This window comes from Achromobacter sp. D7-1 (genome assembly GCF_059760445.1).
Window position 1 is genome coordinate 1 of sequence record NZ_JCBAMT010000034.1, and the last position, 56,021, is coordinate 56,021.

Sequence of the window (56,021 nt, forward strand, 5' to 3'; positions counted from 1 at the left end):
AAACATGACATACGTGATTTCTCGAATTTCTACTGTGTTCGCTTGCGCGAATGCAGTGAGCCGTTAGCTAATGATCGCCAGCTCATGGGGATGGGCGGTGATGGGTGGCGCGCGATGGCGATCTGCTTGCGTATGCTGACCGTCACGCGCGCCCCCCATCCGGCACCGGCGTTGAAATGACGATGTTGGCCGACCGATGCGCTTCGGCGCCCTACGTACCCAAATTCACCAACCACCAGTTGCACTCACCACCCGCGCGCAGCGTCAACACACGACGCAAGACACCGCGTAAGCCCCAAAAGGCCGCCCGCGCGGCCGGCCTGGGGCGGGCCCCGCAAGACACGCCACCAACCACCGCTCTAGCGGCGCAACAAGCCAAGACGCACGTAGTCCGTCGTCGCGGGCGGCGTGGCGGCGAGCAACCTCGATGCGCCCGACGGAATCCGAAGGCAGCCGCCGCAGGCGGCAACGAGGATGAGGAAGGGGAAGTCCGGAGCGAACGCTCCGGACCGCAATCGTGGGCGCTCGCCGCCACGCCGCCCGCGACGACGGACGACCTACGAAGCGCTTTAGCGATATAGCTACAACAGCAGCTACAGCACACTCAAAATCGCATCCCGCGCCTGATGAGACAACTCCAGCCGCGTAGGCAGACTCCCATCCGGATGCCGCGCCGCCAGTGGCGGCAGGAACACCACTTCGACGGCCAACCCCGTCACACCCAGCACCCGCCAGAGATTCGCCACCAAGGACTCCTCCCCCACGAACGCCGCATAGCCGCTGCGCTTGCCATGCTGCAGGAATCGCAAGGCCACGGGCTGGATCTCGATGGCAGCCGAACGCGCCGGTTCGAACAGGCTGGCGTGGAAAGGCAGCAGCTCGAAACCTTCAGTCGTCGTACCTTCCGGGAACAGTCCCACCGCATCGCCTTGCTTGAAGCGGGCCTGCATGGATTCGCCCATCGCGTGCACCGCGTGGCGCTGGCCGCGTTCGATGAACAGAGTGCCGGCGCCGGCCACCAGCCAGCCGATGACCGGCCAGCTGCGGATCTCGCTCTTGGCGACGAAGGACGTGGCGCGCGCCGAGTTCAGCACGAAGATGTCGATCCAGGAGACGTGGTTGGCCACCAGCAGCACCGGACCGGTCAGGCGCGGCTCGCCCTTGAGGACGACCCGCAGGCCACAGAAGGCCATCAGGCAGCGCGACCAGCGGCGGTTCAGCCAGGCGCGCGACTTGGGACCGATCAAGGGATACACCAGGCCCACGCACAACAGGCCAAAGAGAATCCAGGGCACCACGAGGAACAGCCTAAGGACAAAGCGCAGCAGCTTCAAACTGGAGTCTCCCAGGCCAGGCTGCCACCTACCACGGTGGCGCGTACACGGCCGGGCAGCATCATACCCGCGAACGGGGTGTGGCCGCTGCGGCTTTGCAGGGCGCCTGGCATCACCAGCCATTCGGCGTCCAGGTCTGCCAGGCAGAGGTCTGCTGGCGCTCCCACGCCCAACTGGCCGGCCAATGCGGCCTGCGGTGAAATCTTGCCCAGCACCGCGGCGGGGCCGCAAGTGACACGCGCCAGCGCGTCGGCCAGCGGCCGGCGGCAATCGCGCGACCACTTCAAGGCCAGGGACAGCAGCAGTTCCAGCCCCGTGGCGCCGGGCGCGGCCGCCGGGAACGGCACGGTTTTGACGGCATCATCGGCCAGGGTGTGATCGGAGCACAGCGCGTCGACCGTGCCGTCCGCCAGCGCCGCCTGGATCGCGTCGCGGTCGCGCTGGCCGCGCAGCGGCGGGTTCAGGCGGAAGTCCGTATTGAAGAAGCCGATGTCCACGTCGGTCAGATGCAGGCTGTGGGCGGACACGTCGGCCGTGACCGACAGGCCCTCGCGCCTGGCGGCGCGCAACAGTTCCAGCCCGGCAGCCGTGGACAGCCGCGTCAGGTGCACGCGCGCCCCGGTGGCGCGCTGCAGTTCGAAAATGGTGTGCAGCGCCACGGTTTCGGCCTGCGCCGGCAGCCCTTCCAGGCCGAGACGTTCGGCATAGGCGCCGCTGGCGACAACCGCGCCTCGCGCCAGCCAGGGGTCTTGGGGCCGCAGCCACAGGGCGTGGCCCATGCCGCTGGCGTAGCGCATCGCGCCCCAGAGTACGCGCGTGTCGGCGATGCCCTGCTCGCCCTGCGCATAGGCCAGGCAGCCCGCTTGGGCCAGCAAGCCCATCTCCGCCAGCGTTTCGCCGGCCAGTCCCACCGTCATCGCGCCCAGCGGATGGATCCGGCATTGCCCCGGCTCGGCATGGCGCATCAGCGCCTCGGCCTTGCCGGGTTCATCCAGCGGCGCAGCAGGGTCCGGCGGCAGCACCAGCCGGGTGACGCCACCGGCCAGGGCCGCGCGCAGCTCGGAAGGCGCGAACGCCGCCGCGCCGGGCTGCGACACCCGTGCGGACAGATCGATCAGGCCCGGCAGCAGCGCCAGCCCGCTTGCGTTCAGCACCCGATCCGCGTGAAAGCCGTCGGGCTCGCGGCCCACGGCGACGACGTGGCCGTCAGCAACGTAGAGGTCGTGCTGCCCGTCCACCGCGTTGGCGGGATCGATCAGCCGGCCGTTGGCGATATGCAGCCTCATGGCGCGTCTCCGGTCAGCAGGTCCAGGGCGGCCAGGCGCAAATGCCGTTCGATATCCGCCAGCTGCGCCTCGATGGGCGTCAAGCTGGCCGACACGTCGCCGTCGGTTTCGATGCCCGGCGTCAGCGCGCCGGCGGGCAGCAGCAGCGCATCGGAGCGGGCGGCGGCCAGCGCATCCGGCGTCAAGCCGTAGGCATGCGCGTATTCGCGGGCCGACGGCAGCAGCGCGCCGCTGATCCCTTCCACGCGCAAGGGCAGCACGATGACGACATCCGCGTCCTGCAAGCCTTCCCGCAGCGAGGCGCAGGCGCGCACGCCGAGCTGCGGCAGGCCGTCGGGCAACAGGGTGCGCGGCGCCGCGGCGCGGACTTCTGGCACGCCCAGCGTGGTCATGGCGTGGATGATGGAACGCGCCACGCGCGAATGGCGGATATCGCCCACCAGCGTCACGGCCAGGTTGGTCAAATCCTGCCGGGCGTCGAGCATGGCCTGCACCAGCGCCAGCGCCGGCAAGGGGTCGGCGTGGCAGCCGTCGCCCGCGTTGAGGATACGCAGGCCCGGCGCCGCGTGCGCGGCCGCGCAATGCGCCGCACCGCTGGCGCCATGACGCAACACCAGCAGGCCGGGGGCCAGCCGGGCAACGGTTTCGGCCAGCGCGTCGCCGGCCTGCGGTTCCAGCGTCACCGCCGACAGCGACAGGCACTGCGCGGCGGCGGCAAAGGCATCGCGGTCCTGTGCGGCCTCATCGGGCAGGCACAAAAACACCGGCACGGCGGACGACCGGCAGGCGGGCGCCGCGCCCGCCGCCAAGCCGCGCGCAGCGTCCAGCAGCCGCTCGACATGCCGGCGGGGCAGCCCTTCGGTGGTCAGCAGGTGTATCAGTTCGCCGCGGCGATCGAGTTGCGGATTGAGCATAGGCAGGCCGGACCGCGCGCCTCAGGACGCAGGCAGGGTGTCCAGGTATCGTTGCAGGATGACGGCCGCCGCCATCGCGTCGTCGGCGGCATGGGTGCCCAGCAGGCGCTGCGCCTCCATGCTGGAGCCGCGTTCGTCGACCAGTTCGACGGCCAGGCCGAAGCGGCCGTGCAGTTGATTGGCGAAACGGCGGCAGCGCGCCGTGGCCGGCTGTTCGCCGCCCTCGGCGTCCAGCGCCAACCCCACCACGACGCGATGGGGCTGCCACTCTTGCAACAGCGCCGCGATGCGGCCGAAGCGCGCCTCGCGGACTTCGCTGAAGATGATTTCCAGCGGACGCGCCTGGCGTGTCAGCGTATTGCCGATGGCGATGCCGATCTTCTTCTCGCCGAAATCGAAGGCCAGCAGGGTCTCTTCAGGCATGGCCGGCATCGCCCGCCAGCATCACCGGGTCGATGCCCAACAGCTTCAGCGCGGCCGGATAGCGTTCCTCGGGGGGGACGTCGAAGATGATGCTGTCGTCGGCGCCCACGCTGAGCCAGGCATTCTGCGCCATCTCGCTTTCGAGCTGGCCCGCGCCCCAGCCGGCGTAGCCCAGCGTGACCAGCATGCGGGCCGGGCCCTTGCCGTCGGCCACGGCCTGCAGCACATCGCGCGAGGTGGTCAGCGCCATGTCGCCCAGCTTGATGCTGGAGCTGTAATCGCCAGCCGGCGCGTGCAGCACGAAACCGCGGTCGGTCTGCACCGGACCGCCAAAGAAGACCAGGGTGTCCTTCACCGGACCGATCTCGAGCGTCAGGTCGATGCGCTCGAACAGGGTGCCCAGCGTCAGGTCGGTGGGCCGGTTGATGACCAGGCCCAGCGCGCCACGTTCGGTGTGCTCGCAGACATAAATGACCGAGCCCGCCAAGCTGCCCTCGACCATGCCCGGCATGGCGATCAGGAACTGGTTGGCGAAGTTGGCCGCCTCTGTCGTGGCGTCTTCGTGGTGTTTTTCCGTCATGGCAACCCCTACATGGGTAATCTGAAAGAACCGTGGGGAGGCCACGCTTGCCCCGCAAGCATCATGCCTGGCGGCAGTCCGTCCCACGGTTGCGAAGGATGGGGCGTAGTCCCATCTTACGAGCCTTGGCGGAATAAGTCGGCGCTACGGCCTCAGATTTCCATCAGTTCGAAGTCCTCTTTGCGGGCGCCGCATTCGGGACAGACCCAGTTCGGCGGCACGTCTTCCCAGCGGGTGCCGGGGGCAATGCCTTCGTCGGGCAGGCCGGCCTCTTCATCGTAGACCCAGCCGCAAATCAAACACATCCAAGTACGCATAGTTCTCTCTTACATCAATTCCAGGCCCTTGCCCGGCGTCAGGGCAAAGGTGAGGGGCTTCCATTAGAATGGGGACAATCTTACCGAAACCCAATAGGGGTTCCCCTGATTCACCGCAAATGAGTCCGGGCGCCCCCTACTCTAGCGCTGTCCACGTGGCCCCCGTTACTCCCCCTCTCGTTTTGGTCTTCGGTCCGCTCGACCCCTCGGGTTCCGACGGTTTGCCGGCAGACGCCGTCACCTGCGCCGGCCTGGGCTGCCATGGTCTGGCGGCCGTAACCGCGCTGACCGTGCGGGACACCGCCGGCATCGAAGAAATCCATCCCGTTACACCCGACCTGCTGGACGACCAGGCGCGCTGCCTGCTCGAGGACATGTCCGTACAGGCCATCAAGGTGGGCGGACTATACACCGCGGAAACTGCCAGCGTCGCGGCGCAGGTCGCCGCCGACTACAGCCAGGTGCCGCTGGTCCTGCATCTGGGCCAGCGCGCCCAGCCGCCGGCCGACGCCGCCGACGAGGACGAAGCCGACGACCTGCTGGCCGCCACCCTCGAACTGGTGCTGCCGCAGACCGACCTGCTGGTCATCGAACACCTGCGCCTGGCGCAATGGCACGCCGATGGCGACATCGATATCGGGGACGCACCGACGCCGATGCACGCCCTGGTCGCGGCGGGCGCGGAATGGGTGCTGGTCCTGGGCAGCCCGCAGCGGCCCGGGCACTACGCCAACATGCTGCTCGGCCCCAACGGCCAAACCGCCACCCTGCCCTGGCAGGCGCCCCCGGACCGCAACGGCGACGCCGGCGGCGTGGCCGCCACCGCCATCGCCGCCATGCTGGCGCGCGGCCTGGAAATGCCGGAAGCCGTGCGCCAAGGCCTGGCGCATGCCGATACCGCGGTCGCCGCCAGCTTCCTGCCGGGCATGGGCCGGCGCATCCCCAACCGGATTCCCGCCCAATGAAAGCGCTGCGTTTCCCCACCGGCCTGTACGGCGTCACCCCCGAATGGGACGACACCGACCGCCTGCTGCTGGCGGTGCGCCAGGCCGCCGACGGCGGCATGCGCTCGCTACAGTTGCGCCGCAAGAACGTGCCCGACGCCGTGCGCGCCGCGCAGGCCCGCGCGTTGGCGCCGCTATGCCGCGAACTCGGCGTGCTGTTCCTGATCAATGACGACTGGCGCCTGGCGCTGGAGGTGGGCGCCGATGGCGCGCACGTCGGCCGCGAGGACGAAAGCCTGGCGCGCATCCGCGCCGAGGCCGGCCCCGACCTGATCCTGGGCGGTTCCAGCTACGACGACCTGGGCCGCGCGCAGGAACTGCTGGCCGCGGGCGCGGACTATATCGCCTTCGGCGCCATGTACGCCTCCAGCGTCAAGCCCGACACCGTGCGCGCGCCGCTCTCGGTCCTGACCGAAGCCCGCCGCCTCACAGACAACTGCGATGCCCCCCGGCCCGCGGTCGTCGCCATCGGCGGCATCACGCCCGACAACGCGCCGCTGGTGGCGCAGGCCGGCGCCGACGCCATCGCCGTCATCACCGCGCTTTTCGAGGCGCCCAGCATCCGGGCCGCCGCGGCCGCATGCTCCGCGCCCTACTCCGTCAACCCCAACCGCAAGCCTTGAACGCCATGTCCAGTAACGCTCAGCTTTTCGAACGCGCCTGCCGCAGCATCCCCGGCGGCGTCAATTCGCCCGTGCGCGCCTTCCGCTCCGTGGGCGGCACGCCGCGCTTCATCAAGCGCGCGCAAGGTCCGTACGTGTGGGACGCGGAAGACAAGCAGTACATCGATTACGTCGGCTCCTGGGGCCCCGCCATTCTCGGCCATTCGCATCCCGAAGTGGTGCGCGCGGTGCAGGAAGCGGCCGTCAACGGCCTGTCCTTCGGCGCCCCGACCGAAGCGGAAATCGAACTGGCCGAAGTGCTGATCTCGCGCCTGCCCTCGCTGGAACAGGTGCGCCTGGTCAGCTCGGGCACGGAAGCGACCATGACGGCCATCCGCCTGGCCCGCGGCGCCACCGGGCGCGCCAAGATCGTGAAGTTCGAAGGCTGCTACCACGGCCATTCGGACAGCCTGCTGGTCAAGGCCGGCTCGGGCCTGCTGACCTTCGGCAACCCCAGCTCGGCCGGCGTGCCGCCGGAATTCGTCTCGCACACGCTGACCCTGGAATACAACAACCTGGACGCCGTGCGCGAAGCCTTCGCCCAGCACGGCGCCGACATCGCCTGCATCATCGTCGAGCCGGTCGCCGGCAACATGAACCTGATCAAGCCGGCCCCGGGCTTCCTGGAAGGCCTGCGCGAAGTCTGCACGCAGCACGGCGCGTTGCTGATCTTCGACGAAGTGATGACGGGTTTCCGCGTCGGTCCGCAAGGCGTGCAGGGCCTGACCGGGGTCCAGCCCGACATCACCACGCTGGCCAAGGTGATCGGCGGCGGCATGCCGGTGGGCGCCTTTGGCGGCAGCGCCGAAATCATGAAGAACATCGCGCCGCTGGGCGGCGTCTACCAGGCGGGCACGCTGTCGGGCAACCCGGTGGCCGTGGCCGCGGGCCTGGCCACGATGCGCCTGATCGGCGCTCCCGGCTTCTACGACAAGCTGTCGACCCAGACCGCCAAGCTGGCCCAAGGCCTGCAGGAACGCGCCCGCGCCGCCGGCCTGGCCTTCTCGGCCGATTCGGTGGGCGGCATGTTCGGCATCTACTTCAGCGACCAGGTGCCGACCTCGTTCGCCGAGGTCTCGGCCTGCGACACGGCGGCGTTCAATCGCTTCTTCCACGCCATGCTGGACCACGGCGTGCACTTCGCGCCGTCCGCCTTCGAAGCGGGCTTCGTTTCGGCCACGCACGACGACGCGGTGATCAAGTCCACGCTGGATATCGCCGAAAAGGTCTTCGCGTCGATGTAGCGACGCCGGGGAGCCGGCCCGCGGCCGCTCCCCTCACGGGGCCTTGTAATGCTCGTACAAGGCCGTCACATCCCGGACGTATGCCTGGGTTTCCGCATAGGGCGGCACGGCGTCGTACTTGCGTACCGCCCCTTCCCCCGCGTTATAGGCCGCCAGCGCCAGATCCAGCCGGCCTGGGTACTGGTCGATCAGCCGGCGCAGATGGCGCGAACCCGCGTTCACATTGGTGGCCGGATCCACCAGCGCCGTCTCCACGTCCGTCACCGACAACAGCGGCGCCGCCGTGGCCGGCATCAGCTGCATCAGGCCCAGCGCCCCCTTGGGCGAGCGCGCATCGCTGCGAAACCCCGATTCGATCGCAATCACTGCTGTTATCAACGCCTGATCCACGCCAGACTCGCGGGCCGCGCGCGCAATCAGCCCGTCGTGCGCCTGCGGCACCTTGAGGTCGCCCCAACGCTGCGCGCGGGTGGCAGAGGACAGCGTCACCAGGCGCGCGCCGTCGCCGGACTTGGGCTCGCATTCCAGACAGACCTTCACGCTGTTGCCGCGCCAGACAGTCCTGGCCTGCGCCCGCTTGTAATACTTAGCGTAGCCCGTGGGTACCTTCATCGACCGCCAGACGCCGTAAGGATCCTTGTAGCGATAGATGTCGGCCGCCTGGGCGGGACTGGCGGGCGCCAGCGCCAGCACGCCCCCTACGACGGCCGCCAGCGCCGCCATGCTGCCGGCGCGCGCCAGAAGGGCGCGCAGGGCCGGCAGGACGGGACGGGGATGGCGGTGCATGGGATCGGGCTCCGTAATCGAGTTCCTATGCTGCGGCGGCAACGCCATTTTGTCGCTAGTACCGACGTCCTAGTCCTGGCCGGACGGTCGCCATCCCAGGAGAAAACCAAGGCAAACAGGGCCAGAACTAGGGCATGCGGCGGAATTTGCCTCACCTACTTTCCAGTAGCCTGATGCCCTTGGGCTAGAATATGACTTAATATTTCCTATGATTACCAAATAATTTCACCTGACGGAAAAGTCAGGCTGGAGAGGCAAGATGGACGCAGAAAACACGCTCCTGCTGACGCTGGACGCCACGACCAACGTCCTGACGGCGGCCTACACGCCGCCCGCGCGTCCCGATGCCGCAGATTCCGCCATTGCGCCCGCCTCGCCAGCCACCGCGGCCGAGACCGACGGCGCAGCCGCCCTCGATGCCGAGGCCAGCGTCGCTGTCGCCGACGATGACGCCGAGCCGCGTCCCCACGCCAATGCCGACCTGCCCAGCTGGGACACCCTGGCGGCCGCAGCAGTCGCTCAAGGCTGGGGCGCCGAAGCGCTCGACAGCCAGGCCGTCCTGACCTTCATCGACCTGTGCCGCCACGCCACGGAAACCGTGCAGGCTCCGGTAGGCCAGGTCATCGACGGCTCGCTCGAGCTGGAGCTGGACGCCGCGCGCATGTCCGCCCTGCTGACCCTGCTCCCGCCCAAGGGCGGCAAGCCTGTCACCCTGGAAGCCGTGCGCCAGGTACTGGCCGAGCGCGGCATCGTCCACGGCATCCTGGAACAGGAACTGATCGACGCCGTTACACAAGGCCGCCGCGAAACCACGCAGATCGCCCGCGGCACGCCGCCCACCCGCGGCACGCCGACCCGCTTCGAAAGCCTGCTGGACCGCCTCAAGCCCCGCGGCCAGGACATCGACGAACTGGCCCAGGTGGACTACCGCGACCTGGGCAGCCTGTTGCTGGTAACGCCCGGCATGCCCCTGATGCGGCGCACGCCGCCCCTGCCCGGCGTGGACGGCGCCACCGTGCTGGGCGAACCGATCCTGCCGGACGAACTGCCCGACACGCCGTTCGCCAGCGACCTGGCCGGCGCCGTCGTCGATCCCGAAGATCCGCTGCTGCTGCGCGCCGCCATCGCCGGCACGCCCACCCTGGTCAGCCACGGCGTGCAGGTCAACCCCATGGTCGAGGTGGACGCCGTCAACCTCAGCACCGGCAACATCCATTTCGAAGGCTCGCTGCTGGTGCGCGGCGACATCGCCGCCACCATGGAAGTCCACGTGACGGGCGACGTAGTCGTCAACGGCACCATGGAGGCCGCGTTGGTCGAGGCCGGCGGCAACGTGACGGTCAAGGGCGGCATCATCGGCCTGGCCGAAGCCCTGCAGGACGCCGCCGCCGCCGCGCGCACCGCCCGCGTCGTCTGTGGCGGCGCGCTGCGCGCCAAGTTCATCGAGAACGCCGTCATCAGCGCGGGCAAGGATGTGGACGTCGAACGCGAGGTCCGCCAGAGCAGCATCGCGGCCGGCGGCGGCGTCAATGTCGGCCCTCCCAACACCCAGCAAAGCGCCATCACCGGCGGCCAGACCCGCGCCATGCAGGCGGTGCGCGCCGGCACCATAGGCTCACCCTCGGGCATTCCGACGCTGGTGCAGGCCGGCCTGGACCCGCACGCGGACATCAAGCGCGCGGCGCTGGCGCGCAAGCGCCAGAAGATGCACGAGGAAAAATCCAAGCTGGAACAACTGCTGATGTTCCTGAAGGCCAATCCCCAGCGCGCCCCGGGCGACGTGGCCGACCGAGCCCGCAATACCCACGTCAAGCTCAGCCAGGACCTGCTGGCGCTGGACGCGGAGGAAGCCCAGCTGGTGCTGGATCTGCAGCCCCTGGCCAGCGCCACCATCCAGGCCGCGCGCCGCTTCTGCAGCGGCGTGACGATTCAGGTGGGCAACAAGGTGCAGGAATTCCTGGAAGACCAGATCGGCGGCAAGGCCGCCGTGGAAGAAGGGCAGATCGTCATCCGCTGACCCCGCCCGCTGGCGCCCTCAGGGCGCGAGCTCCTTGAACCAGACACGCGGCGAAATGCCGCGGTCCGGCCCCAGGATGGAAAAACCGCCGTCCACGGGTATATCCACGCCCGTCATCCACGACGCCGCGTCGGAGCAGGCAAAGCACACGGCCGCGGCGATCTCCTCGCCCGACCCGACCCTCCCCAGCGGATGGAAATGCGCGCCCACCGCGTCCGCGGCCGGGCGCGAACCGCCCGACAACTGTTCCACCGACGGCGACCAGGTCCAGGCAGGCGACACCGCCAGCACCCGCACGCCAGCCGGCGCCAGTTCCACCGCGAAGTTCTTGGTGATCTGCAGCAGCGCCGCCTTGGACGCCGGATAAAGCGCGCGTCCGGCCGCGCCGAACTTGCCGCCCGTGCTGCCCATGTTCACCACCACGCCGCCGCGCCGCAGCAAGGGCGCGGCCAACTGCGTGAAGATGGCGGCCGACACCAGGTTGGTGTCCAGCGTGCTGTGCCATTCCTCGCGCGACGAAGCCAGGCCCCGGTCCGCGTACTGGCAAGCGTTGTTGACCAGGATGTCCAGCCGCCCGAAGCGCGTCACCGCCGCGTCGATGCAGCGCTGTATCTGGCTGTCCTGCCCGATGTCGGTTTCGCAGTACAGCGCGCGGCCGTCCAGTTCCTTTTCAAGTGCGTGCCCGGCCTCGGCATTGCGCCCGACCAGCACCACGTTGGCGCCGGCCGCGGCCAGCCCGCGCGCGATGTCCGCGCCCAGCCCCTGGGTGCTGCCGGTGACGATGGCGGTCTTGCCGGCCAGTCCGGGAAAGCCTGTGAAATCCATGATGAATCCTCGATCAATGCGGCGCGGCGGCCCAGCGCACAGCTTCCGCCACCGGCCCGGTTTGCGCAATCAGGCGCATGCTGGCCAGCGACGCGTCATGCACCGCCGGGTCGGCGGAAGCACAGGCGTCCTGCGCCACCATGACCTCGAATCCAATGTCGGCGGCGTGCCGCACCGTGCCTTCCACCACCGAATGCGTGGCGACTCCCGCCACCACCAGCCGGCGCGCGCCCAATAGCCGCAGCGTCTCTTCCAGCGGCGTGCCATAGAAGGCGCTGATGCGGGTGTGCTTCACCACGAACTCGCGCGCGCTCCCGGCCAGTGGCTGCAGGCCTTCATAGAAGGCGCTGCCCCACTGCCCTTCCGGCACCGCGCCGATGGCGGCCACGTTGCGGAAGATGGGGCAGTTGGCCATCAGGTCGGCGTAATCCGGACGGAACGCGATGCGCACGTGCACGATGGGCAGATCATGGGCCCGCGCCCCGGCCAGCAGCGCCGCGGCGTTGTCCAGCAGACGCTGGCGCGCCCCGCTGTCCGCGTCCAGGCCGACACGGATCTTGCCCTCGGGGTGCAGCACATCATTCTGGAAGTGCAGCGCCAGCACCGCGGCGTCGGCCGCCGTCACACGAACACCTCGAACACGTCGTGCACGTCGTCGCAATTGACCAGGTCCACCCGCTTCATGCGGATGCGCCAGCTGTCGCCCTCGGCGGCCAGCTTGTGGGTGTAGCGGCCCGCCAGTTGGCGCGGCTGGCGCTTGCGCCATTCCGTCATCTGGAAGGTGGAGTGCACCACCAGGTTGCCGGCGGCATCTACCCCCTCGATCTCCATCGCGCCCACCAGCCGCGCGCTGCGCGTGGGTGGCTGCTGCGACCAGTTGCGCGGATGCTCCAGCCGGCGGATGCGCACGTCGCGCAACATGCGGTCTTCCCAGAACAGCGAGATATGGTCGTAAGGGCTTTGCTGGCCCGGCACGCGCGGCATCCAGTACATGCCGTCCGGCGTCCACAGCGCCTGCCAATCATCGTAGCGGCGCTCGTCCAGCAGGCGCGCCTCGCGGTACAGGAACTGCGCGATGCGATGGTAGGCGTCGGCCGGTACCTCGGCCGGCGACAGTCCCTCGGTGCTCACGTCGAAATCCAGGTCTAGCAGCATGAGCGGTCTCCGGTGGCGGCGGCTTCGGTAGCGGCGGGACCGGCTTCCATATAGGTCTTCCAGGCGTCGAACTGGTTGCGCATGGGCAGTTCGCTGGTGCCGTTGACCGACACCATGCCGTCGGCGTCGCTGCGGTCGCTGCCGTGGTAGCGGTGCATGCTGACCCATTCGCCGCCGCGCGTGGCGTTGCCTTCCTGGCAGCGGTTGTAGAGTTCGATGTCGTCTGGCATGACGTTGGACGAGGGCGAATTGATGACGTTGGCGTACAGCATGGCGCGCTTGAACACGCCGTCCGGCGCGCCCTTGCAGCGGAAGGTCTGGATCTCGATCATGGTGCGGTCCACGGCGATCGGCCGGATCACGCGGAACTGCTGGAATACCGTGTGGGGCGAGCCGCTGCCGTAGATCACCGTGTTGTGCCGGTTCATGCCCAGGATCTCGCGGGCGCGCGTCTCGCCATAGGCCGCGGTCAGCGTTTCGAAATGCGCGCGCGACACCGGGTCGCGCTCGGCCGCTCCCGGATTGAAAATGCCTTCCATGTAGCCGTGGCCGTTGGCGTAGGCGCGCAGTTCCAGTTTCTCCCAGAACTCATAAGGTTCGCCGTTGCCGTCCATGATGTGCAGCTCCAGCGGCATCTCGCCCATTTCCTTGGCCTCGTCGCGGGCCGCGGCATAGGAAGATTCGTGCGTGACCCGCGCGTGCATGGTGTCGTGCAGGTTCTCGTAGAACACCTTCCAGTTCGAGCGCTGCATGACGCGGAAGATGCCGCCAGCGACTTCCACCTCGCCCACCGGCGAACGGTCGCAGAGGTTGTCGATCGACGAACGCACGCCGCCCAGGAAATCCTCCAGCGCCGGCCCTTCCTTGGCCTGGCTGGCGAACACAAAGCCGCGATAGCTTTCCACCCGCGCCACCCGGCGCATCGAAAAGGACGGATCGGCGGGATCGTAGGCAGTACCCTCCAGCCCCTGCTTCAAGGGCACGCCCAGATGGCTGCCGTCCAGCTTGAAGGTCCAGGCATGGTAGGGGCAGCGGAAGAACTTGCCGACACAGCCTTCGCCGTCGGCCACCACCTTGGCGCCCTTGTGCGGGCAGCGGTTGTACAGCACGTGCACGCGGCCGTCGGTGGCGCGCACCATCAGCACGTCCTGGTCGCCCAGACGCGTGGTGTGATAGTCGCCCGTCTTCGGCACCTGGCTTTCATGGCCCACATAGATCCAGGCGCGGCCGTAGATCCGCTGCATCTCCAGATCGAAGATGGCAGGGTCGGTATAAACGCCGCGATGCACGCTGTCGCCGCGCACCATCGCGGCCAATTGCTCTTCGGTGTATGACATGTCGGGCTCCTACTTGTTCTCGCTTTCTTTCCAGCGCGCCATCAGCGTGTTCGACGGCAGGGTCTCGTCCAGCAGCTTGGCGGCGGTCTCGCGGCCCGCCACGGGCAGGCCCTTGGGGTCCAGCAGGCCCACCTGCACCAGCACGCTGGCCTGGTCCCAATAGATGTGCTCGTGATAGAGCTTGTCGCCGCGGAATTTGACGATGGCGATGAGCGGGATCTCCACATACTTGCCGGTGGGCTTCACGCCCGGTAGCAGCCAATCGATCTCGGTGGTGTGCGTGAAGCAGAACAGCAGCTCGTCCACGATCTGCGTGGCGCCCACCGTGCGCGACAGCGGCACCAGGCGCGTGTCCGGCGGATTGCTGTTGACGAAGTGGTGCTGGTAGAAGCGGCTCAGTTCCTTGTGGCCCACGCCCCCGGTCATGGTGGGGATATGGTTCACATAGGGCTCGGCCACCATGGTGGCCATCGTCGCCGCCACGTCGCGCGTGCCGAATTCGTATTCGCAATGCTTGTCCCACAGGTAGGAGTAGTCGAACTCCGGCCCGATGGCGCGCTGCAAGGCGGCCATGCTGCGTTGATGCGCCATCAGCGCCGACGGCTTGTCGTAGTGCTCGCCGCCGGTGCGCGCGAACGCGTGGTCCATGCCCGGGTAGACGTAGATCTGCACTCCCGGCTTGCCGCCCAGCGCCTCCAGGATGCGCTGACGCGCTTCCGGCGGACAGAAGCCATCCTGCTCGGCGATGTGCAGCACCAGCCGACCGCGCAATTCCGATGCCTCGTCCAGGCTGTTCTCGATGCCCACACCGTAGTAGCCGATGGCCACGTCCACATCGGTGCGGCAGGCAGCCAGGTAGGCCAGCTTGCCGCCCAGGCAATAGCCCAGCACGCCCACCCCGCCCTGCCTCTCGGGCAGCCCGCGCAGCGTGGCGATGGTGGACGCGATGTCCTGCAAGCCCAGCTCAACGTCAAAGCCCTGGTAGAGCTCGAACGCGCGCGGCATGTCGGCCGGGCCGTCGGTCAACTGGATGCCCGGCTGCTGGCGCCAGAACAGGTCCGGCACCAGCACCACATAACCTTCCTCGGCCAGCAGCTGCGCCGCCCGGCGCATGAAGTCGTTCACGCCGAAGATCTCCTGGCACAGCACCAGGCCCGGGCCATGCCCGGACGCCGGCACGGCCAGATAGGCGCCGAAGGACTTGCCGTCATGCGAGGCCACCGTCACTTCGCGCGTCGTAATGTTCTGGGTCATACGTATCTCCTTATTGCGGATGTCCGCCCTACTTCATCTGGCAGGCTGCGGCGAAAGGGTCCTGGTACTGGGTCAGCACCGTGCCCGACAGCTTATTCGACAGCTTGCCCCCCGCCCCCGCCTCGACGATGCGCAGGTAATAGTTCTGCACCGGATACTGGTTGCGGTTGAACTTGAAATCGCCCCGCACCGACTTGAAATCCGCGCGCCGCAGCGCCGGACGCAGCGCGTCAGCCTCCAGCTTGCCGCCCGTCTGGCGTACCGCGCTATCCAGCAACATGGCCGCGTCATAGCCCTGCGAGGCATACAGCGTGGGGCTGCGGTTATAGGTCTTCTTGAAGTCCTCGACGAACTTGCGGTTGGCCGGGTTGTCCAGTTCCAGCGCCCACTGCGAGGTATTGCGCATGCCCTCGATGGGCGCGCCGACCGCCGCGATCGTGTCCTCGTCGCCCGAGAAACCCGGCGCCAACAACGCGATCTCCTTGGACAGCCCGGCGCCATTGAACTGCTTGATAAAGTTCACGCCCATGCCGCCCGGCAGAAAAAAGAACACCGCATCCGGCTTGCTGGCGCGCAGCCGCGTGATCTCCACGCCATAGTCCAGCTGCCCGAGTTGGGTATAGATCTCTTCCGAAAGCCCGCCCTTGTACAGCCGTTTGAAACCATTGAGCGACTCCCGCCCGCCCGGATAGTCCGGCGCGATCAGCGCCACGCTCTTGTAGCCCTGGTCGCTGGCGTACTTGCCCATCGCGGCCGGAATATCCTCGTTCTGCCACGCGACCGCGAAGAAATTCGGATTACAGCCCGCGCCCGCATAGTTTTCCGGCCCGGTATTGGTACTCAGGTAGATGGTGCCCGACTGCAGGATGGCCGGCATCACCGGCAGCAGCACGTTCGAGAACACGATGCCCGTCATCACATCCACCCGGTCGCGCTTCAACAGCCGCTCCACCGCCTGACGGCCGGCGTCCGCCTTCTGCTGATCGTCCGCCACCACCACTTCCGCCGGCAACCCGCCCAGCTTGCCGCCCGTATGCTGCAGCGCCAGATTGAAGCCGTCGCGGATCTCGTTGCCCAGCGCCGCGCCCGGCCCCGACAGCGTGGTCAGCAAGCCCACCTTGACCTTGTCCGCCGCCGTGGCGCTCGCCGCCGCCGTCATGCACACCAGCGCAGCCAGCGCGCGCCGGCTCCATAGATTTCGATTCATGAGCCACCCCGTTATCCCCGCCCGGCCACGCCGGCGGAAAGCTGACAGAACCCGTCTGCCGTCGGACTACGCATGCTGCCGAACAACGCCGCCAGCTTACGCGTCGCGGCGCCGCCCTCCAACCAACACGCGAAGGGCCTGCCGGCTAGATTAGGCCGCGCCCGGGGGCCGCTCTATCCGGATTCCGTCAGCCTTATCCGGGAATCACTTAATTCCAAGTCCTTGACGTTTAAATTACCCTCGGCAGTAACACGGGAGCGTTCCCGTCCCGGAGGCATCCATGCACGGCTGGTCCCGACTCACGCTAGCGCCCCTGCTCAAACGGCGCGTCTTCAGCTCCACCCAGCAGGACGAGACGCGCACCCTCGTCTCCGAAGCCCTGAAAGAACACCGCCTCACCTGGAAAGGCGGCCGCGTCGATGCCGAACTGAACCGCGGCCGCTTCGGTTCACTGACCGTCTGTACGCTGCGCTACGGCGCCGAAGTCCACATCGAACCCGACCGCCTGCAGGACTTCATGCTGGTCCAGGTCCCCCTGCGCGGCCGCGCCTGTATCGAATGCGGCAACGACCGCGTCGACGCCGACCCCGACTGCGCCGCCGTCATCGCCCCCAACCGCCCGCTGAAGCTGCACTGGGAAGCCGGCTGCGAACAACTGCTGCTCAAGATCCCCCGCGGCAAACTCGAAGCCATCGGCCTGCGCGCCTTCGGCGAGGCCGCCACCCGCCCGCTAGACTTCAGCCCCGCCCTGCGCCTGGACAATCCCGTCGGCGCCGTCTGGCGCAGCATGGTCGAAAGCCTGATCCACCTGCTGCCCACCCTGGACGACGGCGCCCCGCGCCCGCCCGCCGCCTGGCTCGAACACCTGGAAGACACCTTGGTGCTGCACCTGCTCTACAACCAGCCCAACAGCTGGCAGGCGCACGCCGGTATCGCCCCCGCCGTCCCGCGGCGGCTGAGCGCCGCCGAAACCTATATGCGCGACCACCTCGCCGCCCCGCTTACCCTGGCCGACATCGCCCGCCACGCCGGCGCCAGCGCCAGCGCGCTGACGCGCCTGTTCCAGGAACACCGCGACACCACGCCGATGAACGCGCTGCGGGCGCTGCGGCTGGACGAAGCCAGGAGCCGGTTAAGGACGAGCACAGCCGCCAGCGTCACGGAAGTGGCGCTGGGAGTAGGGTTCGGACATTTGGGACGGTTCTCGGAGTACTACCGCGAACGTTTCGGAGAATTGCCGCGCGAGACGCGGCGGGTGATGGGGTGAAATAGAAATGCGCGCACACGCAAAGACGACTGCGCACCACCAGTAACGAAACCATGGCACGCATGCCCTCGCGTATGCCTCAAGAGGCCGCCCGGGCGGCCTCTTGAGGCGGGCACCGCAAGATCTTCGGCACTAAAGCAACGCCGAACAGAATCCCAAGAACGCCACCCGCCCCAGCTGACGCCAACAGCAATTGACGAAGCCCGGCGCGGCGGCGGCCCCGCGTGCGCGGGGCGTCGATAAGCCCGACGGAATCCGTAGGGAAGGCCGCAGGCCTGGACGAGGATGAGGCAGGGGAAGTCCGGAGCGAAGGCTCCGGACCGCAATCGCAGCCCCGCGCATGCCGGGCCGCCGCCGCGCCGGGCGTCTCAAGAACCAGCAACCGCCACCGAACGCGACAGTGCCGAGGAGCCAATCGTCTCAAGAACGCCATGCCCGCAAAAAAAGCACCGAAGATCAGCAATCAACCAATCCTCGGCGCCCAGGAGCAACCGGCAATTACTGCGCCGGCACCACAGCAGTAACTTCAATCTCAACCTTGGCCCGATCCTCAACCAGATCCGCCACTTCCACCGCCGTCATCGCCGGAAAATGCCGGCCGATGTACTCGCGGTAATGCTTGCCGATAGCCGGATAGGCCGCCACGTACTCGTCCTTATCCGTCACGTACCACGTCATCCGGACGATATGCTCAGGCTTCGCGCCGCCCTCGGCCAGAATCGCGACGATGTTCGCCAGCGTCTGCCGCACCTGATCGGCCAGATCGTCCGACTCGAACTGCTGCTGGCCATTCCACCCCACCTGCCCGCCCACAAACACGAGCTTGCTGCCCACCTGCATCTCAGTGAGCACGCCATTCGAATAGCCCCGGGGCGCCATCCAATCCGGCGGTTGCAGAATCTTCATAACGTCATCCTATATTTAAGAAAAGCAAACGATCCCCGCCGCTTACGCCGCGGGAACCAGATAAGCCTGCATGCGTTCCCGCAGATCCGCAGGCAGCGGCATGGACTTCATCGTCCGCAAATCCACCGTCACGATCGTCAGCGTCGCCGACAAACGCAACTGGCCATCCGGCCCCTCGAAACGCACCAACGCCTTGAACGACGCGCCGCCGATGCGCTGCACTTCCAGCACCTGGCGCAAACGCTCGTGCCAGCGGCTGGGCGCGCTGAAATCGCACTGCACCGACGCCATCGGCGTACCGATGTGCCGCTCCACGTGCAGCGCATGAAACGGCAACCCCATGCCCTTGTCGAACCACTCCTCGACAAAGTCATTGATCATCTCGAAATAGCGAGGATAGAAAACAATGCCCGCCGGATCGCAATGACGGAAGCGGACTTCGACCTGGCTGATGAAAGGGGCTGCCATGGAATTTCCTTGTTGCCGGTTCAGGCCATCTTGCGCAGCGCAAACCGCTGCAGCTTGCCGGTTTCGGTGCGCGGCAGCGCCTCGACAAACTCGATGGCACGGGGATACTTGTAGGGCGCGATATTGGCCTTCACGAACTGCTGCAGCGCCGCGACCAGCTCATTGCCGGCCTCATAGCCCGGCTTCAGCACCACGAACGCCTTCACCACCTGGCCGCGCTCATCGTCCGCCGCGCCCACCACGCCGCACTCCGCCACGGCTTCGTGACGCAACAGCGCGTCCTCGACCTCAGGTCCAGCGATGTTGTAGCCGGCCGAAACGATCATGTCGTCATTGCGCGCCTGATAAAAGAGGTAGCCATCGTCGTCCTGCAGGAAGGTATCCCCCGGCAGGTTCCAACCCTGCTGCACGAAACGCAGCTGGCGCTCGTCCGCCAGATAGCGGCAGCCGGTCGGACCCTTGATCGCCAGCCGGCCCACCGTGCCATTCGGCACCGGCTTCATCTCGTCATCCACGATCTGCGCCACATAACCCGGCACCACGCGGCCGATGGCCCCCGCCCTGACCGACTCTGGCGGGCTCGACACGAACACATGGATCATTTCCGTGCCGCCGATGCCGTCGATCATCTCAATGCCGCTAGCCTGCTTCCACAGCTGGCGCGTCGCGTCCGGCAGCGCCTCGCCCGCCGAAACGCTCTTCTGCAGCGACGACAGGTCGAACTTGCCGACCAGCGCCGCCATCTGGCGGTAGAACGTCGGCGCCGTGAACACGATGGTGGCGCGGAAATCCTGGATCAGCTGCAGCAGGCTTTCCGGCGACAGCTTCTCAGCCAGCACCGTGCTCGCGCCCACCCGCAGCGGGAAGCACAGCAGTCCGCCCAGGCCGAAGGTGAAAGCCAACGGTGGCGTGCCGCAGAAAATATCGTCCGGACCCGGCTTGATCACATGCTTGGGGAACAGGTCGCACATTGCCAGCACGTCGCGGTGGAAGTGCATGCAGCCCTTGGGCGCGCCGGTCGTGCCACTGGTGAAGGCGATCAGGCAGACATCGTCGGCCGCCGTATCGCAAGCCTTGAAATCGTCCGGCTTGCCCGCGGCCAACGCGTCCAGCGCATCCGGCGCCTTATCGTTGAAGTACATGACCTTCGTCAGGCCCGGGCAATGATGCTCATGGCTGGGCTGCGTGCAGAACTCCGCCTCGTCCTTCAGGCGGGCATCACACAGCACCGCCTGGATCTGCGCCTTGTCGATGATCTGCTTGAGCTCCTTGGCGCGCAGCAGCGGCATCGTCGGCACCGTGACCAAGCCCGCCTTGATCGCCGCCAACCAGGACGCGGCCATCATCGGATTGTTCGGCCCGCGCAGCAGCAGGCGGTTGCCCGGCACCAGGCCCATGTCCTCGGCCAGCACGCGCGCAATTCGATTGGTCAGCGCGGCCAGCTCGCGGTAGGTCATGGCGGCCGGCTTGCCGTCCTGGCTCCAGCGCAGCGCGACGCGCTCGCCATGGCCGCGTTCGACCATGGCGTCCACCAGCTCGACCGCGCAATTGAAGCGTTTCGGATAGGCCACGTCGGGGCCGTCGAGCAGGAACTCTGGCCATTGTTCGCCCGGGGGCAGATTGTCCCGGGCGAAAGTGTCGATGTGGGCGGATGCTTCCATGGAATTCCCCTTGCTATTGCGGTGTTTTTGCTGTGCCGGGACGACGGAGCTCGATGGCTGCCTTACGCCTTCAGCAGTTCACGGGCAATGATCAACTTCTGCACTTCGGTCGCGCCTTCGTAAATCCGCAGCGCGCGTATTTCCCTGTAAAGCTTTTCCACCGGCATCCCCGACACCACGCCCGCGCCGCCGAACATCTGCAAGGCGCGGTCGATCACGGTCTGAGCCGATTCCGTGGCCGTCATCTTGGCCATTGCCGCTTCGCGCGTGGTGCGCTGCTTCAGCACATCGCGCATCCAGGCCGCGCGGTATGTCAGCAGCGCCGAAGCGTCTATGGCGGTCGCCATGTCGCCCAGCGCGGCCTGCGTCAATTGCAGGTCCGACAAGGTCTGGCCAAACATGCGTCGCGACTTGGAGCGCGCCAGCCCTTCGTCCAGCGCCCGGCGTGCAAAGCCCAGCGCCGCCGCCGCCACCGAGGCACGGAAGATGTCCAGCGTCATCATGGCCAGCTTGAAGCCCTGGCCCGCGTCGCCCAGCCGGTGCGACACCGGAATGCGGCAGTTGTCGAACGTGATGGTGGCCAACGGGTGCGGCGCGATCAGCTCGATACGTTCGCTGACCTCGAAGCCCGGCGTATCGGCGTCCACCACGAAGGCGCTGATGCCGCGCGCGCCGGGGGCTTCGCCGGTGCGTGCGAACACGCAATAGAAGTCCGCGATGCCGCCGTTGGAAATCCAGGTCTTGGCGCCGTTCAGCACGTAATGGTCGCCGTCCAGCTTGGCTTCGCAGGCCATCGCCGCCACGTCCGAGCCCGCGTCGGGTTCCGACAGCGCGAAGGCCGCGATGGCTTCGCCGCGGGCCACGCGCGGCAGGTAGCGCTGGCGCAGCTCGTCCGAGCCCATCAGCGAAATGGCGCCGCTACCCAGGCCCTGCATGGCGAAGGCGAAATCAGCCAGCCCTTCGTGGCGGGCCAGGGTTTCGCGCAGGATGCAGACGGCGCGGGAATCCACTTCCGGCAGCGCGCCGCCCCAGGCGCCGCCAGGGCCGCCCGCGACCGCGTAGCGCAGCCAGCCGGCCTCGCCCATGGCGCGCACCAGCTTCTTGCAGGCGCCGTCGGCGTCGTGGTGATCCACGTCGCCCAGGGACGCCTCGCACCAGGCGTCGACCTCGTGCGCCAGCTTGCGGTGCGCATCGTCGAAAAACGGCCAATCCAGCCAGCTTGCGTCGCGCATGCTCAATCCCCTTGGAAGACGGGCTTTTGCTTGGCCACGAAGGCATCGTAGGCGCGGCGGAAATCACGCGTCTGCATGCAGATGGCCTGGGCCTCGGCTTCGGCCTCGATGGCCTCGTCCACGCCCATGTTCCATTCCTGGTGCAACAGCTTCTTGGTCACGCCGTGGGCGAAGGTCGGCCCCGCGGCCAATTGCGCGGCCAGCGTCTGCGCGGCGTCGGCCAGCGCGCCCGGTTCATGCAGGGCGTTGAAGAAGCCCCAGCTGGCGCCCTCTTCCGCCGTCATGGCGCGGCCCGTGTAAAGCAGTTCGGAAGCGCGGCCCTGGCCGATCATGCGCGGCAGCAGGGTGCAAGCGCCCATGTCGGCGCCGGCCAGACCCACGCGCGTGAACAGGAAGGCAGTCCGCGCGGCGGGCGTGCCCAGGCGCATGTCCGAGGCCAGCGCCACCATCGCGCCGGCGCCTGCGCAGATGCCGTCGACCGCCGCCACGATGGGTTGCGGGCAGGCGCGCATGGCCTTGACCAGGTCGCCCGTCATGCGGGTGAAGTCCAGCAGCTCGGGCATGGTCATCTTGGTCAGCGGCCCGATGATCTCGTGCACGTCACCGCCGGAGCAGAAGTTGCCGCCCGCGCCCGTCACCACCACAACCTTGATGTCGGTAGCGTACACCAGCGCGCGGAACAGGTCGCGCAGTTCGGCGTAGGAGTCGAACGTCAGCGGATTCTTGCGCTCGGGGCGGTTCAGCGTCACCGTGCCGATCTTGCCGTCGGCCGACACCTGCCACAGGAACGTCTTGGCCTGGTAGCCGGCAAACGGACGCTTGTGGTGCTTCATGGTGTGCTCTTCAGGCTGGGTGCTCATGGTGTCTCCGTTCGTGAATTGGGTGGGTGGATGGGGCGCCGGCGTCAGCCGGTCATCACTTCGCCGCCGTCTACGGCAATGGCCTGGCCGTTGACCGAGGCCGAGGCCGGCAAGGCCAGCCAGGCGACCGTCTCGGCCACTTCCTCGGGCTGCACCAGCCGGCCCTGGGGGTTGCGTTCGGCCAGCTTGGCGCGGGCCTCGTCCGCGGTCATGCCGGTCTTGTCGACGATGTTCGAGACCGCGCCGCGCACGATGTCGGTTTCCGTGTAGCCGGGGCAGACGGCATTGACCGTGATGCCCTTCTGCGCGGTTTCCAGCGCCAGCGAGCGGGTCAGCCCGATCACGCCATGCTTGGCGGCGCAATAGGCGCTGACGTAGCCATAGCCGATCAGGCCGGCCGTACTGGCCACGTTGATTACCCGACCCCATTTTTCCTGCAGCATGCCGGGCAAGGCGGCCTGGATGCAGTGGAAGGTGCCGGTCAGGTTGACGTCCAGCATGGACTGCCACAGCGCCGCGTCGGTACGGTCAAAGCGCTGGCTGACCGCCTGGCCGGCGTTGTTCACCAGCACCAGCACCGGACCGAACTCGGCCTCCGCCTGGGCGAAAGCCGCCCGCACCGAGGCCTCGTTGGCGATGTCGGCGCTGACGGCCTGCACCTGGCCCAGGCTGGCCAGGCTGTCGGTGGCGGCGTCCAGCGCCGCGCCGTCGCGGCCCAGCAGCGTGACGCGCGCGCCGCGCTGCAAGAGCGCCCGGGCGCAGGCCAACCCGATGCCGCGGGCGCCGCCCGTCACCAGGGCGTGGCGTCCGGCCAGCGGGAGCGGAGTTGCGTTCATTTGATGTCCAGTTGCGCCATGGCGGCGGCGCGTTCGAAGTTGGTTTCCAGTTGGCGCTTGCCGGCGAAGTACTGCCTCGGCCACGAAACATCACGGTAGCCCACCCGCGCCGCTTCGCGTAGCGTCCAAGAGGCGTCAGCCAAATGGGGACGCGCCAGGGCGCAGAGGTCGGCGCGACCCGAGGCGATGATGCCGTTGGCGTGGTCGGCCTCGAAGATGGCGCCCACCGCGATGGTCGGGATGCCGGCCTCGTTGCGCACGCGATCGGCGAAGGGGGTCTGGAACATGCGGCCGTAGACCGGCTTCTCTTCCTTGCTGACCTGGCCGGACGAGCAGTCGATCATGTCGGCGCCGGCGTCCTTGAAATGACGCGCGATCGCCACCGCGTCATCGGCGGTGATGCCGCCTTCGACCCAGTCGCTGGCGGAAATCCGCACCGACATGGGCTTGGTCTCGGGCCAGACGGCGCGGACCGCGTGGAACACTTCCAGCGGAAAGCGCAGGCGGTTCTCCAGGCTGCCGCCGTATTCGTCGGTGCGATGATTCGTCAGCGGCGAGATGAAGCTGGACAGCAGGTAGCCGTGGGCGCAGTGCAGCTCCAGCCAATCGAAACCCGCCTGCTCGGCGCGGCGCGCGGCGGCGACGAAGTTGTCGCGCACGTCGTCCATGTCGGCGCGCGTCATGGCTTGCGGCGTCTGCGACACGCCTTCGATATACGGCAGGGCGGACGCCGACATCAGCGGCCAGTTGCCCTCGGCCAGCGGGTGGTCGATCTTCTGCCAACCCAACTGCGTGGAACCCTTGCGGCCGGCGTGGCCCAGCTGCAGGCCGATGCGCGCATCGCTGTTGCCATGCACGAAGCCGACGATGCGGGCAAACGCGTCGCGCTGTTCGTCATTCCACAGACCCGGGCAGCCCGGCGTGATGCGGCCGTCCGGCGACACGCAGGTCATCTCGACCATGACCAGCCCGGCTCCGCCCATGGCGCGCGCGCCCAGGTGCACAAGATGGAAGTCCCCCGGCACGCCATCGGTGCAGGAATACATGGCCATCGGCGACACCATGATGCGGTTCTTCAGCCGCACGCCGCGCGCCTGGTAAGGCGTCAGCATGGGAATCGCGGGCCGCTGGCCCGGCGCGCCGGCGGCGCCAGCACGTTCCGCGATCCAGCGCTCGAAGCCTTCCAACCAGGCCGGATCGCGCAGCCGCAGATTCTCGTGCGAAATCCGCTGCGAGCGGGTCAGCAGCGAATAGGCGAACTGCTCGGGTTCCAGGTCGGCATAGCGCTCGACGTTCTCGAACCATTCGGTGGAGTTGCGGGCGGCATTCTGGATCTTCAGCACTTCGACGCTGCGCACTTCTTCGTAGTGCTTCAGGCCAGCTTCCACGCTGCCCTCTGCGCCGCTCAGGCAACGCGCCAGTTCGATGGAATCCTCCAGCGCCAGCTTGGTGCCGGAGCCAATCGAGAAGTGCGCGGTGTGGGCGGCGTCGCCCATCAGCACCACCGGCACGCGACGCTCGCCGCGGGCGGTATCCAGCGTGTTCCAGTGCACCCAGGTATTGCAGATGACGCGCGGGAATCGGATCCAGATGGCCGAGCCGCGCAGGTGCGTGGCGTTGCTGATCAGCGGGTTGCCATCCAGCCAGGGCGCGAACAGCTTTTCGCAGTAGGCAATGCCCTCTTCCTGGCTCATCTGCTCGATACCGGCCGCCTGCCAGGTTTCCTCGGGCGTTTCCACGATGAAGGTGGACATGCCGTCTTCGTAGCGATAGGCGTGCGCCTGGAACCAGCCGTGCTCGGTCTGCACGAAAGCGAAGGTGAAGGCGTCGAACACCTTCTTGGTGCCCAGCCACACGAAACGGCAGCGGCGCTGGTCGATGTCCGGGTGGAAAGTGTCCGCGTAGCGCGTGCGGACCTGGCTGTTGATGCCGTCCGAGGCGATCACCAGGTCGGCGTCGTATTCGCGGGCAATGGCCTGGTCGTCCTGCACGAAGTTCTCGAACACCAGCTTCACGCCCACATCCTCGCAGCGCGCCTGCAGGATGTTCAACAGCTTCTTGCGGCCAATGCCGATGAAGCCGTGGCCGCCGCTGCGGATGCTGCGGCCCTTGAAGTTGATGTCGATGTCATCCCAGTGGTTGAAGGCGTCGCCGATGGTCTGGGCGGAAACCGGATCGGCCTCGCGCAGGTTCTGCATGGTGGCGTCGGAAAACACCACGCCCCAGCCGAAGGTGTCGTAAGGGCGGTTGCGCTCGATCACGGTGACTTCGTTGGCGGGGTCCTGCAGCTTCATGAGCAGACCGAAATACAGGCCGGCGGGGCCACCGCCGATGCAGACTATTTTCATTGCCGTAACGCTCCGTGGTAAGCGACTACCGCTCTGAATTCCTGGAGCTGGGGCCGCAGATATTTAAACCTGGATAGTTTAGGCTTGAAATATATACCTGAAGATGGCGGGGTGCAAATGGGGAAAGTATCTAGATAGTCTGCGAATTTAAAATGGGGACGAACTAGAAGCTTTGGGAACGGAATCCCGGCCTCGTGGCCAGCATCCCTGAGCCAGTCCAGGTGCCTGGAACCCATTCCCAGGAGACCACCCGCACCCCGCTCACCGCATGCGCAAGCGCAAGCGCGCAAGCGAACACAATCGCAATCCAAGAAATCACGTATGTCATTTCCGGCCGCCCGCGCGGCCGAAAATGACGGGCAACCCAAGCCCCCCCCTTGAACACAGATCCAGCAGCGCATCAAACCAAGAAGCACGTAGCCCGTCGGCGCGAGCGCCTGGGTGGCGAGCAACCTCGATGCGCCCGAGGGAATCTGAAGGAGCCGCCGCAGGCGGTGACGAAGATGACGACGGGGCAGTCCGGAGCGAACGCTCCGGACCGCAATCGTGGGCGCTCGCCACCCAGGCGCCCGCGCCGACGGGCGGCCTACGAAGCGCCACGGCCCTAGCACCGGCCACGAGCACTAGTGCTAGCACTCACCAGACACAAAAAAAGCGGCGCATAAAAGCGCCGCCCTTCTCACCCCTCAGCAAGCAAAATCAGCGCTTGCCCTTCTGCTTCAGCTGCGACAAATCCCGCACCGCGCCGCGATCCGCCGACGTCGCCAGGGCCGCATAGGCCTGCAGCGCCTGCGACACGACACGTTCGCGTCCCACCGGCTCCCAGCCATCAGCACGAGCATCCATCGCCGCGCGGCGGCGCGCCAGTTCCTCGTCCGACACCGCCAGATGCATCTTGCGGTTCGGGATATCGATCTCGATCACATCGCCCTCTTCCACCAGGCCGATCGTGCCGCCTTCCGCCGCTTCCGGCGAAGCGTGGCCGATCACCAGGCCCGACGAACCGCCCGAGAAGCGGCCATCGGTGAACAGGGCGCAGGTCTTGCCCAGGCCCTTGGACTTCAGGTACGACGTGGGGTACAGCATTTCCTGCATGCCCGGGCCGCCCTTCGGGCCTTCGTAGCGGATCACCACCACGTCGCCCGCGACGATCTTGTCGCCCAGGATGCCTTCCACGGCGTCGTCCTGGCTTTCGAAGACGCGCGCGCGGCCAGTGAAGACCCATTGCGACTCGTCCACGCCGGCCGTCTTCACGATGCAGCCCTTCTCAGCCAGGTTGCCGTACAGCACGGCCAGGCCGCCGTCCTTGGAATAGGCGCTTTCCTTGCTGCGGATGCAGCCGGTCTTGCGGTCGGTGTCCAGCGTCAGGAAGGTTGCGTCCTGGCTGAAGGCCACCGTGGTCGGGATGCCGCCAGGCGCCGCGCGGTAGAACTTCTGCGCTTCCTCGCCAGCGCCGCCAGCCACGTCCCATTGCTTGATCGCATTGCCCAGCGTGCCGCTGTGCACGTTGCCGCAGGACAGGTCCAGCAGGTCCGCGCGCGCCAGTTCACCCAGGATGCCCAGGATGCCGCCGGCGCGGTGCACGTCTTCGATGTGGTACTTGTCGGTGGCGGGCGCCGCCTTGCACAGGCACGGCACCTTGCGCGAAATGCGGTCGATGTCGGCCATGGTGAAATCCACGCCGGCTTCCTGCGCCGCGGCCAACAGGTGCAACACCGTGTTGGTCGAACCGCCCATGGCCACGTCCAGCGCCATGGCGTTCTGGAACGCGCTCTTGGTGGCAATGCTGCGCGGCAGGACCGACTCGTCCTCTTCCTGGTAATAGCGGCGGCACAAGTCCACCACCAGGCGGCCGGCCTGCTCGAACAGGCCCTTGCGCCAGGCGTGCGTGGCGACGATGGTGCCGTTGCCCGGCAGGGCCAGGCCGATGGCTTCGGTCAGACAGTTCATCGAGTTGGCGGTGAACATGCCGGAACAGGAGCCGCAGGTCGGGCAGGCGCTGCGTTCGACTTCAGCCACTTCGGCATCCGATACCTTGGGGTCGGCGGCCTTGATCATGGCGTCGATCAGGTCGATCTTGGCGATGATCTTGCCGTCGGAGGGCGACTTGACCTTGCCCGCTTCCATCGGGCCGCCCGACACGAACACCACCGGGATGTTCAGGCGCATGGCGGCCATCAGCATCCCCGGGGTGATCTTGTCGCAGTTCGAGATGCAGACCATGGCGTCGGCGCAATGCGCGTTGACCATGTACTCGACCGAGTCGGCGATCAGTTCGCGCGAGGGCAGCGAATACAGCATGCCGCCGTGGCCCATGGCGATGCCGTCGTCCACGGCGATGGTGTTGAATTCCTTGGCGACGCCGCCCGCGGCTTCGATTTCCTTGGCGACCAGCGCCCCCAGGTCGCGCAGGTGCACGTGGCCCGGCACGAACTGCGTGAACGAGTTCACTACCGCGATGATCGGCTTGCCGAAGTCGTCGTCCTTCATGCCTGTGGCGCGCCACAGGGCGCGGGCGCCGGCCATATTGCGGCCGTGGGTCGATGTGCGGGAGCGGTAGTGCGGCATGGTTTGTCTCGGGCTGTAGCTGTTAGCGTAGGCGGCAAAACGTTAAATAATACGCTGGTTCCGGCCGCGTCCGCCCGCCGGCCGCCCCCGGGGACGCCACGGCGGCCATCAGGCGGACGCCATGCCGCGGGCCGCGAATGCGCTGGGCGGCTCGCCCACGGCCTTGCGGAACATGGCCGCAAAGGCGCTGGGGCTTTCGTAACCCAGGTCCAGCGCCACCTCCAGCACGCGCTCGCCGCGCGCCAGCCGCTCCATCGCCGCCAAGAGCCGCGCCTGCTGGCGCCAGCGGCCGAAGGTCATCCCGGTGTGCCGCAGGAACAGGCGGTGCACGGTCTTCGGGTCCACCCCCAGCGCGCGCGCCCAGTCGGCCGCGCCGTCCTGGCGTTCCGGGTGGCGCACGATGGCGCGGCAGATGCGGGCCAGGCGGGGCTCGGATGGCTGCGGCAGATGCAGCGGCAGCACCGGCTCCTGGCGCAGTTCATCCAGCAGCAACATCATCAGCCGGCCGTCGCGCGTGTCGGGCGCCCAGTCCAGCGGCACTTCGGCCGCCGCCACCATCAGCTCCCGCAGCAAGGGAGAAATCGACAGCACGCAACATTCCGCCGGCAGATGGGCGGCCGCGCCCGGCTCCACGAAGACCGTGCGCATGCGCGGCTCGCCGCTCATGCGCAGGCCGTGCGAGACCCAAGCCGGCACCCAGACGCCGCGCGTGGGCGGCACCACCCAGATGCCGGCGTCGGTATCCACCACCATCACGCCGGAGATCGCATAAAGCAGCTGGGCGCGGCGGTGACGGTGGCGGCGGACGCGGTGGCCATCTTCGTAGTCCACCGCCAGCCCGGCCACGGGCCGGCGCGAGGATTCATAGGGAAACAGGTCCAGGTCCGCGGGCTTGTACGGTGTGCGGGCGCGGGACGTGGGGTCGGGCTTGTCCATTTTGCGACGATTGCGATTGAAATGGCGTGGGATGGTCTGGCCAGTGTACCCACGCCCGGACTTCACCCGCGCAGCGCCAGCAATGACTCCTGCAAGTGCCGCAGGCCCCGGCTGAGGGGCTTGTCCCGCCGCAGCACGATGGCCAGGCTGCGCGACAGGCGTGGCGCAAGCGACCGCACTGCCAACGCCTGGCGCCGGCCTGCGCCCGACACCGCCAGCCTGGGCAGGATCGCGCAGCCCAGGCCGGCGGCGACGATCTCCTTCATGGCCTCGGTGCTGCCCAGCTCCATCACGGGCTTGGCGGCCACGCCGGCTTCCTCGAACCAGTCGTCCACCAGACGGCGGGTGCGCGCGCCGGGCTCGAACAGCACCAGCGGCAGCTGCGCCAGCGCCTGCGGCGTGGCGGCGGCGGGAATGGCGGCCGCATCGCGGGCGGGAAAGATCGCCACGAACTCGTCCTCCAGCACCGGCGTAACCTGGAACATGCGTCCCGGCGCGGGCAAGGTGACCAGGCCGATGTCCAGCGTGTTGTTCTCCAGCCCGCGCAGCATGTCGGCCGTGTTGCCGGTGCTGGCCACGATGTCCAGGGCCGGAAAGCGCCGCCGCAGATCGGCCAGGATCGGCGGCAGCAGATAGGTGCAGGCGGTGGCGCCGGTGCCCAGGCGCACCCGGCCGGACACCTGGGACGCATGCGCGGTCATGGCAAGTTCCGCCTGCCCCAGCGCGGCGTCGATGACCCGCACGTGGTCCAGCAGTTCCAGCCCGGCCGCGGTCGGGCCGGCGCGGCGACCGATGCGTTCCACCAATTTCAGGCCGAAGCGCCGCTCCAGCTGGCGGATCTGCAGGCTGACGGCGGGCTGGGTCACGCCGCCCCGCTCCGCGGCGGCGGAAAAACTGCCCAGTTCGATCACCAGCGCAAAGGTGCGCAGATGGTCCAGGTTGAGGCCGCGCATCGCTCTATCCAAAGTTTTACTTATGAAAATCATAATAGACCAAAGCTTTATTAATAAATAAGCTTGCGCGACACTGGCGGCTTGTTTCTTCACTCCCATTGCCACGGCCTGCTCATGTCGTCCCCCGCCCCCACCATCCTCATCCGCGACAGCGCGGAAGCCGATCTTCCCGCCATCAAGACCATCTACGCGCACCATGTGCAGCACGGCGCGGCCTCGTTCGAATTGGATCCGCCGTCCATCCAGGACATGCGCCAGCGCCGCGCCGCCGTGCTGGAAAAGGAAATGCCGTATCTGGTCGCAGAGATCAACGGCGAGGTGGTGGGCTACGCCTACGTCACCCCGTACCGCCCGCGCCCGGCCTACCGCCACACGGTGGAGGACTCGGTGTACGTGAAGGCGGGCCGCTCCGGCCTGGGCATAGGCGGCAAGCTGCTGGCCGCGCTGATCGAGCGCTGCACCGCCGCCGGCTGGCGCCAGATGCTGGCCGTGGTGGGCGACAGCCGCAACGCCGCTTCCCTGGCGCTGCACGCCAGCCAGGGCTTCCATCCCGCCGGCACCTTGCGCTCGGTGGGACACAAGCATGGCGAATGGCGCGATACCGTGCTGATGCAGCGCGCGCTGGGCGAAGGCGACGCCACGCCGCCGCAACGGCCGTGATCGCACCGCGCGCCATCGTCTGCCTGGGGCTGACGCAACTGGTCGGCTGGGGCGTGATGTATTACCTGATCGGCGCCCTGGGGCCGGCCATCGCCGCCGACCTGGGCTGGAACGCCGCCACGGTCTACGGCGGTTTTTCAGCGGCCATCGTAGTGATGGCCATGGTGTCGCCGCTGGCCGGCGCGGCCGTGGACCGCTGGGGCGGCCACCGCGTCATGCCCGTGGGCGCGGTGCTGGGCGCGCTGGGCTGCGCGGGCCTGTCGATGGCGCACGGCATCCCCCTGTACTTCCTGGCCTGGGCCGTGCTGGGCGTGGGCATGCGGCTATGCCTGTACGACGCCGCTTTCGCCTCGCTGGCGCGCGCGGCCGGTCCCTCGGCACGCCGCCCCATGTCGCAGATCACGCTGTTCGGCGGGCTGGCGTCCACGGTGATGTGGCCGGTGGGCCATGCACTGTCGGAATGGCTGGGCTGGCGCGGCGCGGTGCTGGCCTATGCCGGCCTGGCGCTGGCCACGGTGCCGCTGTACTTGGCGCTGCCGCGCGAACGCTACACCGCAGCAGCAGGCGGCAAGGACCCGATTTCCGCCGGCCTCACCCGCAACGCCGCCGAGCGCCGGCTGGCGGGCGCACTGTACGCCTTGATCGCGATGCTGACCAACTTCCTGGCAGCGGGCAATGCGGCCCATCTGATTTCGCTGTTGTCGGGCCTGGGCCTGGCCGCGGCCGCCGCGGTCAGCGTGGCGGCGCTGTGGGGCGTCGGCCAGTTCGCGGCGCGCCTGGCCGACGTGGCGCTGGGCTCGCGCCTGCATCCGCTGACGCTGACGCTGGCGGTGTGCGCGATCTTGCCGCTTTGCTTTCTGCTAGCGCTGCTGTCCGGTGGCAACCTCTACGCCACCGCTGCCTATGCGCTGCTTTATGGCGCCTGCAACGGCCTATTGACCATTACCCGCGGCACCTTGCCGCTGGCGCTGTTCGACTTCCGCAGCTATGGCACGCTGGTCGGCTCGCTGCTGATCCCCAGCTTCCTGCTCACCGCCGCCTCGCCGGTGGCCTATGCCTACATCGTGGACAGCCACGGCGCGCGCGGCGCGATGGCGCTGTCGCTGGGACTGGCTGCGGCGATCTGCGCGGCGGCGTTCGCGTTGCGGTGTAAGTTCATACAAAGGACGCGCGCGGCATTCGCCTGAAGCGCCTGCCGCGCGATCCGCTCCCGGTATCCGCCGCGCCACGGCGCGCGGTGCCCGGAGCCGCCGAGTCCTAGCCTTCGGCGGCGCAAGCCACCACCCATTTTTCCCAGCCGATTTTCCTGAGCTTGCAGGCGGGGCATTCGCCGCAGCCATAGCCCCAGTCATGGCGCGCGCCGCGTTCGCCCAGGTAGCAGGTATGGCTTTCCTCGACGATGGTTTCCACCAGCGCGTCGCCGCCCAATTGATGCGCCAGCGCCCAGGTTTCGGACTTGTCGATCCACATCAGCGGCGTCTCGATCGTGACCCTGGACCCCAGGCCCAGTCCCAGCGCCACCTGCTGCGCCTTGATGGTGTCGTCGCGGCAATCGGGATAGCCGGAGAAATCGGTTTCGCACATGCCGCCCACCAGCACGTCCAACTGGCGGCGATAGCCCAGCGCGGCGGCCAAAGTCAGGAACAGCAGGTTGCGGCCGGGCACGAAGGTGTTGGGCAGGCCGTTGGCCTGCATCTCGATGGCGCGGTCGCTGGTCATGGCGGTGTCACCCACCTGGCCCAGCACCTTCAGGTCCAGCAGATGGTCCTCGCCCAGGCGCGGCGCCCAGTCCGGAAAGCTGTTGCGGATGTCGCGCAGCACGTTCAGGCGCGCGCTCAATTCGATGTGGTGCCGCTGACCATAATCGAACGCCACGGTTTCCACATGGGCATAGCGCTCCAGCGCCCAGGCCAGGCAGGTGGTGGAATCCTGGCCGCCCGAAAACAGCACGAGCGCGCGACGTTGATGATTTTGCATAAAAGGGGGCTTCTGGAAAGACGAAGGGACGGCAGGCTTGTACGGACAGGGAACAGCCAGCCTTTAGTGTAAACATGCTGCTGGCGGACTTTAAAGCGCCCCGGGCGGTCTCCGTTAAAAGTCTGCGTAAAATCTTCCTGATTCTTTTTCCCGGTTTTCCTGCAACGCCCCTTCTTTCCCGCCTCTTCCCCTCTCTCAGCAGCCTCGACGGATCCCCGCCAGATGAATGCCATGCGCCCGCAGTCCGATTCAGCAGAACCCTTGCGTCACGATATCCGGCTGTTAGGCCGATTACTGGGCACCGTCATCGAAGAATGCGAGGGCAAACGCGTTTTCGACACCATCGAAACCCTGCGCCGCACGGCTGTGAAGTTCCGCCGCGAAGGCAACGACGCCGATGGCAAACTGCTGGAACAACGCGTCAAGCGCCTGCAAGGCAGCGACCCCAACTCGGTGGCGCGCGCCTTCAGCTACTTCCTGCATCTTTCCAATATCGCCGAAGACCGCGACCAGAACCGCCGTCAGCGCGCCCGCGCCATCGCCAGCGACGCGCCGGAGCGCGGCAGCCTGCGCGAAGCCGTGCAGACCCTGGGCCGCCAGGGCGTAGGCGTGGCGCGCATCCGCCGCCTGCTGGCGGAGGCCTGCGTGATGCCGGTGCTGACCGCGCACCCCACCGAAGTGCAGCGCAAGAGCACGCTGGACGTGCATCGCGAGATCGCCGCCGCGCTGATCCAGCGCGAGGGCACCCTCACCCCGGACGAGCTGGCCGACCTGGACGCCTCCCTGCTGGGCCGCGTGGCCACGCTGTGGCAGACGCGCATGCTGCGCTACACGCGCTTGACGGTCGCCGACGAAATCGAGAACGCGCTGTCGTACTACCGCAGCACCTTCCTGCAAGTCATACCCCGCGTATACGGCGACCTGTCCAAGCTGTTGACCCGCGAATCCGCCAAACCGTTCGCCGCACCGCCCGCGCCGCTGGAGCCGTTCCTGCGCATGGGCAGCTGGATCGGCGGCGACCGCGACGGCAACCCCAACGTCGACGCCAGCACCCTCGAACGCGCGCTGCTGCGCCAAGCCACCGTGCTGTTCGAGCACTATCTGCAAGAGGTCCACGCGCTGGGCGCGGAACTGTCCGTCACCACCCTGCTGATCGGCGTCGACGCCGAACTGCTGGCGCTGGCCGAGGCCAGCGGCGACGACTCGCCCCACCGCCGCGACGAACCGTACCGCCGCGCCCTGGTCGGCGTCTACGCCCGCCTGGCCGCCACCGCGCAGCGCCTGACGGGCCAGAACCTGGCGCGGCGCAGCACCGTCGCCGCCAGCGCCTACGAACGGCCGGAAGAACTGTCCGCCGACCTGGCCGTGATCGCCGCCTCGCTGGCCGCCCACCACGGCGCCCCCATCGGCAAGCTGCGCCTGGCAGGACTGCAGCAGGCCGTGGAAGTGTTCGGCTTCCATCTGGCCACGGTGGACCTGCGCCAAAGCTCCGACGTGCACGAGCGCGCGCTGGCCGAACTGTTCGCCCTCGCCGGCACCCAGCGCAACGGCAAGCCGCTGGACTACCTGGCGCTGACCGAAGAGGAACGCGTCGAACTGCTGCGCGCCGAGCTGGCGCAGGCGCGTCCGCTGGCCTCGCCCTGGATCGCCTACAGCGAGGACACCACGCGCGAACTGGCCGTGCTGCGCGCCGCCGCCGCCGGCCGCGCGCGCTACGGCAAGCAGGCCGTGCGCCAGACCATCGTGTCGCACACCGAAACGCTGAGCGACCTGCTGGAAGTGATGGTGCTGCAGAAGGAAGCCGGCCTCATCGCCCCCGCCGGCCAGGACATCCAACCCGAGGACGGCCTGATGGTCGTGCCGCTGTTCGAGACCATCCCCGACTTGGAGCGCGGCGCCGACATCATGGCCGCCTGGCTGGACCTGCCCGAAATCCGCCAGCGCGTGAAGCTGGCGCAGAACGGCGCGCAGGAAGTCATGCTGGGCTATTCCGACAGCAACAAGGACGGCGGCTTCCTCACGTCCAACTGGTCGCTCTACCAGGCCGAACGCGCGCTGGTCGACGTGTTCTCGACCCGTAACGTGCGCCTGCGCCTGTTCCATGGACGCGGCGGTTCGGTGGGCCGCGGCGGCGGCTCCAGCTTCGATGCCATCTTGGCGCAGCCCCCCGGCACCGTGGCCGGCCAGATCCGCCTGACCGAGCAGGGCGAAGTCATCCAGAGCAAGTACAAGGACGCCGAGGTCGGCCGCTGGCACCTGGAACTCCTGGTCGCCGCCGTGCTGGAATCCAGCCTGGCGCCGCGCGCCGAGGCCACCAGCGCCGAAGACGCGCACATGGCCCAGCACGGCCCCGCCATGTCGTTCATGTCGGAGACCGCGCAGCGCACCTACCGCGGCCTGGTCTACGACACCCCGCGCTTCGCCGACTACTTCTTCGCCGCCACGCCCATCAGCGAAATCGCCGGCCTGAACATCGGCTCGCGCCCCGCCTCGCGCAAGAAGGGACAGCACATCGAAGACCTGCGCGCCATCCCTTGGGGCTTTTCCTGGGCGCAATGCCGCCTGATGCTGACCGGCTGGTACGGCATGGGCTCGGCCATCGAGGCCTATCTGGAAACCGGCGCGCCCGACGCGCCCCGCTCGCGCCGCGGCCGCCTGGCCCAGCTGCGCGAAATGGCGCGCGACTGGCCCGCGTTCCGCACGCTGCTGTCCAACATGGAAATGGTGCTGGCCAAGTCCGACCTGGCGATTGCCGCGCGCTACGCGCAGCTGGTGCCGCAACGCGGCTTGCGCGAACGCATCTTCGGCGCCATCAGCGCCGAGCATGGCCGCACGCTGGCCATGCTCAAGCTGCTGACCCAGCGCGAGCTGCTGGCCGACAACCCCACGCTGCAGGCCTCGCTGCGCGAGCGCTTCGCCTACATCGATCCGCTCAACTACCTGCAGATCGATCTGATCCGCCGCCACCGCGCGGCACAGAAGCATCCCGAGGCCGAGGTCGACAAGCGCGTGCAACGCGCCATCCACCTGACCATCAACGGGATTGCGGCGGGGCTGCGTAACTCGGGTTAGCGCATTGCTGGCACAATGGCGCGCGGTATAGAATGAGTCCGATTCTCATCTTTAACCCGCGCCATTTTTGCCGCCTCGGGGCGCTGCAGGGGCCCGCATGTCGACCAACCAATCCGCAGCGCAGCAGGGCATCGAAGGCCTGTATGCCGATCATCACAGCTGGCTGAGAAGCTGGCTGCGCCGCAGGCTGGGCAATGCGTTCGACGCGGCGGATCTGGCGCACGATACGTATCTGCGCATCCTGCATACTGGCCGGCTGCCCGAACCGCACCAGTCCCGCCAACACCTGGCGCAGGTCGCCAACGGCCTGGTGATCGACCTCTACCGCCGCCGCCAGCTCGAGGCCGCCTATCTGGAAACCCTGGCCCACCTGCCGCGGGCGTTTGCGCCATCGGAGGAGGCCCGCGCGCTGGCGGTCCAGGCGCTGGTCGAGATCGACGCCGTGCTGCAAAGCCTGCCGGCCAAGGTTCGCGAAGCACTGCTCTTGCGCAAGCTGGACGGCCTGAGCTATCGCGATATCGCAGCTCGGCTGGGCGTGTCGGTATCGTCGGTGGAAAAGTACGTGGCGTCCGCGCTCGTGGCCTGCTACCTGGCCCAGCACGCGGCTCCTGGCGGCTGACCGCGCATGCCCGCCTCGCCCGCCATTCCGCCGACGCCGCAGGCGCCCAATCGCGCCATCGACCCTTGCATCGTGCAGCAGGCGGCCGAATGGATGGCGCGCCTGTGGTCGGACGACGCAAACCCTGCGGACCAAGCCGCATGCACCCGCTGGCGCGCGCAGCATGCGGACCATGAACTGGCCTGGCAACGGCTGCAGGCGTTCGAAGACAAGCTTGGCAGCGTATCGCCGCAGGCCGCAAGCCACGCCTTGCGGCAGCGGCCGGCCAGCGCCTCACGGCGCCGCGCGATTGGCCTGCTGGGGCTGGGCGCGACGATCGCGGGCATGGGCTATGTCTTGCGCGGCACCGACTCTTGGCAAGCCGCCACGGCCGACTACCGCAGCGGCACAGGGGAAATACGGGCGATCACCCTGCCGGACGGCTCCAGCGTGACGCTGTCGACCGCCACCGCCATCGACCTGAGATTCTCCGAGGACGAACGCCTGGTGGTGCTGCGCGCCGGAGAGATATTGATTGCGACCGCGCCGGATCCCGCCGCCATGCCCCGGCCGTTCCGGGTGCGCAGCCGGCACGGTTCCATCCAGGCGCTGGGAACCCGGTTCTCGGTCAGGGACGATGCCGAAACGTCCCGCGTGGCCGTATTCGAAGGCGCCGTGGAAATCCGTCCCGCCAGCGCGCCGGACCAGGCGGTCCTGCTTCAGGCCGGCCAGGGCTCGCGCTTTTCCGCGATCGGGGCCGCCGCTCCCAGCCCTGCGGCGGAAAGCGCGGCAGCCTGGAGTCGCGGAATACTGGTGGCCGATGCCATGCGCCTGGACCAATTCCTGGCCGAACTGGCGCGCTATCGGCCGGGCCTGCTGCGCTGCGATCCCGACGTTGCGGGCCTGCTCGTCAGCGGCGTCTTTTCCGTGCGTGACACGGACCGGGCGTTGGACAACCTGACGCGGGCTCTTCCGGTGGCCGTGACCTACCGGACGCGATATTGGGTGACGGTGCAGGCCGCTGAATGATGGCCAGCCGGCAGCGGCCGTTACAACTTTTCTCAGGCGGCGATTGCGGATCCGGCCTTCTTGCTCGGGATACAGGGTGAACCCCCTACTTCTCCAGCACGAACCCCAAGGCATCGCCTCATGTCCCGTCATCCGCATTCCACGTCGCGTACCTACGCGTCAATAGTGCCAACGCCGCGCCCCGCAACGCTCCGTCTGATGCGTCTGGCGCTGTCGTTCAGCGCAGCGCTCTGCTTCATCCCGGCCGTCCCCGCCACCGCGCTGGCGCAGAGCGCCGAGGCCAGGCGCAGCTACGACATTCCCGGCGGCCCGCTGAGCCAGGTGCTCAATGCCTATGCCAGTGCAGCCGGCGTCGAGCTGAGCATGGACGCCACCTTGCTGCATGGCAAGCACAGCAACGGCCTGTCCGGCAGCTATTCGGTGCGCGAAGGCTACGCCGAACTGTTGCGCGGCCAAGGCCTGCAGGCCCTGCGGGAAAGCAACGGCAGCTACACCCTGCGCCGCGCTCCGGCGTCACACCAGGACGCCACCACGCTCGAAGCGGTGACCGTCACCGCGCAGGCTGCGGAAACCGCCACCGGCCCGCTACATGGCTACACCGCCCGGCTCAGCGCGGCCGGCACCCGCACCGACACGCCCATCATCGAAACGCCACAATCCATCTCGGTCGTGGGCGCGGAAGAAATCGACACGCTGAAGTCGCAGAGCATTCAGGATGCGCTGGGCTACGTGGCGGGCGTCAGCCGCGCCGAAGGCATGGACCGCACATCCGACAGCCTGTTCCTGCGAGGCTTCCGCAGCAACCTGGGCAACTACTATCGCGACGGCATGCTGTACACCGTGAACATCTACAACGGACGGCAGGAAGTGTACGGGCTGGAGCGGATCGAGTTCCTCAAGGGCGCATCGTCCGTTCTTTACGGTTCGGCGTCTCCAGGCGGCATCATCAATACGGTAAGCAAACGCCCCACCATCGAGCCGCTGCGCGAACTGAACGTGGAAGCGGGCAACTACAGCCGCAAGCAGATATCCGGCGACTTCGGCGGGGCGCTGGACGAGGAAGGCAAATGGTCATACCGCCTGACCGCGCTGCTGCGCGACAGCGATACGTTCATTGACCACGTGCCCGACGACAGGACTTATATCGCGCCTGCAATCACCTGGCAGCCCAGCGCCGCCACCTCGCTGACACTGCTTGCGGAGTACCAGAAGGACCATACCGTCTACGTCTATGGCCTGCCGGCGCAAGGCACGGTGCTCCCCAACGTCAACGGCAAGATTCCCCGCAACCGCTTTACCGGCGAGCCTGGCTTCGACAAATTCAACATGGAGCGCTATTCGATCGGCTATCTGTTCGAACATGCCTTCAACAGCCAGCTGAAACTGCGCAACAGCGCGCGCTACTTCCATGCGGACAGCACCTATCACTCCACCGACATCTGGCAACTCGCGCCCGACCAGCGCTGGACCGCCGACCGAGGGGCAATGCCGCGCTGGGACCGTTCCTCCGCGCTGATCTCCGATACGTCCTTGCAATACGAAGTGGGCAGCGGCATGGTGCGCCACACCTTGCTGGCGGGCATCGATTACTCGCTACCCAAGCACGAAACCGAACGCTATATCCGCAGCAACAACAACATCGACCTCTACGATCCCGTCTACGGCGCGCCACTGGGCCCCGTCGCGCCCTTCCCCGGATCTTCCTCCATCACCGACATGAAGCGCCTGGGCATCTACGTTCAGGACCAGATCAAGATCGCCGACAAATGGGTGGTCCTGCTGGGCGGGCGCCAGGATTGGGTGACGGTCGACGAACGCAACTTCTTCACCGACGAAAAATATGCGGACGGCGAAAAGAGCAAGGCCTTCACCGGCCGCGCCGGCCTGGTCTACCTGGCCGACAACGGGCTGGCGCCATTCCTGAGCTATAGCGAATCGTTCGAGCCCACCAGCGGCCAGGACCGCCAGGGCAGCCGCTTCCAGCCCACCACCGGCCAGCAATACGAAGCCGGCCTGCGCTACCAGCCTGCGGGCTCGGACACCATGCTCTCGGCGGCGGTCTACCAACTGACCCGCAAGAACATGACCGTGACCGATCCCCTGGACACGTCCTACCAGATACAGGCCGGCGAGGCGCGAACTCGCGGCCTGGAACTGGAAGCGCGCACCCGCATCGGCCGCAATGCCAACCTGATCGCGGCCTACGCCTACACCGACGCGCGCACGCTCAAGGCCAGCCCCTTGCAGCCCGACGAGGAAGGCAGGCGCCTGAATTCGGTCCCCTACAACCAGTTCTCGCTATGGGGCGACTACGGCTTCGGCGACTTCGGCCTGCCGGGCCTGAGAATCGGTGCGGGGATACGCTATGTGGGCAGCACCCGCGGCATGGCGCACGGCATGCCGGTGGAGGTACCGTCCTTCACGCTGTTCGACGCCATGATCAGCTACGCGACGGGGCCGTGGAAGTTCGCGCTGAACGCGTCCAACCTGACCGACAAGACGTATATCGGCAGTTGCACCTACGGCTGCTTCTACGGCGAGCCGCGCCGGGTGATAGGCACCGCCTCCTATCGCTGGTAAGGCAAGAGACCGGCCCACGCTCCCACCAGAGTCCGGGCCGGCCCTCCGTCCACCAGCCGGACACCCAAAATCCCCCATTTGTCCGCCCCCCGCGACTTTTAGTACTATCTCTTTCAGAAATTCTATATACGCACAAATGTTCGTATATAGAACAAAACGATTTTTCTGGCCAGGCGCACAGGAAGGCACTCCGGAAGAGACAGAAAGCATCCTGGTTCCGCACGTGCCGCCCGCAAGCCCGGCGTGTCAGTCAGCACCGAGCGAACCATCATGGATACTCCCCTCAAGAATCTCGCCATCGTCGGCGCAGGCGCCATGGGCAGCGGCATCGCCGCGCTGTTCGCCTCGAAGGGATTGAACGTCGTCCTGATCGACCCGATGGAAGGCGCGCTGGAGCGCGCGCTGCAGACCATAGACCGCCAGCTGAATGTCTACGCTCCCGGCAACGTCCAGGAAGCGATGCAGCGCATTCAAGTCGCGCCCGGGCTGGAAGCGGCCTGCAACAGCGACCTGGTGATCGAGGCCGTGCCGGAAAACCTGGAACTCAAGCGCGGCATCTTCGCCAAGCTGGATTCCCTGTGCCCGGCGCATACCCTCTTCGCCACCAACACCTCCGGCCTGTCCATCAACGCCATCGCCAGCGCGGTGGTGCGCCGCGACCGCTTCGTGGGCACCCATTTCTTCACCCCCGCCGACGTGATTCCGCTGGTGGAAGTGGTGCGCAACGACGGCACTTCTGAAGACACCGTAGCCCGGGTCATGGCCACGTTGCGTCATGCCGGCAAGCGCCCGGTGCTGGTGCGCCAGGACATCCCCGGCTTCATCGCCAACCGCATCCAGCATGCGCTGGCCCGCGAGGCCATCTCGCTGCTGGAGAAAGGCGTGGCCAGCGCGGAAGACATCGACGAAGTGGTCAAGTGGAGCCTGGGCATCCGCCTGGCGCTGTCGGGTCCGCTGGAGCAACGCGACATGAACGGCATCGACGTGCACTACGCGATCGCCAGCTATCTCTACAAAGACCTGGAAAACCGCACGGAACCCTCCGAGCTCTTGAAGAGCAAGGTCGAAAGCGGCCAGATCGGCGCCAAGAGCGGCCAGGGTTTCTACACCTGGAGCCCCGAGCGCCGCGAACGCGTGCTGCGCGAAAAAAGCGCCGCGCTGGGCGAGCTGGCCGCGTGGCTCAACGGCAAGGCCAGCGGCTCCTGACGGTTCCGCCAGCAAGCATTCACTACATAAGGCGCGGGGCTTCCCGCCACCAGCGCCAGCGGGCCACAAGCCCAACCACACAAAGAAAGCAATCGTCCCACCCGCCCCCGCCGACACCCGGCGCCGGGCGGCGCAAGACGCGAAAAAACAGCCTGACCGGAGTTTGTAGGAAGCATCATGAATAAACTGGCTTCATTCTTTACCGAGCTGATGCGCAAGTATCTGCCCGATCCCTTCGTCTTCGCGATCGCGCTGACCCTGCTCACCGTGCTGCTGGCCATGGGCGTCGAAGGCAAGGGCATCGGCGACATCACCCGCGCCTGGGGCAACGGCTTCTGGAGCCTCTTGGCCTTCACGACCCAGATGGCCGTGATCCTGGCAATGGGCTATGTGCTGGCCACCGCGCCGCTCACCGACCGCCTGCTCAACCGCATCGTCAGCCACGTGCACAAGCCGCATACCGCCATCATCGTGGCGACGCTGGTCGGCGGCATTGGCAGCTACCTGAACTGGGGCTTCGGCCTGGTCATCGGTGGCATCGTCGCCAAGAAGCTGGCGCTCAAGGTCAAGGGCGTGCACTACCCGCTGATCATCGCTGCCGCGTACAGCGGCTTCACCATGTACGGCCTGGGCCTGTCGGCCAGTATTCCCGTGCTGGTGGCGACGCCCAACCACCCCACCGCCAAGCAGATGGGCACCATCCCGCTGTCGGAAACCATTTTCTCGGTGCCCATGCTGATCACCAGCCTGGTCATCATCGTGACGCTGCCGCTGCTCAATGCCTGGCTGCACCCGAAGAAGGGCGAGAAGATCGTTGAAGTGGACCCGGCCATCGATCGCGACGCCAACACGTCCAACGCCGCCGAAGACATGCTGGAAAAGGGCACCATCGCCTCCAAGCTGAACAACAGCCGCATCCTGAGCCTGCTGATTGGCGCGCTGGGCATCGCCTACGTGACCTTCCACTTCATGGACGGCGGCTCGCTGGACCTGAACCTGATCAACTTCATCATCCTGTTCCTGGGCATCATCCTGCTGGGCACGCCGGCCGCCTACGTCGCCAAGCTGACTGAAGGCATCAAGACGATCTCCGGCATCATCCTGCAGTACCCCTTCTACGCCGGCATCATGGCCATCATGGCCGCTTCCGGCCTGGTCACCACGATCTCCCAAGTGTTCGTCGACGTGGCCACGCCCGAATCGCTGCCGTTCTGGGGTCTGATCAGCTCGTTCGTCATCAACTTCTTCGCGCCGTCGGCCGGCGGCCACTGGGTCATCCAGGGTCCGTTCATGATCGACGCCGCCAAGGAAATCGGCAGCGCGCTGAACCAGACCACCATGGCCGTCATGCTGGGCAACGCCTGGAACGACCTGGTGCAGCCTTTCTGGATCCTGCCGGCGCTGGCGTTGTCCAAGCTCAAGCTGCGCGACGTGATGGGCTATACCGTCATCATGATGCTGTGGGTCGGCGTGATCCACATCACCGCCGTCCTCCTTTGGGGCTACCTCACCCACTGACCGGCACGCTTACTCTAGGAACGGAACCGATATGAGCAAACCTACTGCGTATCTCGTGACCGGCGGCAGCGCCGGGATCGGAGCGGCGATCATCCGCATGCTGCTGGATGCGGGACACAAGGTCGTCAACATCGACTACAAGCTGCCCGAAAATCCGCCTGCGGGGCTGGTGTCATATCAGGCTGACCTGACCGACGAAGCGCGCACCCAGGAAGTCGCCCGCGAAGTGACCGAGGCCTACAGCATCGTGGGCCTGGTCAACAACGCTGGCGCCACCCGTCCCGGCACGGCCGACACGGCCACGCTGGCGGACCTGGACTACGTAGTCAATTTGCATCTGCGCACCGCGCTGATCCTGGTGCAGGCCGCGCTGCCCGCCATGCGCGAGGCCGGTTTCGGCCGCATCGTGAACATGTCGTCGCGCGCCGCGCTGGGCAAGCCGGACCGCGTGGTCTATTCGGCCACCAAGGCCGGCCTGGTGGGCCTGACCCGCACGCTGGCCATGGAACTGGGCGGCGACGGCATCACCGTCAACGCCATCGGTCCCGGCCCCATCGCCACTGATCTGTTCACCAAGAGCAATCCTGCTGGCGCGCCGCAGACTGAACGCATCATCAACAGCATCGTGGTCAAGCGCCTGGGCACGCCGGAAGACGTGGCGCGCGCCGCGATGTTCTTCCTGTCTCCGGACAACGGCTTCGTCACCGGCCAGATGCTGTACGTCTGCGGCGGCACGACGCTGGGCGTCGCGCCGATCTGAGGCCAGCCATGCGCACCCCGGCCGCCCTCTTCCCCTCCCTGCCCCGCCTAGCGGCGCAGCAGGGCGTGGTTGATCTGGTCGGCCGCGCGGCGCAACGGCGGCAGGAAAGCCGCCAGCATCTCCTCGCGTGTGAAGCGATTGGCATGGCCGCTGACGTTCATCGCGGCGATCACGCGGCCGCTGCGGTCCATGATGGGCACGGCCACCGACTGCAGCCCCGGCTCCAGTTCCTGCGCGACGCAGGCGTAGCCGTCGGCGCGCACGCCGGCCAGCACGCGCTTGAGTTCGGCGATGTCCGTGATGGTGTGCGGCGTGTAGGACTGGATCTGGCTCAGCGCCAGCACCCGGTCCAGCTCCTGCTCCGTCAGCCCCGCCAGCAGCACGCGGCCCATCGACGTCACCCAGGCCGGCAGACGGCTGCCCACGGCCAGGTTGATGGTCATGACCTTGTGCGTGGACAGGCGCAGGATGTAGACGATGTCCGCGCCTTCCAGCACCGAAACGGAACACGACTCCCGCGTCTGCTCGGCCACTTCTTCCATGTACGGCAACGCCAAGTTCCACAGCGGCGTGCCGGACAGGTAGGCGTAGCCGAGTTCCAGGATGCGCGGGGTCAGCGCGAACTTGCGGTCGTCGACGGTGACGTAGCCCAGGTGCTCCAGCGTCAGCAGGATGCGGCGCGCGCCGGCGCGAGTCAGCCCGGTCACCGCGGCGACCTCGGACAGCGTCATCTGCGAACGGTCGGGGCCAAAGGCCCGGATCACGGACAAGCCGCGCGCGAAGGACTGCACGTAGCTGTCGCTGGGTTGCTGGGTATCTTGCTCGGCCATCCGTCTACCGCAAAAAGAGTAAATGGGGATGACGCCGCGCCGGCTCGCCTTGACGCCCGGTTCATCCCCATGAAACGATGTTCTTCAGAAGAACGAAAGTTCTAATTAAGAACAAATTATGACACGCCACCTATGAGCAAACATCATGATTTCTAAGCTTGTTGCAAGCGCGGCGGCCGCCCTGGCGGACGTACCCGACGGCGCCACCGTCATGATCGGCGGCTTCGGCACTGCCGGCCAGCCCATGGAACTGATCGACGCCCTGCTCGAGCAGGGCGCCAAGGACCTGGTCATCATCAACAACAACGCCGGCAACGGCACCACCGGCCTGGCCGCCCTGCTGGGCGCCAACCGCGTGCGCAAGATCATCTGTTCATTCCCGCGCCAGGTGGATTCGCAGATCTTCGACGGCCTGTACCGCAGCGGCAAGATCGAGCTGGAACTCGTGCCCCAGGGCAACCTGGCCGAACGCATCCGCGCCGCCGGCGCCGGCATCGGCGCGTTCTTCACGCCCACCGGCTACGGCACGCCGCTGGCCGACGGCAAGGAGATCCGCGAGATCAACGGCCGCCAGTACGTGCTGGAGTATCCGCTGCACGCCGACTACGCGCTCATCAAGGCCGAGCGCGGCGACCGCTGGGGCAATCTGGTCTACCGCAAGACCGCCCGCAACTTCGGCCCCATCATGGCGAGCGCCGCGCGCGTAGCCGTGGCGCAGGTGCGCGAAGTGGTTGAACTGGGCGAGCTGGACCCCGAAACCGTCGTGACCCCCGGCATCTTCGTCAAACGCGTCGTGCAGATCGCAGCCACCCCGGCCGCCAAGGAGCAGCAATGAGCACCAAACTGACCCGCGACCAGATCGCCGCCCGCGTGGCGCAGGACATTCCCGAAGGCGCCTACGTGAACCTGGGCATCGGCCTGCCCACGCTCGTCGCCAACCATCTGCCGGCTGACCGCGAAGTCATCCTGCACACCGAAAACGGCATGCTGGGCATGGGCCCTGCCCCCGCCAAGGGCGAAGAAGATTACGACCTGATCAACGCCGGCAAGCAGCCCGTAACGGAACTGCCCGGCTGCTCGTTCTTCCATCACGCCGACTCGTTCGCAATGATGCGCGGCGGCCACCTGGACATCTGCGTGCTGGGCGCCTTCCAGGTGTCGCAACACGGCGACCTGGCCAACTGGCACACCGGCGCGCCCGACGCCATCCCCGCCGTGGGCGGCGCGATGGACCTGGCCATCGGCGCCAAGGACGTCTTCGTGATGATGGAACTGCAGACCCGCGAAGGCCAGAGCAAACTGGTCGAAGCCTGCACCTATCCGCTGACCGGCGTGCGCTGCGTGTCGCGCGTGTACACCGACGTGGCGGTGTTCGACATCCGCGCCGACGGCGTGACCGTCATCGACATGTTCGGCGACACCACCGCCGACGAGCTGCTGCGCCTGACTGGCCTGCCGCTGAAGTTTTCCCGCTGAGTTTTGTGCGCGCTCCGGCAGGGCCGGAGCGGCTTTACAGGAGAGAGTCATCATGTTGTTCATGGTTCAAATGCAGGTCAATCTTCCCGTCGACATGCCCGCCGAGCGCGCCGACAAGCTGAAGGCCGACGAAAAGGCCCTGGCGCAGCAGCTACAACGCGACGGCAAGTGGAAGAACCTGTGGCGCGTGGCCGGCCGCTACGCCAACGTCAGCATCTTCGACGTCGAAAGCAACGATGAACTGCACGCGCTGCTGTCCTCGCTGCCGCTGTTCCCGTACATGGATATCAACGTCACGGCGCTGGCGCGCCACCCCTCGGCGATCTGACAGGAGCAGTCCATGCCCTACATCATCGAAACGTTCGACAAGCCCGGCCACCAGGAAGTGCGCCAGCAGCATCGCGCCGCGCACCTGGAATACCTGGACACGAACAAGCAACTGCTGCTGGCCTGCGGCGCCAAGCTGCAGGACGACGGCAAGGATGCCGGCGGCGGCCTGTACATCGTGGCCCTGGAAACGCGCGAAGCCGCGCAGCAGTTCATCGATGCCGACCCATTCTCCCTGGCCGGCCTGTTCGAGCGCGTGACCATCACGCGCTGGCGCAAGGCCTACCTCGACGGCGTCTGCCATCTGTAATCGCAAGGAATAAACCCACATGTCTTACGCCGATCTCAGCCAGGCACGGCTGTACTACGTCATCGATGGCCCCGCGGATGCGCCGGTGCTGGTGCTCTCCAACTCGCTGGGCACCTGCTCCGACATGTGGGCCCGCCAGATTCCCGAACTGAGCAAGCACTTCCGTGTGCTGCGCTACGACACCCGCGGCCACGGCAAATCGTCCATCCCCGAAGGCGAATACAGCTTCGAACAGCTGGGCAACGACGTCGCCGAACTGCTGGCGCACCTGAACATCAAGCGCGCGCACTTCTGCGGCCTGTCGATGGGCGGCCCCACCGGCCTGTGGCTGGCGCTGGCGCGTCCCGAGCTGCTGGACAAGCTGATCCTGTGCAACACCGCCGCGCGCATCGGCTCGGCCGAAGGCTGGAGCGCCCGCATCGCCGCGGTCGCCGAACAGACCCTGGAAAAGATGGCGCCCACGCTGGTCGAACGCTGGCTCACCGACAGCTACCGCGCCGCCGAGCCGGGACTGACCCAGGTGCTGATCGACATGCTGCGCCGCACGCCGGACGCCGGCTACTCGGGCAATTGCGCCGCGCTGCGCGACGCCGACTTCCGCGAACAGGTGGCCTCGATCAAGGCGCCCACGCTGGTCATCAGCAGCACGCACGATCTGGCCGCCACGCCGGCCCAAGGCCAAGAGCTGGCCGCAGCCATACCTGGCGCGCGCTACTTTGAAATGAACACCTCCCATATCTCGAACTGGGAGCAACCGGAAGTCTTCACCCGCACGGTCGTCGACTTCCTGAAGGGGTAAACGGCATGCAGCGCTGGAAAAACCGGCCCGAAGGCTCCAACTGGGGCGACTTCGGACCCGACGACCAACTCGGCCGCCTGAACCTCATCACCGAAGAACAGGTCCTGAAAGGTGCGCGCGAAATCCGCGCCGGCAAGACCTTCTGCCTGTCGCTGCCGCTGGACCTGCCCGGCGGCAACGTGCTCAACCCGCGCCGCCATCCGCCGCAGCTGAGCCCCACGCGCCTGGCGGACACGCCGTACCTGAACTTCCCGCTGCGCAACGTCAACCCGGACGCGGTCGACGTGCTGAGCGACGACCAGGTGCTGCTGTCGATGCAGTATTCGACGCAATGGGACGCGCTGGCCCACGTGGGCGCCTTGTTCGACGCCGACGGCGACGGCAAGCCCGAACTGCGCTACTACAACGGCTACCAGGCCGGCGTGGACGTCATCGGTCCGGCCGACGGCGACCATACCGGCTGCGGCTGCAACAGCGGCGGCCCGTCCGCGGCGCTGAAGCTGGGCGTGGAAAACCTGGCCCAGAAAGGCATGCAGGGCCGCGGCGTGCTGGTGGACCTGTTCCGTCACTACGGCGCCGGCCGCACGCTGATCGGCCACGCGGAACTGATGCACGTGCTGAAGGCCGACAACATCAGCGTCGAACCCGGCGACATGCTGGTGCTGCGCACCGGCTATGCCGAAGCGGTGGTCGCCATGAACGGCACGCCCGACGCCGAAACGCTGCACACCTACGGCGCGGCGCTGGACGGCACCGACCAGGCGCTGCTGCAATGGATCACCGACAGCGGCATCGCCGCCATCTGCGCCGACAACTACGCCGTGGAAGCCTATCCCGCGCGCGAGAAAACCGGCCCGCGCGCCATGCTGCCGCTGCACCACCATTGCCTGTTCAAGCTGGGCCTGCCGCTGGCGGAACTCTGGTACCTGAAGGACCTGGCGGACTGGCTGCACGCCAACGGCCGGCATCACTTCATGCTGACCGCGCCGCCCTTGCGCCTGCCGCATGCGATCGGGTCGCCGGTCACGCCGATCGCGACGGTGTGATTGCTGCGAACCGCGCAAGCGCATATCGCGCAAATGAAAAGAGCTCCAGACTTGGAGCTCTTTTTTTAGATGCGGCGATCGTTACTTCATGCCTTCCCAATGCGGGCCAGGCACCACGATATCGAACATCTCCAGCACGCGTGCCACGGTATGGTCCACCATTTCTTCAATGGAAGCGGGCCGGTGGTAGAACGCGGGCAGCGGCGGAAACACGATGCCGCCCATTTCGGTCACGGCGGTCATATTGCGCAGATGCGCCAGGTTGAACGGCGTCTCGCGCACCATCATTACCAGACGCCGGCGTTCCTTGAGGGTGACGTCGGCGGCGCGGGTGATGAGGTTATCCGACAGGCCATGGGCCACGGCCGCCAGCGTACGCATGGAGCATGGCACGATCACCATGCCCGCGGTCTGGAACGCGCCGCTGGCCAGGGTGGCGCCCACGTCGCGCACGCTGTGCACGTGGTCCGCCAGTGCATAGACATCATGGCGGCCGACGTCCAGTTCGTGCTTGATGTTCAGCACGCCGGACGCCGACACCACCAGATGCGTTTCGACATCGTCCACGCCGCGCAATGCCTGCAGCATGCGCACCGCGTACAGGGCGCCCGTGGCGCCCGTGATGCCGATGACCAGTCGCCGCATGGGCTGATCAGGCCGTTGCGCCGGATTGATCCAGCAGCGTCTTCAGTTCGCCGGATTCGTTCATCTCGTTCATGATGTCCGAGCCGCCGATGAACTCGCCAGCCACGTACAGCTGCGGAATCGTGGGCCAGCTGGAGAACTCCTTGATGCCCTGGCGGACTTCGTCGTCTTCCAGCACATTGACGGTGACCAGCTTCTTCACGCCACAGCCCTTCAGGATCTGGATGGCCTTGCCGGAAAAGCCGCATTGCGGGAATTGGGCGGTGCCCTTCATGAACAGCACGACGGGGTGCTGGGTCACGGTTTCGCGGATGAATTCTTGAACGTCGCTCATGGTGGTCTCTTGGACAGGCATAACGGAATACGCCAATTATAGGTACAGCGGGGAAATCCGCCCGGATACCCCGGGCGCCCCACCGGGAATGGGGTCAGGTGGGCAGCCGGCCACCGGAAATACGCTCGATGCCGGCCAGGTCCCGGCGGCTGTGCACGTCCTGGAATCCGGCCGCGGCCAGCTGGTCGCGCACGGCTTGCGCCTGGTCCCAGCCATGCTCCAGCCACAGGGCGCCGCCCCGCTTCAGGTGGCGGCCGGCGCCCTGGACGATGCGAGCCAGGTCTTCCAGCCCGCCCGCGCCGTCGGTCAGCGCCCCCCGCGGCTCGAAACGCACGTCGCCCTGGTCCAGGTGCGGGTCGTCGCAGGCCACATAGGGCGGATTGGACACGATCAGGTCGAAGCCTTCTCCCGCCGGCACGGCCTGGTACCAACTGCCTTCGACCAGGCGCACGGACGCGGCCAGATCCCAGGCGTTGGCGGCGGCGACCGCCAGCGCGGCGGCGCTCACGTCGGACGCCATCACCCGCGCGTCGCGGCGCGCCAGGGCAATGGAAATGGCGATTGCACCGCTACCCGTGCCCAGGTCCAGCACCGCGGGCGCGGCCTGGCCGGCCAGGCATTCCAGCGCGGTTTCCACCAGCACCTCGGTATCCGGGCGCGGAATCAGCACGTCCGGGGTCACGCGGAAACGATGGCCCATGAATTCGCGGTGGCCCAGCAGGTAGGCCATGGGCTCCCCGGCCAGGCGCCGCTGGGCCAGGGCTTCGTAGGCGGCGGCGGTCTCGGGCAGCAAAGGGTCGGTATCGTGCGCCAGCAGCCAGGCGCGCGGCTTGGCCAGCACGTGCTCCAGCAGCATGCGCACCTCCAGGCGGGGCAGGCGCGTGTCGAGCAGCAGGCTTTTCAGCTGGGGCGGCGTCATGGCCGGGCTCAGATGTCGTCGCCCAGGGCCGCCAGCTGCTCGGCCTGGTGTTCGGCGATGAGCGCGCCGGTCAACTCTTCCAGATCGCCTTCCATGATCTGCTGCAGCTTGTACAGCGTCAGGTTGATGCGGTGGTCGGTCACGCGGCCTTGCGGGAAGTTGTAGGTGCGGATGCGCTCGGAGCGGTCGCCCGAGCCGATCAGGCTCTTGCGCTCAGCGGCTTCCTTGCTCTGCCGTTCGCGGGTTTCCTTGTCTTTCAAGCGCGCGGCCAGCACCTGCATGGCCTTGTCCTTGTTGCGGTGCTGCGAACGGTCGTCCTGGCATTCCACCACCAGCCCGGTCGGCAAGTGGGTGATGCGCACCGCCGAATCGGTCTTGTTGATGTGCTGCCCGCCCGCGCCGCTGGCGCGGAAGGTGTCGATGCGCAAATCATTGGGGTTGATGACGATTTCCGACATCTCGTCCGCTTCGGCCATGATGGCCACCGTGCACGCGGAGGTATGGATGCGGCCCTGCGCCTCGGTGGCGGGCACGCGCTGCACGCGGTGCGCGCCGGATTCGAACTTCAGGCGGCCATAGGCGCCGTCGCCGTCGATGCGCGCGATCACTTCCTTGTAGCCGCCCAGTTCAGACGCGCTCTCGGACATCAGCTCCACGCGCCAGCCGCGCTGTTCAGCGTAGCGCGTGTACATGCGCAGCAGGTCGCCCGAGAACAGCGCGCTTTCGTCGCCGCCCGTGCCCGCGCGGATTTCCAGGAACAGGCTGCGCCCGTCATTGGGGTCACGCGGCAGCAGCAGCAATTGCAGCGCGGCTTCCAGCTCTTCGAGCTTGGCGCGGCCGGATTTGATCTCGTCCTCGGCCATGGACTTCAGATCCGGGTCGGACAGCATTTCCTGGGCCGCGGCCAGATCATCCTCCGTGCGGGCGAAAGCGGTGAACGCCTCGACCACGGGTTCCAGTTCCGCGCGTTCGCGCGAGAGCTTGCGAAAACGGTCCATGTCGGACGCGGTTTCCGGTTCGGCGAGCAGCGCGTCGACCTCGATGAGGCGGTGACACAGGTGCTCCAGCCGGCTGCGCATGGAAGATTTCATGGGGAATGACCAAAAAGAAAAACGGGAAAGCGGATAGCGGGCGCCCAAAAGACGAACGCCCGCCAGGAGGCGGGACGTGGGGCAGAATCGCTAACGGCGGGAGTCGCGGCCGGGGAACAGGCGCGGCATCCAGGCAAGCAGCTGCTTGCGGTCGTCGCCTTCGCTGCGGTTCAGCGCCGCCAGCGGGCCGTGCAGGTACTTTTGCGTCAGGCCATGGGCCAGCTGCTCGAGCACGGCTTCCGGCGATTCGCCCCGCGCCAGCAGGCGGCGGGCGCGTTCCAGCTCGGCGCTGCGGACGTCTTCGGCGGCCTGGTGCAGGTCGCGGATGACGGGCACCACTTCGCGGGACTGCATCCAGTGCATGAAGCCCTGGACGCGGGTTTCGATGATGGCTTCGGCCTGCACCACGGCCGCGCGGCGCGCGTCGGTGCCGGTCTGCACCAGGCGGCCCAGGTCATCCACCGAATACAGGTAGACGTCGTCCAGGCGGCCGACTTCGGGTTCGATGTCGCGCGGCACGGCCAGGTCGATCATGACCATGGGGCGGTGGCGGCGCAGGCGCGTGGCCCGTTCCACCATCCCCAAACCGAGGATGGGCAGGGAGCTTGCCGTACAGGAAACGATGACGTCGAACTCGGACAGGCGGTCCGTCAGGTCCGACAGCTTCATGGTGCTGGCCGCGAACCGGTTGGCCAGGACTTCGGCGCGTTCGGCCGTGCGGTTGGCCACCACCATGCTGCGCGGACGTTGCGCGGCGAAGTGCGTGGCGCACAATTCGATCATTTCGCCCGCGCCGATGAACAGCGTGCGGGCCTGGTCCAGATTGCCGAACACGCGCTCGGCCAGGCGCACCGCGGCGGCGGCCATGGACACCGACTGCGCGCCGATGGCGGTCTGCGACCGCACTTCCTTGGCCACCGAGAAGGTGCGCTGGAACATCTGGTGCAGCAAGGTGCCCAGCGAGCCGGCTTCGCCGGCGGCGCGCACGGCGTCCTTCATCTGGCCCACGATCTGGGTTTCGCCCAGCACCATGGAATCCAGGCCGCTGGCCACGCGGAAAGCGTGGCGCACGGCGTCATCTTGGTGATGGCGGTAGAGATGCGGGCGCAGCGTGCCGGCGTCCAGGCGGTTGTAATCCGCCAGCCAGGCGGGCAGTTGATCCGCCACGTGGCCGTCAGCGGCGCAATAGATTTCGGTGCGGTTACAGGTGGACAGGATGGCGGCTTCGCGGACCGAGCCGCCGAAGGCCGAGCGCAAGCCTTCCAGCGCGGGCTTCACCAGATCGACGGGCATGGAAACACGCTCGCGGACCGAAACCGGCGCGGACGTGTGATTCAGACCGAAGGCAAGGACAGCTACCGACATGTGGGAAGGATGGCCGGGCCATCCGCGCGTAAGCGTTAAGTACTGCCACTAAGAACGAGGCGCGGCAAGCAGGGGAAATTCAACCTGGGAGCAGCGTCAGACCGCTAATCATTATACCCCCGCGGGTTATCCCCAGGCCATTTCACCCCAGGGCCGCGACCCTGGGTCGCACCTTTCGTGCCATCCGCCCAACAATTTGGCCCAGGATTCATGCGGCGATCCGGCAGGGCAAGGCGATATCCAAGATTTTCTCCCCCGACTGGCGCAAGCCTCAAAAATTGTGTATAGTTGCGGACTTCGTTGGCCTGGTAGCTCAGTCGGTAGAGCAGAGGATTGAAAATCCTTGTGTCGGTGGTTCGATTCCGCCCCAGGCCACCAAAAAGATTCAAGCAACGAGCCCCGCCCCGTATCCACTACGGCGGGGCTTTTTGTTTTGGTCGCCGATATCGGTCCGTCGCCCGGCATTCTGGCGGCAGTCAGAACCCCCTACGCCGCCCGATGCGCGCGGATGAATTCGAGTGCGGCCCGCTTGGACACCACATCCCCATACTTGCTGTCGATATCGAAAAGATTGGCTTCATGCGGATCCGGGTGGCGATCCCCCACTCCCTCCCGCACCACGATCACGTTCAGGCCGTGCTGCACGCCATCCACTGCCGTCGCGCGCACGCAGCCGCTGGTGGAGCATCCCAGCACGATCAGGGTGTCGACCTTGGAAGCCGTCAGCGTGCTGGCCAGGCTGGTGCCGAAAAAACTGCTGGCGTACTGCTTGTGCAGGACGATCTCGCCGGGCAAGGGTTCCAAGCCGCCGCAAAACTCGTTGTAAGGCGCGTGTTTGAACAGTTCGAGGATGGGCGACTTGCGATACCAGGCACCGGCGTCGGCCAGCGTGTGGGATTGGTGCGTGATCGTTGTGTGGATCACCATCATTCCGGCATCCCGCGCCGCGCGCAGGATCTCCGCGCTATGCGCCACCGCGGCCACGACGCCCGCGCCAAACATGGGCGATTCTTCAAGCGTATAGGCTTGCACGAAGTCGATGAGTAGCAATGCCGCCTTGTCGCCAAACCCGACTCGATGCCCCCATACGCCCTTGTAGTTTTCCGCTGCGCTACTCATGCAAAACTCCAAAACAAAAGAATTTGGCGGCGGTCACTCGATCCGGGCGCCGGTCTGCTCGATGATTCCGGACCACGTTTTCAGGTCGGTATCGATCAGCTCGGAGAACTGAGCGGGCGTGGTATTCGCCGCTACCGCCCCCTGGGCCTTCAAGTTGGCTTGAAACGACTTGTCCGCAAGCACGCTCGAGGTTTCCTGGCGCAGCGTGGCGACCACGTCCGCCGGGGTGCCGGCCGGGGCGAACAGGCCATACCACGACATGGCCGCCACGCCCGGCACCGTCTCCGCGATGGTAGGTACGTCCGGCAGCAACGATGAGCGCTCGGACGATGCAACCGCGATCAGGCGCAGCTTGCCGGCATGGACGAACGACATGACGCTGGGCCAACTGGTGAAAGTCACCGACACCCGGCCAGACACCATGTGCGTGTTGGCGGCGGAGGCGCCCTTGTAGGGAATGTGCATCATGTCGACGCCGGCGGCCCGCTTGAACATTTCGCCCAGCAAATGATCGAGCGTGCCATTGCCCGCGGACGCCATGTGCAGTTGGCCAGGCTTGCTTTGCGCCAACGAAATCAGGTCCTGCACGGTCTTTACCGGCAGCTCCGGGTTCACGACCAAGACATAAGGCGCCGTCGCCACCAAGCCGATGGGCTCGAAGTCCTTCTTGGGATCGAATGGCACGGACTTGTACACGAACGGGCTGATGGTATAGCTGCTGCCCACGGTCAGCAGCAGGTTGTAGCCGTCCTGGCTGCCGCGCGCCGACACGCCGATACCGATATTGCCGCCCGCACCCGCCCGGTTCTCCACCACGAAGGTCTGATGCAGACGCTCGCCGATTTTTTGGGCAAAAGGCCGGGCGACCGCATCGTTTGCCCCTCCTGGTCCGTGCGGCACGATGACCGTGACGGCCTTCGACGGATAGCCTTGCGCGTGGACGGCGCCAGCATGGGCAAGGCTCAGGGCGAGAATCAGCGCAGAGAAACTCAGTATCTTTTTCATCTTGACCAGTTTGTTCGGGTTGAAATGGAACTTCCATGCCGCGACTGAAACAACCAGGTTCATTGTCCGCTCCCCATTCTTTGTGTTTATCGTCCGCGTCCAGCTGCCTGGAGCGAATCATTTGATGGCAATTCTCGGCATCGAGATCGATATCGTCCAATACGAATTAAGGAATCATCTATAGTGTTTCCAGATAAATTGGACGGGATGCCCAGCCATGGACTTGCGGCAGCTTCGGTACTTTGCGGCGATTGCGGAAGAACAGAGCTTTACCAAAGCGGCCCGGAAGCTGCACATTTCGCAACCTCCGCTCAGCCAGCAACTGAGCAATCTGGAGGACGACCTTGGCGTCCGTCTTTTCATACGCACCAGCAGAAGCGTCCAGCTCAGTGAAGCGGGCAGCGTGCTGCTGCCCCACGTCCGCGCCGTGCTGGATCGCCTGGACGAGGCCAGGCTTCAGGTACAGCGCGTGGCGCAGGGCCTGGAAGGGTGCGTGACGCTGGGCTTGACCGGCTCGCACTTCCTCGGCACCTTGCCCCAGTTCATCCGCGAGTTCCAACAGGAGCGGCCGCAGGTGGACGTGGCCTTGAAGGAAATGCCCCCGTCCGATCAACTGACAGGGCTGCAGGACAGGCGCCTGGATCTATGCCTCTCGCGCGGCATCCCTGACGATCCGACATTCGCCGCCGAGCTGCTATGGCACGACTCGTCGGTGGTCGTGCTGCCACCAGGCCATCCGCTGTCGCGCCGCAAGCGGCTGCGCCTGCAGGAATTGAAAGACGAAGATTTCGTGTTCTTCCGCCTGGGGTCGTCCATCTTTGCCGACTCGGTGTACCAGGCCTGCCTGTTTTCGCGCTTCGAGCCGCAGATCGTCCAACAGGTCGTGGAAGTGCCCGCCGTGGTCAATCTGGTGGCCGCCGGACTCGGGATCTCCATCGTCCCCGAATCGATTGCACGCCTGCGCGCCGATGCCGT

At 66.9% G+C, this 56,021-nt stretch carries 54 protein-coding genes and 1 tRNA gene (1 of these 55 running past the window's edge); 23 read left to right on the top strand and 32 right to left on the bottom strand.

What is annotated here, in order from left to right:
• Positions 1-180 (top strand): hypothetical protein (locus AC6LKD_RS16140; protein ID WP_498116780.1); only part of this gene is annotated, 180 nt, incomplete at its 5' end.
• Positions 181-593: 413 nt separating this feature from the next.
• Here the strand turns inward: AC6LKD_RS16140 and AC6LKD_RS16145 are convergent.
• The 6 genes from AC6LKD_RS16145 to AC6LKD_RS16170 form a co-directional block, all read right to left on the bottom strand.
• Positions 594-1,334 carry a lysophospholipid acyltransferase family protein gene (locus AC6LKD_RS16145; protein ID WP_013391361.1) on the bottom strand — a complete coding sequence of 247 codons (741 nt, stop codon included), beginning with the start codon at positions 1,332-1,334 and terminating at the stop codon, positions 594-596.
• The gene (locus AC6LKD_RS16150; RefSeq protein WP_498116782.1) at positions 1,331-2,620 is read right to left on the bottom strand and encodes a dihydroorotase; all 1,290 of its coding nucleotides are present in this window, start codon (positions 2,618-2,620) and stop codon (positions 1,331-1,333) included. Before AC6LKD_RS16150 ends, AC6LKD_RS16145 begins: the two co-directional genes overlap by 4 nt.
• The gene (locus AC6LKD_RS16155) at positions 2,617-3,534 is read right to left on the bottom strand and encodes an aspartate carbamoyltransferase (protein WP_498116783.1); all 918 of its coding nucleotides are present in this window, start codon (positions 3,532-3,534) and stop codon (positions 2,617-2,619) included. The genes AC6LKD_RS16150 and AC6LKD_RS16155 overlap by 4 nt, the downstream gene beginning before the upstream one ends.
• A 21-nt stretch (positions 3,535-3,555) precedes the next feature.
• On the bottom strand, positions 3,556-3,957 hold the full coding sequence (ruvX, locus tag AC6LKD_RS16160) for a Holliday junction resolvase RuvX (protein WP_013391358.1): 402 nt from the start codon (positions 3,955-3,957) through the stop codon (positions 3,556-3,558).
• Entirely contained in the window at positions 3,950-4,537 is a 588-nt protein-coding gene (locus AC6LKD_RS16165) for a YqgE/AlgH family protein (RefSeq protein WP_013391357.1), read from the bottom strand. The genes ruvX and AC6LKD_RS16165 overlap by 8 nt, the downstream gene beginning before the upstream one ends.
• Before the next feature lie 152 nt (positions 4,538-4,689).
• Positions 4,690-4,854, bottom strand: a complete 165-nt coding sequence (locus AC6LKD_RS16170) for a rubredoxin (protein WP_003814980.1) — start codon at positions 4,852-4,854, stop codon at positions 4,690-4,692.
• A gap of 155 nt (positions 4,855-5,009) precedes the next feature.
• Between AC6LKD_RS16170 and AC6LKD_RS16175 the strand changes: the two genes are divergently transcribed.
• Genes AC6LKD_RS16175 through hemL form a run of 3 tightly spaced genes read left to right on the top strand, consistent with a single transcriptional unit; the run spans position 5,010 to position 7,764 of the window.
• Complete coding sequence (locus AC6LKD_RS16175) at positions 5,010-5,819, top strand: bifunctional hydroxymethylpyrimidine kinase/phosphomethylpyrimidine kinase (RefSeq protein ID WP_413772865.1); 810 nt, start codon at positions 5,010-5,012, stop codon at positions 5,817-5,819.
• A complete protein-coding gene (gene thiE / locus AC6LKD_RS16180; protein WP_013391355.1) occupies positions 5,816-6,481 on the top strand; it encodes a thiamine phosphate synthase in 666 nt (221 codons plus the stop codon). Before AC6LKD_RS16175 ends, thiE begins: the two co-directional genes overlap by 4 nt.
• Positions 6,482-6,486: 5 nt before the next feature.
• Positions 6,487-7,764, top strand: coding sequence for a glutamate-1-semialdehyde 2,1-aminomutase (hemL, locus tag AC6LKD_RS16185; protein WP_013391354.1), 1,278 nt, complete (start codon positions 6,487-6,489; stop codon positions 7,762-7,764).
• Between the two features lie 33 nt (positions 7,765-7,797).
• Here hemL and AC6LKD_RS16190 read toward each other — a convergent pair whose 3' ends face one another.
• Positions 7,798-8,550 carry a lytic transglycosylase domain-containing protein gene (locus tag AC6LKD_RS16190; protein WP_013391353.1) on the bottom strand — a complete coding sequence of 251 codons (753 nt, stop codon included), beginning with the start codon at positions 8,548-8,550 and terminating at the stop codon, positions 7,798-7,800.
• Between the two features lie 259 nt (positions 8,551-8,809).
• Here AC6LKD_RS16190 and AC6LKD_RS16195 point away from each other — a divergent pair, with 259 nt between their 5' ends.
• On the top strand, positions 8,810-10,567 hold the full coding sequence (locus AC6LKD_RS16195) for a flagellar assembly protein A (protein ID WP_498116784.1): 1,758 nt from the start codon (positions 8,810-8,812) through the stop codon (positions 10,565-10,567).
• 18 nt (positions 10,568-10,585) lie between these two features.
• Here AC6LKD_RS16195 and AC6LKD_RS16200 read toward each other — a convergent pair whose 3' ends face one another.
• The 6 genes from AC6LKD_RS16200 to AC6LKD_RS16225 are packed head-to-tail and all read right to left on the bottom strand — an operon-like array spanning position 10,586 to position 16,345.
• Positions 10,586-11,392, bottom strand: coding sequence for an SDR family oxidoreductase (locus AC6LKD_RS16200; protein WP_498116785.1), 807 nt, complete (start codon positions 11,390-11,392; stop codon positions 10,586-10,588).
• Between the two features lie 13 nt (positions 11,393-11,405).
• The gene (locus AC6LKD_RS16205; protein ID WP_013391350.1) at positions 11,406-12,017 is read right to left on the bottom strand and encodes a cysteine hydrolase family protein; all 612 of its coding nucleotides are present in this window, start codon (positions 12,015-12,017) and stop codon (positions 11,406-11,408) included.
• Entirely contained in the window at positions 12,014-12,547 is a 534-nt protein-coding gene (locus AC6LKD_RS16210) for an aromatic-ring-hydroxylating dioxygenase subunit beta (RefSeq protein WP_498116787.1), read from the bottom strand. Before AC6LKD_RS16210 ends, AC6LKD_RS16205 begins: the two co-directional genes overlap by 4 nt.
• Positions 12,538-13,884, bottom strand: coding sequence for an aromatic ring-hydroxylating dioxygenase subunit alpha (locus AC6LKD_RS16215; RefSeq protein WP_492277212.1), 1,347 nt, complete (start codon positions 13,882-13,884; stop codon positions 12,538-12,540). Before AC6LKD_RS16215 ends, AC6LKD_RS16210 begins: the two co-directional genes overlap by 10 nt.
• 9 nt (positions 13,885-13,893) lie before the next feature.
• Entirely contained in the window at positions 13,894-15,138 is a 1,245-nt protein-coding gene (locus AC6LKD_RS16220) for a dienelactone hydrolase family protein (protein ID WP_498116789.1), read from the bottom strand.
• Between the two features lie 28 nt (positions 15,139-15,166).
• A complete protein-coding gene (locus AC6LKD_RS16225) occupies positions 15,167-16,345 on the bottom strand; it encodes an ABC transporter substrate-binding protein (protein WP_013391346.1) in 1,179 nt (392 codons plus the stop codon).
• Positions 16,346-16,625: 280 nt separating this feature from the next.
• Between AC6LKD_RS16225 and AC6LKD_RS16230 the strand changes: the two genes are divergently transcribed.
• Complete coding sequence (locus AC6LKD_RS16230) at positions 16,626-17,612, top strand: AraC family transcriptional regulator (protein WP_013391345.1); 987 nt, start codon at positions 16,626-16,628, stop codon at positions 17,610-17,612.
• Positions 17,613-18,110: 498 nt separating this feature from the next.
• On the opposite strand, the gene AC6LKD_RS16235 is transcribed toward AC6LKD_RS16230, so the two are convergent.
• The 10 genes from AC6LKD_RS16235 to AC6LKD_RS16280 form a co-directional block, all read right to left on the bottom strand.
• Positions 18,111-18,518, bottom strand: coding sequence for a RidA family protein (locus AC6LKD_RS16235; protein ID WP_207467988.1), 408 nt, complete (start codon positions 18,516-18,518; stop codon positions 18,111-18,113).
• Between the two features lie 42 nt (positions 18,519-18,560).
• Complete coding sequence (locus AC6LKD_RS16240) at positions 18,561-18,986, bottom strand: acyl-CoA thioesterase (RefSeq protein WP_013391343.1); 426 nt, start codon at positions 18,984-18,986, stop codon at positions 18,561-18,563.
• A gap of 20 nt (positions 18,987-19,006) precedes the next feature.
• Complete coding sequence (locus AC6LKD_RS16245) at positions 19,007-20,647, bottom strand: AMP-binding protein (RefSeq protein WP_498116791.1); 1,641 nt, start codon at positions 20,645-20,647, stop codon at positions 19,007-19,009.
• 62 nt (positions 20,648-20,709) lie between these two features.
• Positions 20,710-21,879 carry an acyl-CoA dehydrogenase family protein gene (locus AC6LKD_RS16250; RefSeq protein ID WP_013391341.1) on the bottom strand — a complete coding sequence of 390 codons (1,170 nt, stop codon included), beginning with the start codon at positions 21,877-21,879 and terminating at the stop codon, positions 20,710-20,712.
• 2 nt (positions 21,880-21,881) lie between these two features.
• Positions 21,882-22,739 carry an enoyl-CoA hydratase family protein gene (locus AC6LKD_RS16255; RefSeq protein WP_492277218.1) on the bottom strand — a complete coding sequence of 286 codons (858 nt, stop codon included), beginning with the start codon at positions 22,737-22,739 and terminating at the stop codon, positions 21,882-21,884.
• Positions 22,740-22,783: 44 nt separating this feature from the next.
• Positions 22,784-23,575, bottom strand: a complete 792-nt coding sequence (locus AC6LKD_RS16260) for an SDR family NAD(P)-dependent oxidoreductase (RefSeq protein WP_498116792.1) — start codon at positions 23,573-23,575, stop codon at positions 22,784-22,786.
• On the bottom strand, positions 23,572-25,923 hold the full coding sequence (locus AC6LKD_RS16265) for a bifunctional salicylyl-CoA 5-hydroxylase/oxidoreductase (protein WP_498116793.1): 2,352 nt from the start codon (positions 25,921-25,923) through the stop codon (positions 23,572-23,574). The genes AC6LKD_RS16260 and AC6LKD_RS16265 overlap by 4 nt, the downstream gene beginning before the upstream one ends.
• A 699-nt stretch (positions 25,924-26,622) precedes the next feature.
• On the bottom strand, positions 26,623-28,491 hold the full coding sequence (gene ilvD, locus AC6LKD_RS16270) for a dihydroxy-acid dehydratase (protein ID WP_498116794.1): 1,869 nt from the start codon (positions 28,489-28,491) through the stop codon (positions 26,623-26,625).
• Positions 28,492-28,599: 108 nt separating this feature from the next.
• Positions 28,600-29,427: an AraC family transcriptional regulator gene (locus AC6LKD_RS16275; RefSeq protein ID WP_498116796.1), complete on the bottom strand. Its 828-nt coding sequence runs from the start codon at positions 29,425-29,427 to the stop codon at positions 28,600-28,602.
• Between the two features lie 62 nt (positions 29,428-29,489).
• Entirely contained in the window at positions 29,490-30,380 is an 891-nt protein-coding gene (locus tag AC6LKD_RS16280; protein WP_498116797.1) for a LysR family transcriptional regulator, read from the bottom strand.
• 114 nt (positions 30,381-30,494) lie between these two features.
• On the opposite strand from AC6LKD_RS16280, the gene AC6LKD_RS16285 reads away from it, so the two are divergent.
• Positions 30,495-31,040 carry a GNAT family N-acetyltransferase gene (locus AC6LKD_RS16285; RefSeq protein WP_492274076.1) on the top strand — a complete coding sequence of 182 codons (546 nt, stop codon included), beginning with the start codon at positions 30,495-30,497 and terminating at the stop codon, positions 31,038-31,040.
• A complete protein-coding gene (locus AC6LKD_RS16290; RefSeq protein WP_498116798.1) occupies positions 31,037-32,227 on the top strand; it encodes an MFS transporter in 1,191 nt (396 codons plus the stop codon). Before AC6LKD_RS16285 ends, AC6LKD_RS16290 begins: the two co-directional genes overlap by 4 nt.
• A gap of 70 nt (positions 32,228-32,297) precedes the next feature.
• Here the strand turns inward: AC6LKD_RS16290 and queC are convergent, their stop codons facing one another.
• Positions 32,298-33,017, bottom strand: coding sequence for a 7-cyano-7-deazaguanine synthase QueC (gene queC, locus AC6LKD_RS16295; protein ID WP_498116799.1), 720 nt, complete (start codon positions 33,015-33,017; stop codon positions 32,298-32,300).
• Between the two features lie 222 nt (positions 33,018-33,239).
• On the opposite strand from queC, the gene ppc reads away from it, so the two are divergent.
• From ppc to AC6LKD_RS16330, 7 genes are all read left to right on the top strand, one after another.
• Positions 33,240-36,089: a phosphoenolpyruvate carboxylase gene (ppc, locus tag AC6LKD_RS16300; RefSeq protein ID WP_498116800.1), complete on the top strand. Its 2,850-nt coding sequence runs from the start codon at positions 33,240-33,242 to the stop codon at positions 36,087-36,089.
• Positions 36,090-36,186: 97 nt separating this feature from the next.
• Positions 36,187-36,708, top strand: coding sequence for a sigma-70 family RNA polymerase sigma factor (locus AC6LKD_RS16305; RefSeq protein WP_013396537.1), 522 nt, complete (start codon positions 36,187-36,189; stop codon positions 36,706-36,708).
• 6 nt (positions 36,709-36,714) lie between these two features.
• Positions 36,715-37,716: a FecR domain-containing protein gene (locus tag AC6LKD_RS16310; RefSeq protein WP_498116802.1), complete on the top strand. Its 1,002-nt coding sequence runs from the start codon at positions 36,715-36,717 to the stop codon at positions 37,714-37,716.
• 198 nt (positions 37,717-37,914) lie between these two features.
• On the top strand, positions 37,915-40,296 hold the full coding sequence (locus tag AC6LKD_RS16315; RefSeq protein ID WP_498116803.1) for a TonB-dependent siderophore receptor: 2,382 nt from the start codon (positions 37,915-37,917) through the stop codon (positions 40,294-40,296).
• A 270-nt stretch (positions 40,297-40,566) separates the two neighbouring features.
• Entirely contained in the window at positions 40,567-41,502 is a 936-nt protein-coding gene (locus AC6LKD_RS16320; RefSeq protein ID WP_498116805.1) for a 3-hydroxyacyl-CoA dehydrogenase family protein, read from the top strand.
• 177 nt (positions 41,503-41,679) lie between these two features.
• A complete protein-coding gene (locus AC6LKD_RS16325; protein WP_013396541.1) occupies positions 41,680-43,020 on the top strand; it encodes a short-chain fatty acid transporter in 1,341 nt (446 codons plus the stop codon).
• A gap of 31 nt (positions 43,021-43,051) precedes the next feature.
• Complete coding sequence (locus tag AC6LKD_RS16330) at positions 43,052-43,780, top strand: SDR family NAD(P)-dependent oxidoreductase (protein ID WP_013396542.1); 729 nt, start codon at positions 43,052-43,054, stop codon at positions 43,778-43,780.
• Positions 43,781-43,827: 47 nt separating this feature from the next.
• Here AC6LKD_RS16330 and AC6LKD_RS16335 read toward each other — a convergent pair whose 3' ends face one another.
• Positions 43,828-44,610 carry an IclR family transcriptional regulator gene (locus AC6LKD_RS16335; RefSeq protein ID WP_013396543.1) on the bottom strand — a complete coding sequence of 261 codons (783 nt, stop codon included), beginning with the start codon at positions 44,608-44,610 and terminating at the stop codon, positions 43,828-43,830.
• A gap of 145 nt (positions 44,611-44,755) precedes the next feature.
• Here AC6LKD_RS16335 and AC6LKD_RS16340 point away from each other — a divergent pair, with 145 nt between their 5' ends.
• Genes AC6LKD_RS16340 through AC6LKD_RS16365 form a run of 6 tightly spaced genes read left to right on the top strand, consistent with a single transcriptional unit; the run spans position 44,756 to position 48,568 of the window.
• Entirely contained in the window at positions 44,756-45,445 is a 690-nt protein-coding gene (locus tag AC6LKD_RS16340) for a 3-oxoacid CoA-transferase subunit A (protein ID WP_013396544.1), read from the top strand.
• Entirely contained in the window at positions 45,442-46,086 is a 645-nt protein-coding gene (locus tag AC6LKD_RS16345) for a 3-oxoacid CoA-transferase subunit B (protein WP_013396545.1), read from the top strand. The genes AC6LKD_RS16340 and AC6LKD_RS16345 overlap by 4 nt, the downstream gene beginning before the upstream one ends.
• A 52-nt stretch (positions 46,087-46,138) precedes the next feature.
• On the top strand, positions 46,139-46,414 hold the full coding sequence (gene catC, locus AC6LKD_RS16350) for a muconolactone Delta-isomerase (RefSeq protein ID WP_013396546.1): 276 nt from the start codon (positions 46,139-46,141) through the stop codon (positions 46,412-46,414).
• Between the two features lie 12 nt (positions 46,415-46,426).
• On the top strand, positions 46,427-46,723 hold the full coding sequence (locus tag AC6LKD_RS16355) for a YciI family protein (protein WP_013396547.1): 297 nt from the start codon (positions 46,427-46,429) through the stop codon (positions 46,721-46,723).
• Between the two features lie 19 nt (positions 46,724-46,742).
• Positions 46,743-47,522, top strand: a complete 780-nt coding sequence (pcaD, locus tag AC6LKD_RS16360) for a 3-oxoadipate enol-lactonase (RefSeq protein WP_013396548.1) — start codon at positions 46,743-46,745, stop codon at positions 47,520-47,522.
• 5 nt (positions 47,523-47,527) lie between these two features.
• Positions 47,528-48,568 carry a cyclase family protein gene (locus AC6LKD_RS16365; protein WP_013396549.1) on the top strand — a complete coding sequence of 347 codons (1,041 nt, stop codon included), beginning with the start codon at positions 47,528-47,530 and terminating at the stop codon, positions 48,566-48,568.
• Positions 48,569-48,649: 81 nt separating this feature from the next.
• Here AC6LKD_RS16365 and AC6LKD_RS16370 read toward each other — a convergent pair whose 3' ends face one another.
• The 5 genes from AC6LKD_RS16370 to hemA all read right to left on the bottom strand — a co-directional run bounded on the left by AC6LKD_RS16370 (position 48,650) and on the right by hemA (position 52,922).
• Entirely contained in the window at positions 48,650-49,213 is a 564-nt protein-coding gene (locus tag AC6LKD_RS16370) for a UbiX family flavin prenyltransferase (RefSeq protein WP_013396550.1), read from the bottom strand.
• A 7-nt stretch (positions 49,214-49,220) separates the two neighbouring features.
• Positions 49,221-49,547: a Grx4 family monothiol glutaredoxin gene (grxD, locus tag AC6LKD_RS16375; protein ID WP_041654416.1), complete on the bottom strand. Its 327-nt coding sequence runs from the start codon at positions 49,545-49,547 to the stop codon at positions 49,221-49,223.
• A gap of 94 nt (positions 49,548-49,641) precedes the next feature.
• A complete protein-coding gene (gene prmC, locus AC6LKD_RS16380; protein WP_498116807.1) occupies positions 49,642-50,466 on the bottom strand; it encodes a peptide chain release factor N(5)-glutamine methyltransferase in 825 nt (274 codons plus the stop codon).
• An 8-nt stretch (positions 50,467-50,474) separates the two neighbouring features.
• Positions 50,475-51,557: a peptide chain release factor 1 gene (gene prfA, locus AC6LKD_RS16385; protein WP_013396553.1), complete on the bottom strand. Its 1,083-nt coding sequence runs from the start codon at positions 51,555-51,557 to the stop codon at positions 50,475-50,477.
• 90 nt (positions 51,558-51,647) lie between these two features.
• Positions 51,648-52,922, bottom strand: coding sequence for a glutamyl-tRNA reductase (hemA, locus tag AC6LKD_RS16390; protein WP_042796220.1), 1,275 nt, complete (start codon positions 52,920-52,922; stop codon positions 51,648-51,650).
• A gap of 302 nt (positions 52,923-53,224) precedes the next feature.
• Between hemA and AC6LKD_RS16395 the strand changes: the two genes are divergently transcribed.
• Positions 53,225-53,300 (top strand) — tRNA-Phe (locus tag AC6LKD_RS16395).
• Between the two features lie 108 nt (positions 53,301-53,408).
• On the opposite strand, the gene AC6LKD_RS16400 is transcribed toward AC6LKD_RS16395, so the two are convergent.
• On the bottom strand, positions 53,409-54,041 hold the full coding sequence (locus AC6LKD_RS16400) for an isochorismatase family protein (RefSeq protein WP_013396555.1): 633 nt from the start codon (positions 54,039-54,041) through the stop codon (positions 53,409-53,411).
• Positions 54,042-54,074: 33 nt separating this feature from the next.
• Positions 54,075-55,109: a Bug family tripartite tricarboxylate transporter substrate binding protein gene (locus tag AC6LKD_RS16405; protein ID WP_498116808.1), complete on the bottom strand. Its 1,035-nt coding sequence runs from the start codon at positions 55,107-55,109 to the stop codon at positions 54,075-54,077.
• 154 nt (positions 55,110-55,263) lie between these two features.
• Here AC6LKD_RS16405 and AC6LKD_RS16410 point away from each other — a divergent pair, with 154 nt between their 5' ends.
• Positions 55,264-56,021, top strand: partial view of a LysR substrate-binding domain-containing protein gene (locus tag AC6LKD_RS16410; RefSeq protein ID WP_498116810.1) — the 5' portion only. 181 nt of this gene lie beyond the right edge of the window; 758 of the gene's 939 nt are visible here — the first part of the coding sequence; its start codon is at positions 55,264-55,266; its stop codon lies off the right edge, out of view.

Bases quoted from the DNA above. Each gene is read 5' to 3' on its own strand.
- AC6LKD_RS16150 (WP_498116782.1), bottom strand. From the start codon at position 2,620: ATGAGGCTGCATATCGCCAACGGCCGGCTGATCGATCCCGCCAACGCG.
- AC6LKD_RS16155 (WP_498116783.1), bottom strand. From the start codon at position 3,534: ATGCTCAATCCGCAACTCGATCGCCGCGGCGAACTGATACACCTGCTG.
- ruvX (WP_013391358.1), bottom strand. From the start codon at position 3,957: ATGCCTGAAGAGACCCTGCTGGCCTTCGATTTCGGCGAGAAGAAGATC.
- AC6LKD_RS16165 (WP_013391357.1), bottom strand. From the start codon at position 4,537: ATGACGGAAAAACACCACGAAGACGCCACGACAGAGGCGGCCAACTTC.
- AC6LKD_RS16170 (WP_003814980.1), bottom strand. From the start codon at position 4,854: ATGCGTACTTGGATGTGTTTGATTTGCGGCTGGGTCTACGATGAAGAG.
- thiE (WP_013391355.1), top strand. From the start codon at position 5,816: ATGAAAGCGCTGCGTTTCCCCACCGGCCTGTACGGCGTCACCCCCGAA.
- hemL (WP_013391354.1), top strand. From the start codon at position 6,487: ATGTCCAGTAACGCTCAGCTTTTCGAACGCGCCTGCCGCAGCATCCCC.
- AC6LKD_RS16190 (WP_013391353.1), bottom strand. From the start codon at position 8,550: ATGCACCGCCATCCCCGTCCCGTCCTGCCGGCCCTGCGCGCCCTTCTG.
- AC6LKD_RS16195 (WP_498116784.1), top strand. From the start codon at position 8,810: ATGGACGCAGAAAACACGCTCCTGCTGACGCTGGACGCCACGACCAAC.
- AC6LKD_RS16200 (WP_498116785.1), bottom strand. From the start codon at position 11,392: ATGGATTTCACAGGCTTTCCCGGACTGGCCGGCAAGACCGCCATCGTC.
- AC6LKD_RS16210 (WP_498116787.1), bottom strand. From the start codon at position 12,547: ATGCTGCTAGACCTGGATTTCGACGTGAGCACCGAGGGACTGTCGCCG.
- AC6LKD_RS16215 (WP_492277212.1), bottom strand. From the start codon at position 13,884: ATGTCATACACCGAAGAGCAATTGGCCGCGATGGTGCGCGGCGACAGC.
- AC6LKD_RS16220 (WP_498116789.1), bottom strand. From the start codon at position 15,138: ATGACCCAGAACATTACGACGCGCGAAGTGACGGTGGCCTCGCATGAC.
- AC6LKD_RS16225 (WP_013391346.1), bottom strand. From the start codon at position 16,345: ATGAATCGAAATCTATGGAGCCGGCGCGCGCTGGCTGCGCTGGTGTGC.
- AC6LKD_RS16230 (WP_013391345.1), top strand. From the start codon at position 16,626: ATGCACGGCTGGTCCCGACTCACGCTAGCGCCCCTGCTCAAACGGCGC.
- AC6LKD_RS16235 (WP_207467988.1), bottom strand. From the start codon at position 18,518: ATGAAGATTCTGCAACCGCCGGATTGGATGGCGCCCCGGGGCTATTCG.
- AC6LKD_RS16240 (WP_013391343.1), bottom strand. From the start codon at position 18,986: ATGGCAGCCCCTTTCATCAGCCAGGTCGAAGTCCGCTTCCGTCATTGC.
- AC6LKD_RS16245 (WP_498116791.1), bottom strand. From the start codon at position 20,647: ATGGAAGCATCCGCCCACATCGACACTTTCGCCCGGGACAATCTGCCC.
- AC6LKD_RS16250 (WP_013391341.1), bottom strand. From the start codon at position 21,879: ATGCGCGACGCAAGCTGGCTGGATTGGCCGTTTTTCGACGATGCGCAC.
- AC6LKD_RS16255 (WP_492277218.1), bottom strand. From the start codon at position 22,739: ATGAGCACCCAGCCTGAAGAGCACACCATGAAGCACCACAAGCGTCCG.
- AC6LKD_RS16260 (WP_498116792.1), bottom strand. From the start codon at position 23,575: ATGAACGCAACTCCGCTCCCGCTGGCCGGACGCCACGCCCTGGTGACG.
- AC6LKD_RS16265 (WP_498116793.1), bottom strand. From the start codon at position 25,923: ATGAAAATAGTCTGCATCGGCGGTGGCCCCGCCGGCCTGTATTTCGGT.
- ilvD (WP_498116794.1), bottom strand. From the start codon at position 28,491: ATGCCGCACTACCGCTCCCGCACATCGACCCACGGCCGCAATATGGCC.
- AC6LKD_RS16275 (WP_498116796.1), bottom strand. From the start codon at position 29,427: ATGGACAAGCCCGACCCCACGTCCCGCGCCCGCACACCGTACAAGCCC.
- AC6LKD_RS16280 (WP_498116797.1), bottom strand. From the start codon at position 30,380: ATGCGCGGCCTCAACCTGGACCATCTGCGCACCTTTGCGCTGGTGATC.
- AC6LKD_RS16285 (WP_492274076.1), top strand. From the start codon at position 30,495: ATGTCGTCCCCCGCCCCCACCATCCTCATCCGCGACAGCGCGGAAGCC.
- queC (WP_498116799.1), bottom strand. From the start codon at position 33,017: ATGCAAAATCATCAACGTCGCGCGCTCGTGCTGTTTTCGGGCGGCCAG.
- ppc (WP_498116800.1), top strand. From the start codon at position 33,240: ATGAATGCCATGCGCCCGCAGTCCGATTCAGCAGAACCCTTGCGTCAC.
- AC6LKD_RS16305 (WP_013396537.1), top strand. From the start codon at position 36,187: ATGTCGACCAACCAATCCGCAGCGCAGCAGGGCATCGAAGGCCTGTAT.
- AC6LKD_RS16310 (WP_498116802.1), top strand. From the start codon at position 36,715: ATGCCCGCCTCGCCCGCCATTCCGCCGACGCCGCAGGCGCCCAATCGC.
- AC6LKD_RS16315 (WP_498116803.1), top strand. From the start codon at position 37,915: ATGCGTCTGGCGCTGTCGTTCAGCGCAGCGCTCTGCTTCATCCCGGCC.
- AC6LKD_RS16320 (WP_498116805.1), top strand. From the start codon at position 40,567: ATGGATACTCCCCTCAAGAATCTCGCCATCGTCGGCGCAGGCGCCATG.
- AC6LKD_RS16325 (WP_013396541.1), top strand. From the start codon at position 41,680: ATGAATAAACTGGCTTCATTCTTTACCGAGCTGATGCGCAAGTATCTG.
- AC6LKD_RS16330 (WP_013396542.1), top strand. From the start codon at position 43,052: ATGAGCAAACCTACTGCGTATCTCGTGACCGGCGGCAGCGCCGGGATC.
- AC6LKD_RS16335 (WP_013396543.1), bottom strand. From the start codon at position 44,610: ATGGCCGAGCAAGATACCCAGCAACCCAGCGACAGCTACGTGCAGTCC.
- AC6LKD_RS16340 (WP_013396544.1), top strand. From the start codon at position 44,756: ATGATTTCTAAGCTTGTTGCAAGCGCGGCGGCCGCCCTGGCGGACGTA.
- AC6LKD_RS16345 (WP_013396545.1), top strand. From the start codon at position 45,442: ATGAGCACCAAACTGACCCGCGACCAGATCGCCGCCCGCGTGGCGCAG.
- catC (WP_013396546.1), top strand. From the start codon at position 46,139: ATGTTGTTCATGGTTCAAATGCAGGTCAATCTTCCCGTCGACATGCCC.
- AC6LKD_RS16355 (WP_013396547.1), top strand. From the start codon at position 46,427: ATGCCCTACATCATCGAAACGTTCGACAAGCCCGGCCACCAGGAAGTG.
- pcaD (WP_013396548.1), top strand. From the start codon at position 46,743: ATGTCTTACGCCGATCTCAGCCAGGCACGGCTGTACTACGTCATCGAT.
- AC6LKD_RS16365 (WP_013396549.1), top strand. From the start codon at position 47,528: ATGCAGCGCTGGAAAAACCGGCCCGAAGGCTCCAACTGGGGCGACTTC.
- AC6LKD_RS16370 (WP_013396550.1), bottom strand. From the start codon at position 49,213: ATGCGGCGACTGGTCATCGGCATCACGGGCGCCACGGGCGCCCTGTAC.
- grxD (WP_041654416.1), bottom strand. From the start codon at position 49,547: ATGAGCGACGTTCAAGAATTCATCCGCGAAACCGTGACCCAGCACCCC.
- prmC (WP_498116807.1), bottom strand. From the start codon at position 50,466: ATGACGCCGCCCCAGCTGAAAAGCCTGCTGCTCGACACGCGCCTGCCC.
- prfA (WP_013396553.1), bottom strand. From the start codon at position 51,557: ATGAAATCTTCCATGCGCAGCCGGCTGGAGCACCTGTGTCACCGCCTC.
- hemA (WP_042796220.1), bottom strand. From the start codon at position 52,922: ATGTCGGTAGCTGTCCTTGCCTTCGGTCTGAATCACACGTCCGCGCCG.
- AC6LKD_RS16400 (WP_013396555.1), bottom strand. From the start codon at position 54,041: ATGAGTAGCGCAGCGGAAAACTACAAGGGCGTATGGGGGCATCGAGTC.
- AC6LKD_RS16405 (WP_498116808.1), bottom strand. From the start codon at position 55,109: ATGAACCTGGTTGTTTCAGTCGCGGCATGGAAGTTCCATTTCAACCCG.